The 56,983-nt window shown below is 69.7% G+C and carries 49 protein-coding genes (1 of these 49 cut by a window edge); 25 read left to right on the forward strand and 24 right to left on the reverse strand.

The window, feature by feature from the left end; all coding sequences use genetic code 11:
• A partial coding sequence (locus A3CQ_RS55675; protein WP_040433904.1) for a hypothetical protein occupies positions 1 to 265 on the forward strand: 265 nt, incomplete at its 5' end.
• Between the two features lie 454 nt (positions 266 to 719).
• On the opposite strand, the gene A3CQ_RS0139375 is transcribed toward A3CQ_RS55675, so the two are convergent.
• Both A3CQ_RS0139375 and A3CQ_RS0139380 read right to left on the reverse strand, forming a co-directional pair.
• Complete coding sequence (locus A3CQ_RS0139375) at positions 720 to 4,082, reverse strand: CARDB domain-containing protein (RefSeq protein WP_026206710.1); 3,363 nt, start codon at positions 4,080 to 4,082, stop codon at positions 720 to 722.
• 208 nt (positions 4,083 to 4,290) lie between these two features.
• Positions 4,291 to 5,157 carry a helix-turn-helix domain-containing protein gene (locus tag A3CQ_RS0139380; protein ID WP_020516472.1) on the reverse strand — a complete coding sequence of 289 codons (867 nt, stop codon included), beginning with the start codon at positions 5,155 to 5,157 and terminating at the stop codon, positions 4,291 to 4,293.
• Between the two features lie 138 nt (positions 5,158 to 5,295).
• On the opposite strand from A3CQ_RS0139380, the gene A3CQ_RS0139385 reads away from it, so the two are divergent.
• Positions 5,296 to 6,276, forward strand: a complete 981-nt coding sequence (locus tag A3CQ_RS0139385; RefSeq protein WP_020516473.1) for an aldo/keto reductase — start codon at positions 5,296 to 5,298, stop codon at positions 6,274 to 6,276.
• A 6-nt stretch (positions 6,277 to 6,282) separates the two neighbouring features.
• On the opposite strand, the gene A3CQ_RS0139390 is transcribed toward A3CQ_RS0139385, so the two are convergent.
• Complete coding sequence (locus tag A3CQ_RS0139390; protein WP_020516474.1) at positions 6,283 to 6,741, reverse strand: hypothetical protein; 459 nt, start codon at positions 6,739 to 6,741, stop codon at positions 6,283 to 6,285.
• A gap of 281 nt (positions 6,742 to 7,022) precedes the next feature.
• Between A3CQ_RS0139390 and A3CQ_RS0139395 the strand changes: the two genes are divergently transcribed.
• Positions 7,023 to 9,146, forward strand: a complete 2,124-nt coding sequence (locus A3CQ_RS0139395; protein ID WP_020516475.1) for a hypothetical protein — start codon at positions 7,023 to 7,025, stop codon at positions 9,144 to 9,146.
• Positions 9,143 to 9,718, forward strand: coding sequence for a hypothetical protein (locus A3CQ_RS0139400; protein ID WP_020516476.1), 576 nt, complete (start codon positions 9,143 to 9,145; stop codon positions 9,716 to 9,718). Before A3CQ_RS0139395 ends, A3CQ_RS0139400 begins: the two co-directional genes overlap by 4 nt.
• Positions 9,719 to 9,733: 15 nt before the next feature.
• Here the strand turns inward: A3CQ_RS0139400 and A3CQ_RS0139405 are convergent, their stop codons facing one another.
• The 6 genes from A3CQ_RS0139405 to A3CQ_RS0139430 form a co-directional block, all read right to left on the reverse strand.
• Entirely contained in the window at positions 9,734 to 10,429 is a 696-nt protein-coding gene (locus A3CQ_RS0139405; RefSeq protein WP_020516477.1) for an ABC transporter ATP-binding protein, read from the reverse strand.
• Positions 10,426 to 11,184, reverse strand: a complete 759-nt coding sequence (locus A3CQ_RS0139410; RefSeq protein ID WP_020516478.1) for an ABC transporter ATP-binding protein — start codon at positions 11,182 to 11,184, stop codon at positions 10,426 to 10,428. The genes A3CQ_RS0139405 and A3CQ_RS0139410 overlap by 4 nt, the downstream gene beginning before the upstream one ends.
• Positions 11,181 to 12,128 carry a branched-chain amino acid ABC transporter permease gene (locus A3CQ_RS0139415; RefSeq protein WP_020516479.1) on the reverse strand — a complete coding sequence of 316 codons (948 nt, stop codon included), beginning with the start codon at positions 12,126 to 12,128 and terminating at the stop codon, positions 11,181 to 11,183. Before A3CQ_RS0139415 ends, A3CQ_RS0139410 begins: the two co-directional genes overlap by 4 nt.
• Positions 12,129 to 12,175: 47 nt before the next feature.
• The gene (locus A3CQ_RS0139420) at positions 12,176 to 13,060 is read right to left on the reverse strand and encodes a branched-chain amino acid ABC transporter permease (protein WP_020516480.1); all 885 of its coding nucleotides are present in this window, start codon (positions 13,058 to 13,060) and stop codon (positions 12,176 to 12,178) included.
• Positions 13,057 to 14,289: an amino acid ABC transporter substrate-binding protein gene (locus A3CQ_RS55680; RefSeq protein ID WP_157296887.1), complete on the reverse strand. Its 1,233-nt coding sequence runs from the start codon at positions 14,287 to 14,289 to the stop codon at positions 13,057 to 13,059. Before A3CQ_RS55680 ends, A3CQ_RS0139420 begins: the two co-directional genes overlap by 4 nt.
• Before the next feature lie 112 nt (positions 14,290 to 14,401).
• The gene (locus A3CQ_RS0139430) at positions 14,402 to 15,040 is read right to left on the reverse strand and encodes a GntR family transcriptional regulator (protein WP_020516482.1); all 639 of its coding nucleotides are present in this window, start codon (positions 15,038 to 15,040) and stop codon (positions 14,402 to 14,404) included.
• A 50-nt stretch (positions 15,041 to 15,090) separates the two neighbouring features.
• On the opposite strand from A3CQ_RS0139430, the gene A3CQ_RS0139435 reads away from it, so the two are divergent.
• The 4 genes from A3CQ_RS0139435 to A3CQ_RS61370 all read left to right on the forward strand — a co-directional run bounded on the left by A3CQ_RS0139435 (position 15,091) and on the right by A3CQ_RS61370 (position 19,769).
• Positions 15,091 to 15,789, forward strand: a complete 699-nt coding sequence (locus tag A3CQ_RS0139435; RefSeq protein ID WP_020516483.1) for a GntR family transcriptional regulator — start codon at positions 15,091 to 15,093, stop codon at positions 15,787 to 15,789.
• 65 nt (positions 15,790 to 15,854) lie between these two features.
• On the forward strand, positions 15,855 to 18,161 hold the full coding sequence (locus A3CQ_RS0139440; RefSeq protein WP_245577552.1) for a hypothetical protein: 2,307 nt from the start codon (positions 15,855 to 15,857) through the stop codon (positions 18,159 to 18,161).
• Complete coding sequence (locus A3CQ_RS0139445) at positions 18,158 to 18,727, forward strand: hypothetical protein (protein WP_020516485.1); 570 nt, start codon at positions 18,158 to 18,160, stop codon at positions 18,725 to 18,727. The genes A3CQ_RS0139440 and A3CQ_RS0139445 overlap by 4 nt, the downstream gene beginning before the upstream one ends.
• A 271-nt stretch (positions 18,728 to 18,998) precedes the next feature.
• Positions 18,999 to 19,769 (forward strand): hypothetical protein, encoded by a 771-nt coding sequence (locus A3CQ_RS61370; protein WP_157296889.1) that lies wholly within the window; start codon positions 18,999 to 19,001, stop codon positions 19,767 to 19,769.
• On the opposite strand, the gene A3CQ_RS61375 is transcribed toward A3CQ_RS61370, so the two are convergent.
• Complete coding sequence (locus A3CQ_RS61375) at positions 19,666 to 20,766, reverse strand: hypothetical protein (protein ID WP_157296891.1); 1,101 nt, start codon at positions 20,764 to 20,766, stop codon at positions 19,666 to 19,668. The two genes, A3CQ_RS61370 and A3CQ_RS61375, sit on opposite strands and share 104 nt — an antisense overlap.
• Positions 20,767 to 21,342: 576 nt before the next feature.
• Complete coding sequence (locus A3CQ_RS55690) at positions 21,343 to 23,967, reverse strand: TIM barrel protein (RefSeq protein ID WP_020516487.1); 2,625 nt, start codon at positions 23,965 to 23,967, stop codon at positions 21,343 to 21,345.
• A 124-nt stretch (positions 23,968 to 24,091) separates the two neighbouring features.
• On the opposite strand from A3CQ_RS55690, the gene A3CQ_RS0139460 reads away from it, so the two are divergent.
• On the forward strand, positions 24,092 to 24,952 hold the full coding sequence (locus A3CQ_RS0139460) for a shikimate dehydrogenase (RefSeq protein WP_026206712.1): 861 nt from the start codon (positions 24,092 to 24,094) through the stop codon (positions 24,950 to 24,952).
• On the opposite strand, the gene A3CQ_RS55695 is transcribed toward A3CQ_RS0139460, so the two are convergent.
• Both A3CQ_RS55695 and A3CQ_RS0139470 read right to left on the reverse strand, forming a co-directional pair.
• Positions 24,940 to 25,728 (reverse strand): citryl-CoA lyase, encoded by a 789-nt coding sequence (locus tag A3CQ_RS55695; protein ID WP_020516489.1) that lies wholly within the window; start codon positions 25,726 to 25,728, stop codon positions 24,940 to 24,942. The two genes, A3CQ_RS0139460 and A3CQ_RS55695, sit on opposite strands and share 13 nt — an antisense overlap.
• 77 nt (positions 25,729 to 25,805) lie before the next feature.
• Positions 25,806 to 27,029 (reverse strand): CaiB/BaiF CoA transferase family protein, encoded by a 1,224-nt coding sequence (locus tag A3CQ_RS0139470; protein WP_020516490.1) that lies wholly within the window; start codon positions 27,027 to 27,029, stop codon positions 25,806 to 25,808.
• A 163-nt stretch (positions 27,030 to 27,192) separates the two neighbouring features.
• Between A3CQ_RS0139470 and A3CQ_RS0139475 the strand changes: the two genes are divergently transcribed.
• The 6 genes from A3CQ_RS0139475 to A3CQ_RS0139500 all read left to right on the forward strand — a co-directional run bounded on the left by A3CQ_RS0139475 (position 27,193) and on the right by A3CQ_RS0139500 (position 34,993).
• On the forward strand, positions 27,193 to 28,668 hold the full coding sequence (locus A3CQ_RS0139475; protein ID WP_051115490.1) for an aldehyde dehydrogenase family protein: 1,476 nt from the start codon (positions 27,193 to 27,195) through the stop codon (positions 28,666 to 28,668).
• Entirely contained in the window at positions 28,665 to 30,383 is a 1,719-nt protein-coding gene (locus A3CQ_RS0139480; RefSeq protein WP_020516492.1) for a thiamine pyrophosphate-binding protein, read from the forward strand. Before A3CQ_RS0139475 ends, A3CQ_RS0139480 begins: the two co-directional genes overlap by 4 nt.
• 25 nt (positions 30,384 to 30,408) lie before the next feature.
• Positions 30,409 to 31,551, forward strand: coding sequence for an ABC transporter substrate-binding protein (locus A3CQ_RS0139485; protein ID WP_026206714.1), 1,143 nt, complete (start codon positions 30,409 to 30,411; stop codon positions 31,549 to 31,551).
• 63 nt (positions 31,552 to 31,614) lie between these two features.
• The gene (locus A3CQ_RS0139490; RefSeq protein ID WP_020516494.1) at positions 31,615 to 32,484 is read left to right on the forward strand and encodes a branched-chain amino acid ABC transporter permease; all 870 of its coding nucleotides are present in this window, start codon (positions 31,615 to 31,617) and stop codon (positions 32,482 to 32,484) included.
• Positions 32,481 to 34,286: a branched-chain amino acid ABC transporter ATP-binding protein/permease gene (locus A3CQ_RS0139495; RefSeq protein ID WP_020516495.1), complete on the forward strand. Its 1,806-nt coding sequence runs from the start codon at positions 32,481 to 32,483 to the stop codon at positions 34,284 to 34,286. Before A3CQ_RS0139490 ends, A3CQ_RS0139495 begins: the two co-directional genes overlap by 4 nt.
• A complete protein-coding gene (locus A3CQ_RS0139500; protein WP_020516496.1) occupies positions 34,283 to 34,993 on the forward strand; it encodes an ABC transporter ATP-binding protein in 711 nt (236 codons plus the stop codon). The genes A3CQ_RS0139495 and A3CQ_RS0139500 overlap by 4 nt, the downstream gene beginning before the upstream one ends.
• Here the strand turns inward: A3CQ_RS0139500 and A3CQ_RS0139505 are convergent, their stop codons facing one another.
• Entirely contained in the window at positions 34,994 to 36,811 is a 1,818-nt protein-coding gene (locus A3CQ_RS0139505; RefSeq protein WP_020516497.1) for a sugar phosphate isomerase/epimerase and 4-hydroxyphenylpyruvate domain-containing protein, read from the reverse strand. It lies immediately after the preceding gene.
• Positions 36,812 to 36,952: 141 nt separating this feature from the next.
• Here A3CQ_RS0139505 and A3CQ_RS0139510 point away from each other — a divergent pair, with 141 nt between their 5' ends.
• The 3 genes from A3CQ_RS0139510 to A3CQ_RS0139520 all read left to right on the forward strand — a co-directional run bounded on the left by A3CQ_RS0139510 (position 36,953) and on the right by A3CQ_RS0139520 (position 40,726).
• Positions 36,953 to 39,358 (forward strand): transglycosylase domain-containing protein, encoded by a 2,406-nt coding sequence (locus tag A3CQ_RS0139510; protein WP_040433911.1) that lies wholly within the window; start codon positions 36,953 to 36,955, stop codon positions 39,356 to 39,358.
• Positions 39,359 to 39,471: 113 nt separating this feature from the next.
• Positions 39,472 to 40,263, forward strand: coding sequence for a Bax inhibitor-1/YccA family protein (locus A3CQ_RS0139515; RefSeq protein ID WP_020516499.1), 792 nt, complete (start codon positions 39,472 to 39,474; stop codon positions 40,261 to 40,263).
• 175 nt (positions 40,264 to 40,438) lie between these two features.
• A complete protein-coding gene (locus tag A3CQ_RS0139520) occupies positions 40,439 to 40,726 on the forward strand; it encodes a hypothetical protein (RefSeq protein ID WP_020516500.1) in 288 nt (95 codons plus the stop codon).
• Positions 40,727 to 40,784: 58 nt separating this feature from the next.
• On the opposite strand, the gene A3CQ_RS0139525 is transcribed toward A3CQ_RS0139520, so the two are convergent.
• From A3CQ_RS0139525 to A3CQ_RS0139535, 3 genes are all read right to left on the reverse strand, one after another.
• Positions 40,785 to 42,029: an acetyl-CoA C-acetyltransferase gene (locus A3CQ_RS0139525; protein WP_020516501.1), complete on the reverse strand. Its 1,245-nt coding sequence runs from the start codon at positions 42,027 to 42,029 to the stop codon at positions 40,785 to 40,787.
• 72 nt (positions 42,030 to 42,101) lie between these two features.
• Positions 42,102 to 42,890: an SGNH/GDSL hydrolase family protein gene (locus A3CQ_RS0139530; protein ID WP_020516502.1), complete on the reverse strand. Its 789-nt coding sequence runs from the start codon at positions 42,888 to 42,890 to the stop codon at positions 42,102 to 42,104.
• A gap of 20 nt (positions 42,891 to 42,910) precedes the next feature.
• A complete protein-coding gene (locus A3CQ_RS0139535; protein ID WP_020516503.1) occupies positions 42,911 to 43,996 on the reverse strand; it encodes an SGNH/GDSL hydrolase family protein in 1,086 nt (361 codons plus the stop codon).
• A gap of 104 nt (positions 43,997 to 44,100) precedes the next feature.
• Here A3CQ_RS0139535 and A3CQ_RS0139540 point away from each other — a divergent pair, with 104 nt between their 5' ends.
• Positions 44,101 to 44,445 (forward strand): YkvA family protein, encoded by a 345-nt coding sequence (locus tag A3CQ_RS0139540; RefSeq protein WP_026206716.1) that lies wholly within the window; start codon positions 44,101 to 44,103, stop codon positions 44,443 to 44,445.
• A 3-nt stretch (positions 44,446 to 44,448) separates the two neighbouring features.
• Positions 44,449 to 45,810 (forward strand): cystathionine beta-synthase, encoded by a 1,362-nt coding sequence (locus tag A3CQ_RS0139545; protein WP_020516505.1) that lies wholly within the window; start codon positions 44,449 to 44,451, stop codon positions 45,808 to 45,810.
• A 201-nt stretch (positions 45,811 to 46,011) separates the two neighbouring features.
• On the opposite strand, the gene A3CQ_RS0139550 is transcribed toward A3CQ_RS0139545, so the two are convergent.
• Positions 46,012 to 46,956 (reverse strand): S1C family serine protease, encoded by a 945-nt coding sequence (locus A3CQ_RS0139550; RefSeq protein ID WP_020516506.1) that lies wholly within the window; start codon positions 46,954 to 46,956, stop codon positions 46,012 to 46,014.
• 176 nt (positions 46,957 to 47,132) lie between these two features.
• On the opposite strand from A3CQ_RS0139550, the gene A3CQ_RS0139555 reads away from it, so the two are divergent.
• Both A3CQ_RS0139555 and A3CQ_RS55700 read left to right on the forward strand, forming a co-directional pair.
• Complete coding sequence (locus A3CQ_RS0139555) at positions 47,133 to 47,447, forward strand: hypothetical protein (protein ID WP_020516507.1); 315 nt, start codon at positions 47,133 to 47,135, stop codon at positions 47,445 to 47,447.
• A 319-nt stretch (positions 47,448 to 47,766) separates the two neighbouring features.
• Positions 47,767 to 49,926 carry an ATP-binding protein gene (locus A3CQ_RS55700; RefSeq protein WP_020516508.1) on the forward strand — a complete coding sequence of 720 codons (2,160 nt, stop codon included), beginning with the start codon at positions 47,767 to 47,769 and terminating at the stop codon, positions 49,924 to 49,926.
• A 130-nt stretch (positions 49,927 to 50,056) separates the two neighbouring features.
• Here the strand turns inward: A3CQ_RS55700 and A3CQ_RS0139565 are convergent, their stop codons facing one another.
• Together A3CQ_RS0139565 and A3CQ_RS0139570 are read right to left on the reverse strand one after the other, a co-directional pair.
• Complete coding sequence (locus A3CQ_RS0139565; protein ID WP_020516509.1) at positions 50,057 to 50,521, reverse strand: GNAT family N-acetyltransferase; 465 nt, start codon at positions 50,519 to 50,521, stop codon at positions 50,057 to 50,059.
• 105 nt (positions 50,522 to 50,626) lie between these two features.
• Positions 50,627 to 51,196, reverse strand: a complete 570-nt coding sequence (locus A3CQ_RS0139570; RefSeq protein WP_020516510.1) for a dihydrofolate reductase family protein — start codon at positions 51,194 to 51,196, stop codon at positions 50,627 to 50,629.
• A 105-nt stretch (positions 51,197 to 51,301) separates the two neighbouring features.
• Here A3CQ_RS0139570 and A3CQ_RS0139575 point away from each other — a divergent pair, with 105 nt between their 5' ends.
• Both A3CQ_RS0139575 and A3CQ_RS0139580 read left to right on the forward strand, forming a co-directional pair.
• A complete protein-coding gene (locus tag A3CQ_RS0139575; RefSeq protein WP_020516511.1) occupies positions 51,302 to 52,264 on the forward strand; it encodes a sigma-70 family RNA polymerase sigma factor in 963 nt (320 codons plus the stop codon).
• Positions 52,265 to 52,294: 30 nt separating this feature from the next.
• Entirely contained in the window at positions 52,295 to 52,804 is a 510-nt protein-coding gene (locus A3CQ_RS0139580; protein ID WP_020516512.1) for a pyridoxamine 5'-phosphate oxidase family protein, read from the forward strand.
• Here the strand turns inward: A3CQ_RS0139580 and A3CQ_RS0139585 are convergent.
• The 3 genes from A3CQ_RS0139585 to A3CQ_RS0139595 form a co-directional block, all read right to left on the reverse strand.
• The gene (locus A3CQ_RS0139585) at positions 52,785 to 53,693 is read right to left on the reverse strand and encodes a ribonuclease Z (RefSeq protein WP_040433906.1); all 909 of its coding nucleotides are present in this window, start codon (positions 53,691 to 53,693) and stop codon (positions 52,785 to 52,787) included. The two genes, A3CQ_RS0139580 and A3CQ_RS0139585, sit on opposite strands and share 20 nt — an antisense overlap.
• A 286-nt stretch (positions 53,694 to 53,979) precedes the next feature.
• Positions 53,980 to 54,930, reverse strand: coding sequence for a polyphosphate kinase 2 (gene ppk2, locus A3CQ_RS0139590; RefSeq protein WP_020516514.1), 951 nt, complete (start codon positions 54,928 to 54,930; stop codon positions 53,980 to 53,982).
• A 30-nt stretch (positions 54,931 to 54,960) separates the two neighbouring features.
• A complete protein-coding gene (locus A3CQ_RS0139595) occupies positions 54,961 to 56,406 on the reverse strand; it encodes a CYTH and CHAD domain-containing protein (protein WP_020516515.1) in 1,446 nt (481 codons plus the stop codon).
• A 120-nt stretch (positions 56,407 to 56,526) separates the two neighbouring features.
• On the opposite strand from A3CQ_RS0139595, the gene A3CQ_RS61850 reads away from it, so the two are divergent.
• On the forward strand, positions 56,527 to 56,691 hold the full coding sequence (locus tag A3CQ_RS61850; protein ID WP_020516516.1) for a hypothetical protein: 165 nt from the start codon (positions 56,527 to 56,529) through the stop codon (positions 56,689 to 56,691).
• Positions 56,692 to 56,694: 3 nt separating this feature from the next.
• Here the strand turns inward: A3CQ_RS61850 and A3CQ_RS0139605 are convergent, their stop codons facing one another.
• Positions 56,695 to 56,983, reverse strand: partial view of a hypothetical protein gene (locus tag A3CQ_RS0139605; protein ID WP_020516517.1) — the 3' portion only. Its footprint extends 32 nt past the window's final position; only the last 289 of its 321 coding nucleotides appear in the window; the start codon falls outside the window, past its right edge; the stop codon is at positions 56,695 to 56,697.

Here is a 56,983-nt window from a genome sequence, read left to right on the forward strand (position 1 = left end):
CAATCACACCGCCAGCCACGACGTGAACCACAACGCCAATCACGACACCATCAACAGCAACAGTCACGACACCAATCACACCGCCAGCCACGACGCCACTTACAACGCCAACCACGACACGACTTTCAGCACCAGTCACGACAAGAGCTACAACGTCAACTACAACACGACCTACAACACGACGGTCGACAGGGGAATCCACGTCCTCCCCAACCTCCCGCTCAACAACCTGCCCATCCTCGGCCCATTCCTGACTGCACCGTGAAGCGGTAGCCCTTACCTGGCGTCGGCCTGAGCGCCGGTCGGCGTAAATCTGATGGCGAATCAGCATTCCGGGCTTCGTGCGCTGAGAAATAACGCGCAGGCGTCGCCGGGAGGCGCGACGCGGGCGCGAACGGTGTGGCAAATCGCCGAGGGCCGTCTGAATACGGATGTCGCCGGGCTGACTTGGTGCCGCGCCCAACGGCGGATCCGCGGCTGGCCCGCTACAGCGCCGAGGCGCGGCCGGGCTGCAGGACCGAGGCGCCGGCCGCGGCGATGGACGAGGTGTGCGATGACCGAACCCGCCGCCACCGGTGGTCTCGTCGATCCCGAGACCGCCCTGCAACGCCAGGTCGAGACGCTCGGGCGGCGAGACGGTACACGTCCGCAGCGACGACCCGGCCTGACCTGTGCCGATGCCCCCGGCCGGTGGCCGGGGGCATCGTGGTGTCCGATGGTCAGCCGCCGGTCACGACGAACTGGGAACCGGGCTGGACGACGATGTTGCCGTCGGCCGAATTGGTGATCGTGACGTTGGTCAGGTTCGCGTTGCCCCGGGCTCCGCTCATCGCGAGAATGCCGGCGCCGTTGTTGGACTTGTCGATCCGCACGTTGGTGATGGCGACGTTCGGCATGTTGCCGCCGCCCGTCTTGAACTGGATTCCGTCGTACGTGGAATCGATGATCTCGGTGTCCCGGATGGTGACGCCGGTGATGTCCCGGGACGAGGGGAACAGGGTGATCGCGCCGAACTCCTGAGCCTCGCCCCAGAACACCCCGCCCGACCGGTACACGCCGTTGTTGGCGATCAGCGTGGTCCCGCCGAACGGAAGCGGGTCGTGGTCGGTCGCCAGCATGATGCCGGGGTAGTTCATGGTGTCGGAGACGAGGTTGTTCTCGACGGAGTTGTTCGAGCCGCCGTAGATGGCGATGCCGTTGGCCCGCCACGGCAGCTGGACCGTGTTGTTGACGAAGTGGTCGTTCACGGTCACGTCGGCCGAGGCGTCCTTCACCCGCGGGTTCGCCCACACGGCCAGCGAGTCGTCGCCGGTCGTCCGGAACGAGGAGTTGAAGACCCGCGAGTTGCGCGTGCCGTTGGTGAAGTTGATTCCATCGGCGTACGTGTCGCGGATGCGCATCCCGGAGAAGTCCAGGCCGTCACCGGGGTTCCAGTACGCCGGCGTGTCCGAGTAGTCGCGGCCGACCCAGGCGCCGACGTTGACGTGCTCGATCCACACGTTACTGATCTTGGTGTTCTTGCCGAGCCGGCCGTTGATGCCGTGGCCGCGGTTGGCCCGGTTGGTGGTCATGCCGAAGATCGCCAGGTCGGAGATCTGGGTGTTGTCGTCGATGTCGAAGCCGACGTTGCCCTCGTGCGGATGGTTGATGTTGCCGACCACGTTCTGCGGCTCGGTGTTCGTGTAGAGCACGGTGTGCCACATGCCGGCGCCGCGGATCACGGCGTTCCGGATGCCCTTCTGGTTGTACTGGCCGCGGGTCGGGTCGGGCGAGAGGATCTTCTGCTCCTGCCGCCACTGGCCGGCCGGGATCCAGACGCAGCTGATCACGCCGTTCTCGTCGTCGGTCACGGCACGCTGGATGGCGGCCGAGTCGTCGATGTCGTCGTTCGGCACCGCGCCATAGGTCGTGATCGAGGTGCAGCCCGCCGGCTGGCTCAGCGCCGGGGCCACCTGCTCCAGGTCGATGAAGTCGATGTAGTAGAAGGACGCCGAGTCGGTGGCGTCCCGCTGCAGCTTGAAGCGGGTGCCGACCGGGTAGGACTGGGTCAGCAGCGCGTGCGACTCGTCGAACAGCCGCCGGGCGTCGCCGGACGGGGTGTTGGACAGGCTCTCGGTGTCGTCGGTGGTGCCGTACAGCCAGCTGTTGCGGGACGAGAGCGTCAGCTTCTGCACGAACTGGTCGTTCACGTACAGGCTGATCGTGGCGTTCTGGCCGCCGCCGCTCGGCGCGTCCGGGATGGAGTTGCGGACCACGATGGAGTTGGACGGCACGGTCGAGGTGAACTCGACGAACTGACCGGTGCCGGTGAGGCGTACCGACTTGCGGCCGGACGACTCGGTGCCGAAGTTGGTGTGCCCGAACGTGCGCTTCGCGTCCGCCTCGACCAGGGTGCCCTGGTAGCGGGCGTCTTCGGCCTCGTACGTCGTGTACGGCAGGGCGGCACCCCTACCAACCACGATCGATGCCGTACGCGAGTTGTTGTTCTCGTTGGTCTCCGCCACCACGTTCGTCGCGTCGGCCGTGGCCACAATGGTCGCCCCGCCGCTGGTCGCCGTCCAGGTCCCGAGGCTCACGTTGACCGTGGAGCCGGCGGCCACCGCGGCGGTGTTCGCGTTCAGCGTCGTGCCGTTCACCACCACCCGGGTGGTCGTGGCCGCCGCCGTGGTCGTGCCCCGGTTGTTGACCGCCACGGTGAAGCTGACCGAGGCGCCGGCCGCCGGGCTCGCCGGGTTCGAGGTCACGCTGAGCACCTGCAGGTCCGGGCCCGGCGCCTGTGCCACCACCAGCGGGGACGACGCGGCCAGGGTGTTGTTGTCGTTGTTCTGCTCGGCGACCGTGTTGGCCGGGTCGACGACCGCGGACAGCGGGTAGCTGCCCTGCGCGAGCCGGCCCAGGTTCACCGCGACCGTGGTGGAGGCACCGGCCGCGAGCGCAGCGACCTGACCGCTTCCACCAACGGCGCCACCCACGCGTACGTCCAGGGATGTCGCTGCGGACGCGGCGGTACCCGCGTTACGCACCGTGGCCGACGCCGTGATCGCGCTGGTCTCGTCGGGTGTCGAGGGTGACCAGGTCAGCGCGGTGACCACCAGATCGGGATTGGGCGCCCACGTGCCGATCACCTGGATCTCGGCGACCTGCCCGCCGGGCGCGCCGGTGTTGCTGAAGAACTGCAGCTGCAGGTCGGCGACCCGGCCGGTGACCGGGATCGTGACCGTGTTCTGGTTGGTCGAGGGGTTGAAGGCATAGTCGGCGCGCGCCTTCAGCGAGGTGAACGCCGGTGCGGTCTGCGCCTTGCCGAGAACCTCGACGTTCTGGGTACGGGCGCCCCAGACCGGGTCGGGGTTGAGCTTCAGCACGACACCCGTGACGTTCGCGTCGGCGCCCAGCTTGGTGGTGAGCGTGGCGGGGAAGCCGTTGGACTCCCAGTAGGTGCCGGCGTTGTTGTCGTTGGCGTTGGGAGCGGTGAAGGAGAAGACCGAGGACGAGGCCTCCATCGCCTTGCCGGCCGCCAGGTTGGTGCCCGTCGGCGGGTCGGGATCCGGATCAGGATCCTGCCCGGCCACACCGTAGATCTCGAGCTCGGACAACTGCCCGGCCGGCCAGCCGGTGTTCGAGGTGATCGTGACCCGGACGTACCGGATGGTGGCGGCGGTGAAGTCGATGGTGACGGCGTTGCCGCTCGCCGGGTCGAACAGGCGGCTCGCCGAGGCGGACAGCGTGCTCCAGGTCGAGCCGTTCGTGCTGCCCTGGAGGGTCAGCGTCTGGGTGCGGGCACCCCAGGCGGTGGACGGCGGCAGCTTCAGCTTGGCCTGGTCGACGGCGGTCGCGCTGCCCAGGTCGACCTGGACCCACTGCGGGAAGGCGCCGTTCGGGCTTTCCCAGTACGAGTTGGCGTTGCCGTCGGTCACATTGGACGCGGCGTACGGGCCGTTGGCGCCCGAGGCCGTGGCCGCCTTGCCCACGGCCAGGTTCGGGCCGCCGGCGGCGTGCGCGGTTCCGGGGGAGAGCGCGGCGGCGACCAGGACGGTGGCCACGACCGTGCTGAGCAATCTTCGGGGGAGCGGTCGATCTCTCATGAAGCCCTCTGTTCTGCGCGCCTGGCAGCCACGGTCGGGGTCCACGGCAGCCAGCGGGGGATGGGGACGCCTGCCACGAAGTTTCGGCGAGACCAAGACAAATTTCTGCGTTCTGCCGAGTTTTTGCGTAGACAGGCATCTAAGATTTCAGATGTATCAACGCGAGTCAACGGGCGCAGTCCCCCACCCGGTCTTTCCGAGCGCCGTCTTATCGCCGGCGCGGCGTCGTGTGAGTGACGGCCCAGCTGGCGAGAAGCTTGAGGGCGTCGTCGTCGGGCGAGCCGGCCTCGGCGCTGAAGGCGATCATGGCGAGGCCCGGGTCGGCGGGTAGTTCCAGGACGTCGTAGGACAGGTGCAGGTCACCGACCACCGGGTGGTGGATGTGCTTGAGTCCGATCCGGTGCAGGCGTACGTCGTGAGCTGCCCAACGGCCGCGGAAGTCCTCGCTGCGCGTGCACAACTCCCCGACCAGGTCGATCAATGCCTTGTCGTGGGGGTCGCGGCCGGCCTCGGTACGCAGCATGGCGACGCTGTCGTCGGCGGCGCGCTCCCAGTCGAGCCAGAAGTCGCGGGCGCGGGGATCGAGGAAGTTGAACCGGGCGTGGTTGACCGGTCGGGCCGGATCGGCGAACTCGGGCGCGAACAACGCCTCCGCGAGCGGGTTCGCCGCGACGACGTCGAGTCGGGCATTGTTGACCATGGCCGGCACGCCGATCATCCCGTCGAGAATGCGCGCCACGCTGGGCCGTACCTGCTGGGCGGCCGGCTTGCGGCGGCGGGTGCGGGAGGCCGGGCCGGCGGCGCGGGCGAGGTCGGTCAGGTGGGCTCGCTCGGCCTCGTCCAGCTGTAGTGCTCGGGCGAGGGCGTCGAGGACGCTGTCGGAGACGCCGGCGAGGTTGCCGCGCTCGAGTTGGGCGTAGTACTCGACGCTGACGCCGGCCAGGTCGGCGACCTCGCTGCGGCGCAACCCCGGTACCCGCCGGTTGTGGCTGTAGCTGTGCAGGCCCGCCTGCTCGGGGGTGATCTTGGCGCGGCGGGAGCTGAGGAACGCCTTGACCTCGTCTCGGTTGTCCACCCGTCCAGGCTAGGCGCGACGCCGAGGACGAAGGGTGGGCTGCCAGTACACCGTCCAGCAGCAACTTCCCCGCGCTCCCGGCAGCCGGTTCTCTGGTGGTGCCGCCGCCGGCGGCCTGACCATCCAAGGAGTCATGGCATGAGGAACGCACACCTCGGCGGCCTGACCGTCTCCCGTATCGGCCTCGGCGCGATGACCATGGCCGGCGTCTACACGAGCGAGGGCGGCCTCGACAACGCCGAATCCATCCGCGCCATCCACCGCGCTCTCGATCTCGGAGTGACCCACATCGACACCGCGGAGATCTACGGCCCGTACCTCAGCGAGGAGATCGTCGGCGAGGCGATCAAGGGCCGCCGTGACCAGGTGAAGATCGCGACGAAGTTCGGACTGGTCTCTCATGCCGGAGGCGGCCCTGGCGTGACCGACAGCAGCGCGGCCAACGTGAAGGCCGCCGTCGAGGGGTCGCTCCAGCGTCTCGGCACCGATCACATCGATCTCTACTACCAGCACCGAGTCGACCGGAACACCCCGATCGAGGAGACCGCGGGCGCGGTCGCCGACCTCATCGCGCAGGGAAAGGTGCTGCACTTCGGTCTGTCCGAGGCGTCGCCGGAGACCATTCGCCGCGCCCACGCGGTGCAGCCGGTCTCGGCCCTGCAGACGGAGTACTCGCTCTGGACCCGCGACGTGGAGGCGGAGGTCCTGCCGCTGCTGCGCGAACTCGGCATCGGCTTCGTGCCGTACTCGCCGCTCGGTCATGGTCTGCTGACGGGGCAGATCCGCACCGTCGACGACTTCGCCGACGACGATTGGCGCAAGACCAACCCGCGCTTCACCGGCGAGAACTTCCAGCGGAATCTCGCCATCGTCGACGAGGTGACGGCCATCGGCGCCGAGATCGGTGCCACTCCCGCGCAGACCGCCCTCGCCTGGATCCTGACCCGCGGCGACGACATCGCGCCCATCCCCGGCACCCGCCGTGTCGCGCGGGTCGAGGAGAACACCGCGGCGGACGCCGTCGAGCTCACGGCCGCGCAACTCGCCCGCCTCGACGCGCTGCGGCCGGCGGCCGGAGCCCGTCACGACGACGCCAACATGGCCTCGATCGACCGATGAGCAGGTTCACGCCGTCCCGGTGTCGCTGTCGCGGGCCTCGATGGCGTGGACGGTCGCCTCGAACCGCTTCTCCAGGACGCGTTTGCCGCCCGTTCCGAGCAGGGCAGCGAGCGCCCGGCCCTTCAGATTCTTGCCCTCACGCACAATCACCACGTCCACGTCCGTACGCCCGTCGCCGCGTTCCTTGAAGGTGTAGGTGTGGCCGGAGTTGCCTCCCCACACGTTGGAGTCGGTGGTCGTCATGACGACGCGGTTCGGGTCGGACCAGTCGTAGTGCAGTCGTTCCCAGACGCCCCCGGAACCCTCCGTGACGTCGGCCGTGCTGGGGCTCTCGTCGTGCACCTTGAGGTAGCCGTCGTCGGTGTTGCCCCAGATCTTCGAGCGGCCGGGTCCAAAGTCGGTGAGCGCCGCGACGAACTGCTGCGGCGTCGCGGTCGTTGTCTCGGTGAAGTGGATCGTGGTCATGCCTGCTCCTTGGTGGTGGTGCCCGGTATCGCCACAACAGAATGACCTTCGCCAGCCCGAGCTCGCGCCCGTAGGAATCACGGGCCGTGTCCATGACATGACTGACCGCGGGGAGATATGCGGGGAACGTGGAGGTGTGAAGTGCTTCGTCGCACGCTGGTTCGCCGGCGTTGTGATCGTTCTGCTCGCCTCGACGCCGGCCGTGGCCCCCGCCGCGGGTTCGCTGCGGGAAAATTACTTCTCTGCTCTCGCCAGTCCCACCCAAGGCCATGCCCGGCCGTATGGTCCGAGTTGATCTGCAGACGAAGGACAAATACAAATTCCCGCTGGGCGGATGCCGGGTCTGGTTCGTTCTCGAGGCCGCCGTTCCGTGCCCGGCCGACGGAGACTCGCAGCGCTCGGTCGAGATCGAGGTGCCGGACTCGCCCGAATTGGAGCTCCACTGGGAGGCGCAGGAGCCCGGCGTCAATCAGGTAGCGAATTCGGCCCCCTATACGGAGAGCGGCATCGTGGATTTCACGATCCTGCAGGTCGACGTATCGGTCAAACCGAACGTGGCGGTGCCAGGAAAGCCGCTCAACGTCATATTCTCCGCAGTGACCGAGGGCCTGCGGATAACCAAATGCGGCGTCGCCTTCGCCGGGGTCGACGGCCGGTGCGACGAGATTCCGGCCCGCCAGAAGGTCATCGAGATCGTCATCCCCGACAGCGTCCCGCCGGGCGGCCAAGACGTCCTGAAATGGAGTCTCACCTACCTCTACGCCAGAGCGAAGCCATCACGGGACGATGTGGGCACCGGCACGACCAAGGTCGGAATCGCGCTGCTGCCACCGAAATTCGACGTGTCGCCCTCGACCGCGCAGCCCGGCCTGCCGCTCGTCGTCACCTTCCGTAGCAACACCACCGGCGTCACCATCGACGATTGCGGCATCACCTACCAGGCCCAAGCGGGGTGCAGCCCGGCGCGCACCGCGGTGGTCATGATCCCGCCGGACACCCCGGTGGGCAGCAGGCTCCGGATCCCGTGGTTCCTCCACTACAAGAGCGCCCGCCCCGGCGAGAAGCCCGACGCGGTCCAAGACGTGCTCAGTGTTCCGGTGGTCGCGGAGCGGGTGCGTTTCACCGTGACCGCCCAGCCCGGCAGCGGGCGTCCCGGCGACGAGATCACGCTGACGATCGAGCCGACGGTCAAGGGAGTCAGCATCGTCGACTGCCTGGTGTTCTTCCCGAGCGCCGACGGGGGAACGTGCCAGGCCACCGACGAACGGTGGTTCGCCCGGACCTGGGTGCCCGCGGGAACCGCGCCCGGCGCCACTCTGCTGCACTGGGGCGTGGGCTCGGTGGACGCCGCCGGTGCACCCCTCGCCGACCACGGTGACCTTCCCTTCGATGTCTTGCCACCGAAGGGAAAGACCACCCCGACGCCATCTCGGTCCCGGACACGTCTCACGCTGCCCCCGGTCGAGTCGACGACGCCACGGACCACGACGACAACAACCACAACCACCACTACCAATCAAGAACCACATCCCGAGTACGTGGCCCGCACTGAGCCCGAGGCCGCCAAGCCCGGGAAATCCGTGCGTGTCACCGTCTCCGCGCTCACCCCGGCGACGGCGATCACCGGCTGCCGCGCCACGTTCGGTGGCGAGCGGATCGTGCCGTGCGCCGGGTCGGGCGGGCTCTGGATCGCGACCCTCACGGTTCCTCGCGACGCCGAGCCGGGCGACCTGCCGCTGCTCTGGGATGTCACGTCACCGGCCGGGCCCGGCAACGGCACCATCGCCTATCGGGTGCTCGGCAACAGCGCGCCGAGCCCGCAGTTCGGGGTGGAGGTCGATCCGGCCTCGGTGCCGCCCGGCGGGCACATCAAGGTCACCCATCGGTCGTACGACAACGGGCCGCCGATCACCGGCTGCAACGCGGGCATCGCACCGGGCGGCGTGCTGGCCGCCTGCGCCGCGACCGCCCGGGGCTGGGTCGCCGACGTGGTCGTACCGAAGGACGCGCCACCCGGCACCGCGACGCTGCTCTGGCAGGTGGCCTACAACGCCGGCGCGGCGACCGCCGACGGCCGGACCAATGTGGGCGTGCTGGCCCAGACCGAAGACCATCAGCCCTGGTGGAAGAAGGTACTGGGCGTCATCTTGAAATCCGGGGCGGTCGCGCTGCTCGGGGTGGCTCTGTTCGGCGGCCGCACCCTGCTACGCCGGCTCCGCGGCCGGCTGCAACGCACCAAAACCGAGGACGCCGAGCTGCCGGAACTCGTCGACGTGGTGGCCGTGCGCCCGGCCGGCCCGCTGTCGGTGATGTTCGACGAGCCGGACGCGCCCCCGCGCCGGCTGATCCGGCTGACCGTGCGGCGGCCGCCGCCGGGCATCCACATCGGTGAGGAGCCGCCATGACCGAGACCGCCGCACCGCCGGTTCGAGCGCTGTTCTTCGACAGCCCCGCCGACGCCGTCGCCGCGCTGACCCAGGCCGTACGCTCCGGCGAGGCCGCCGGCGAGATCCGCGGCGGCCTGGGCCGGATGCCCGCGGCCGGCAAGAACGCCGTGCTGGCCGAGGTCGGCAAGGTCGCCGACGGCATCCTGGACATGAACGTGATCGACATCTTCGAGCAGAGCTGGAACCGCGTCACTGCCTTGCAGGACGCGGCCGAGACCAGCCTGTCGAACCCCGGCGGCGCGGAACTGGTGGAGATGGCGACCCACACCGCGTCCTTCGACTATCGGCCGAGCGTGGAGGTGCACCTTTCCGACCTCCCGGTCGCCACGGTCGGCCTGCGGGCACTTCTCGAGTTCACCGTACGGGGGCTGATCGGCATCGTGGTCGACGGCGCACTCGTCGGGGTCCGGGCGGGGACCTGGGAGTACGAGGGCACGCTGACCCTGGCCGACCAGCAGGTCGCCAAGCGCCGGGGCGAGATCGAGATAGCCGCCGAGATCCGCTTCCACCCGCCGATCCCGCTGCTGTGAAACGGCCGACGGCCACTACGCGATACCCAGGTAGCTCTCCTGAATCCGCTTGTCGGCAAGCAGCACGCCGGCCTTGCCGCTGAGGGTGACCTGGCCCGTCTCGAGCACGTAGGCGCGCTCCGCGACCGACAGCGCCGCGTCCACATCCTGTTCCACGAGCAGAACCGAGGTGCCGGCCGCGGCGATGTCGGGCAATCGGGCGAGGATCTCGTCCACGATGAGCGGAGCGAGCCCGAGCGACAACTCGTCGATCATCATGAGTTCCGGCTGGCTCATCAACCCGCGAGCGATGGCGCACATCTGCTGCTCACCGCCGGAGAGGCTGCCGGCCACCTGCTCGAGCCGCGGTTCGAGCGGCGGGAACAACTCGATCACCCGGTCCAGGTCGGTGTTCTTCGTCCGCCAGCCGCCGAGCAGGAGGTTGGCGCGTACGGTCAGGCCCGCGAACAGCCGGCGGCCCTCCGGCACATGGGCGATGCCCAGGTCGACGATCTGCTCGATCGACCGGTCGCCCAGTGACCGGCCGCGGAACTCCGCCGTTCCGCCACGCATCCGGATCACGCCGGACAGCGTCCGCAGCAGGGTGGTCTTGCCGGCGCCGTTCGGGCCGACGAGCGCCACGATCTCGCGTTCGCCCACCGACAGGTCGATGTCCCACAGCACCTGCACCCGGCCGTAGCCGGCGCTCAGCTTCCGTACCTCGAGCATCATGAGCCGCCCGTCCGCCGCTGGGCGTACCGGTGGCCGAGGTACGCCTCCACCACCTGAGGATCGGACAGCACGTCCCGGGGCCGGCCCTCGGTCAGCACCTTGCCGTGGTGCAGGACCACGACCCGGTCGCTGACGGCCAGGATCGCTCGCATGACGTGCTCCACGACGACGATCGTGATGCCTCGGGTCTTCAGCGTGCGGATGAGCTCCAGACTCGACTCGATCTCCCGGTGCCGCAGCCCGGCCATCACCTCGTCGAGCAGCAGAAGTCGTGGCCGCAGGGCCAGCGCCTTGGCGAACTCGAGCCGGCGTGCGTCGGCGACCGAGAGCTCGCCCGGAGCGCGTTCGGCCAGGTCGGCCAGGTTCGTCTCCTCGAGCACCCGGGTGGCCTGCTCGCGAGCGTGCGACATGCGGCGTACGCCGTGTGGGCCGTACAGGATCCCGATCGCGACGTTCTCCCGCACCGTCATGCCGCGGAACGGTTTGACGATCTGGAACGTCCGGGCCACCCCGGCGTGGGTGATGACCCAGGGCCGAGCGCCGGTGAGGTCTCTTCCGTCGATCAACACCCGGCCGGAGCTCGGCTTGAGGTGGCCGGTGACCAGGTTGATGAGCGTGCTCTTGCCGGCGCCGTTGGGGCCGATGACGCCGACCGTCTCGCCCTCGGGGATGCTGAGCGAGACATCGGAGACGGCGTTCAGGCCGCCGAATCGCCGGCTGAGGTGTTCGGTCCGCAGCACCGGCGTCGCGGTCACAAGCGGTACCTCCGTACGTTGGCGAGCAGCGAGTACTCCCCGGTGCGCCGGGCGTCGCGCAGGTAGTTGACCGCGCCCTGGGGAAGCAGGACCACCGCGACGATGATGATCGCGCCCAGCAGGAAGATGTGGTAGCTCGTGTAGTTCTGGCGCAGGTACTCCGACAGGAACTGCAGGATCACGGCGCCGACGAGCGGACCGAGCACAGTGCCGCTGCCGCCGATGACCACCATCACCACCATGAGCACGGTGATGTCGACGTCGAACAGCCGCTCCGGAAAGATCGTCACCTGCTGGAACGCGTACGTCGCCCCGACCAGGCCGGTGATGAGGCCGGACAGGGCGAACGTCAGGACCTTGATGCGGGTGGTGTTGACACCCATCGCGGCGGCCGCCTGCTCGTCCTGGTGGATCGCCCGCAGGGCATACCCGGCCCGGCTGCCCGCGACCAGCCCGCTGACCAGCACAGCCAGCGCGGCAAGCGCCAGGAAGAGCAGATAGAAACCATCATTGCCGAGGTACGCCGTGGTCGCCTGATCGCCGACGGTGGGCAGCGTGATGCCGGCGCCGCCGCCGGTCAGCCCGGGCAGGTTGGTGACCACCTCCCGGATGCCCTCGGCCACGCCGAGGGTGGCGATCGCGAAGTAATGGCCCCTCAGGCGCAGCAGCGGCATGCCGATCAGCGCGCCGAACAGCGCGGCGACAACCCCGCCGAGCACCAGACAGGTCCAGAAGCTGAGGTGCCAGTGGGTCATCGCGACCGCGGTGAAGTAACCGCCGATGCCGAAGAACACCACCTGGCCGAACGAGGCGTATCCGGCGTACCCGCCGAGCAGGTTCCACGCCTGGGCGAGCGCGACGAACATGAAGATGGCGGTGACCGTGCGTTCCTGGCCGGAGTACAGCTGGGACTGCAGGCCGAGCGCGGCCAGGAGCAACAGCACTCCCGACACCCAGGGCACCAGAGGCTTCCACCTCGCGGCGGCCGCCATCACACCTCCAGCCGGGCCGCGTAGTAGGCCCGTCCGACCAGGCCGGACGGCCGGACGATCAGCACGACGACCAGGACCAGGAAGGCCAGTGCGTTGATCCAGGTGCCGGGGAGATACTGCCCGGCCCACGCCTCGACCAGCCCGATCACCAGGCCCCCGATCAACGCACCGTACATATTGCCCAGACCGCCCAGAACCGCGATGACGAACGAAAGCAGGGTGTACCCGCTTGCCGCCGCGGGATTGAAGGTCCCGACTGTGCCGATCATGGTGCCGGCCATCCCGGCGAGACCCGCCGCGATCCCGAACGTCAGCGCGTACACGTGCCGCGCCCGGATGCCCATCAGCCGGGCCGCGGCGCGGTCCATGCCGGTGGCCATGATGGACAGACCGGTACGCGTGCGATTGACGAGCGCCACCAGGGCGAGCGTCACCACGACCGACACGCCGAAGGCCAGCAACCGGCCCAGCGGAACCCGGATGCCCCCGAGGTGCAGGCTGTCGCCCGCGTACGAGGTCGGGATGCTGCGGTAGTCGGCGGAGAACGCGATGTTCATCGCCTGCACGATCATCAGGTCGAGCCCGAAGGTCAGCAGCAGCGTGATGAACACCGGCCCGTTGACGACCAGGTTGATCAGCCATCGCTGGAGTGCGTAGCCGAGCCCGAAGAGCACCGCCGCGGCCACGAACATCCCGAGGAAGGGGTCCAGGCCGATCCAGTCGTTGACCTGCCATCCCACGTACGCGCCCAGAACCACGAACGCTCCGTGTGCCAGGTTGACGATGTTCATCACGCCCCAGACCAGGGAGAAGCCGACCGCGATCAGCCCGAGCAGGCCACCCTGGAGCAACCCGTACAGGGTCGCCTGCAGGAAGGACGTCATGAAGCGGTGCCGGGCCAGATGAACGAGGCCTCGGCGGCGTCCTTGGGCCACACGGTCACGGCCTTGCCCTTCTGGATCTGGATGACGGACATCGGCTTGTAGACGTTCTGCCCGGTCGGGTCGAACTTGATCTTGCCGAAGAAGGACGCGGTGTCCAGCGCCGCGAGCGCGTCGCGCACCTTGTCGGGGCTGGTGGACCCGGCGGACTCGGCGGCCAGCGTGAGAGCCAGGCACGCGGCGCTGGCCTCGGCGTCGTGGTACTCGGCGTCGTGGCCGAACTTGGCCCTGATGTCGGAGGTGTACTGCTGGGCGTTGCCGAAGTATTTGTCCTCGCCCTTGGTGGACGGGGTCCATTGGCTGGAGCCGAGCACGTTCTCGGCCTGGGCGCCGAGGGTCTTGGCGAAGTCGGGGGTGGGCGGCGCGACCGTCTCGCCGAAGCCGCCGGCCGGCACGACCCCGAGCTCCTTGGCCTGCTTGACGATCGCGATGCCCTCGACCAGGTGCACCGAGCCGATGATCACGTCGGGCCGCTGGCCCTTGACCTTGATCAGGGAGGAGCTGACGTCGGACGTCCCGCTCTTGAAGTACTGCGGGCTCATGACCGTGAAGCCCTGCTCCTGCGCCGTCTTCATGCCGCCCTCGGTGACGGTTTTGGAGAACCCGTCGTCGGCGGAGAGGAAGACGACCGACTTCGGTTTCGGCTGGGCGAGCTCGGCGATCGACTTGACGATGGACGAGGCGTACTCGGTGGCCGGTGAGAGCACTGCGAAGGTGCGCTTGTACCCCTTGCTGAAGATCTTGTTGTCGGCGCCGGCGGAGTCGACCATGACCTGCCCGTTGCGCTCGATCACCGCTGCCTGCGCCTCCGTGTTGGCCGAGCCGTACGAGGCGAGGATGAGCTTGACACCCTTGTCGTTGAACTGGTCGACGAGCTGGGCGGCAGTGTCCGGTTTGGAGGTGTCGTCCTGGTACTCGATGGCAAGCTTGAGCTTCTTGCCGCCGACCGGGACGCCGCCCTGCGCGTTCACCTTGTCCTGGCAGAGCTGGTAGCCCTCCTGGGTCAGCTTGCCCTCCCGGGCGAGCGCGCCGGTCAGCGACAGCGACGCACCGATGGCCAGGGTGTCGCCGGTGCCCGAGCCGCCGGACGGCGCCTCGCCCTTGGACCCGCACGCCGCGAGGGCGAGCGAGCATGCCACCGCCGATGCAAGAACAGCAGACTTCGACCTCACGGCAGAACCCCTTTCCGGCATTGGATTCGGGTTCATGCATATATACAGCCGTCAGTACGGAGAGGGCAACGCTTTTGGATATTGGATCCGATCACGGTTCGGGCTACCGAGATCAATTGATGGATATCTCTGCCATGGCCTGCGCGAGCTCGGTGCGAGCGGCCCGGATGCTCCGATCGATGAGCTCCTCGACCCGTTCCGCCTCGTGGTCGCGGACGGCCTGCAGCATGTCGACGCGCTCCTGCTGCATGCGAGGCCGGGACCCGAGCACGTGCGCGTGCACCCGTGCGTACGGCTCGACGAGGTTGAGCACCTGGGTGACCAGCCGTACGGCGTGCCGCTGCCCGGACAGCTCGTACAGCCGGCGGTGGAATCGGTAGTTGAGGGTGGACCACTCCTCCGACTGCGCCGCCGTGAGTGCCCGCATCCCCTCCACCAGCCGGGCCAGGTCGTCGACGTCGCGCTGCCCCAGGCGCTCGACGATGCCGGGCGCCAGTGGCGGCTCCAGCTGCAGCCGCAGGCCGTACAGCTCCTCGACCTCGTCCACATTGAGCTCGGTGACCACCGCGCCCAGGCCCGGCCGCATGATGATCAGGCCTTCGCCGACCAGGGTGCGCAGGGCCTCGCGCAGCGGGATCCGGCTCACGCCGAAGCGCCGGGCCAGCTCGTCCTGGTTCAGGGCCTGGCCGGGCGGGATGAGGCGCTCGCGGAAGGCCTGCCGCAGCGCGGTGGCGATCTCGTCAGGACGCATCGATCGTCTCCATCGGTGTATACAGCGTATACGCCCGATACCGTGTCCGCGTGAGTCAGACCTTCCGGAAGCCGCCCACCGCGCAGGAGGCGGTGCTCGCCGAGCTGCGCCGGTTGATCGTCACCGGGCAGCTGCGGCCGGGTGAACAGATCGTCCAGGACGCGCTGGCCGCCGAGCTCGGGGTGAGCCGGGTTCCGCTGCGCGAGGCCTTGAAGATCCTCGAGGGCGAGGGCCAGGTCAGGTACGTCGCCCACCGCGGCTACTTCGTCACGCAGCTGTCGCTGCCGGATCTGCTCGAGGTCTACCGCATCCGGGAGATCCTCGAGGCCGAGGCGGTCCGCGTCGGGCTTCCGCAGATGACCACCGAGGACGTGGACCGGCTGGCGGAGGCCGAGCGTGAGGTCCAGGCGGCCGCCGAGGCCGCCGACGTGGCCGGGATGACGCAGGCGAACCGGCGGTTCCACTTCGCCCTCATCGAAGCGTGCGGGCTGCCCCGGCTGGTCCGGATCCTCGGCCTGCTGTGGGACGCCACCGAGGTCTACCGCTCGGTCTACTTCACCGAGCCCGGCAACCGCGAGCGGGTCGACGCCGAACATCACGAACTGGTGGCCGCGGTCAAGGCAGGCGACATCGAGCGAGCGGTGGACGTGCTCGACGAGCACCGCCGGCACGCCGTCACGGCCCTCCGGCTGATGCTCGAGGCGGTCGCGCCCGCGGGCACCCTGCCGGACAACCACGAGCTCGATTAGGCGCTGTACGGATTGTGTCCATGACATGACTGACTGGCGCCAGAAACCGGTCAAGTCTGACAAACGTGAAGCCACGATGGTTGGCCCGCATTGTCATCGTTCTGCTGGCCTTCGCGCCGGCCCTGAGCCCCGCCGCCGCGTCGCTGCGGGCGCCGTACACCGCTGTCGCCACGCCCGCCCAGGCTCTGCCCGGCCGCGAGATTCAGGTCGATTTCACCGACCTGAAAACGGATGACAAGCACCCCTTGTCGGAATGCCGCGTCTGGTTCGGGGAGGCGGATCAGGACGGCGGCCCCGTTGATCCCAAGGCCGCCGAACCGTGTCCCAGGACTGGCGCCTCGCCGTACTCAGTCAAGATCAAGGTGCCGGACTCACCGGGAACGAAGCTCCACTGGCAGGCATGGCCGTCGACCATCGGCCTGCGGGCGGCCTTGGACCCGTTCCTGGAGAGCGGCCTGGTGGACTTCACGATCCTGCAGGTCGACGTGTCGGTGAAACCGAGGGTCGCGGTGCCGGGAAAGCCGCTCGAGGTCGTCTTCTCCGCCCTGACCGCGGGCCTGTGGATCAGCAGGTGCCACGTCCGCTTCGCCGAGGTCGACGGCGATTGCGACGACGTTCCGGCCGGTAAGAAGTCCGTCGAGATCACCGTCCCGGAGAACGTGCCGCAAGGCGGGCGAGAGCTGCTGGAATGGGATTTGACCTACCTCTTCGCCGGAACGAGTCCGTCGCCGGACGACGTGGGCTCCGGCAAGACCGGGGTCGCGATCGGGCTCCTGCCACCGAAGTTCGACGTGTCACCCTCGACCGCGCAGCCCGGCCTGCCGCTCGTGGTCACTTTCCGCGCCGACACCACCGGCGTCACCATCCACGACTGCGGAATTACCTTCCAGGTCGATGTGGGGTGCAGCGCGGCGAACACCGCGGTGGTCATGATCCCGCCGGACACGCCGGTGGGCAGCCGGCTCCGGATCCCGTGGCTCCTGCATTACGAGAGCAAACGCCGTGGTGAGACGGTCGAACCCGTCGGCGATGTGCTGGTCGTGCCGGTGGTCGCCGAGCGGGTGCGCTACACCGTGACCGCCCAGCCCGGCCGCGGGCGCCCCGGCGACGAGATCACCCTGACGATCGAGCCGGCGGTCATGGGCATCACCGTCCGCGACTGCCTCGTGTTCTTCCCGAACGACGACGGGGGAACCTGCCAGTCCACCGACGAGCGCTCGTTCGCCCGCACCAAGGTGCCCCAGAAAACCCCGCCCGGGGCCACGTTGCTGCACTGGGGCGTGGATGGGGTGGACGCGGCCGGCGCACCCTTCCCCGGCAACGGTGACCTTCCCTTCGAGGTCCTGCCGCCGAAGGCGAAGACCAGCGCCCCGCCGAAGATCGACAAGACCGACAACACTGATAAATCCGGCAAGACGCGCCAGTCCACGTTACCGCCGGTCAAGCAGCCTGCCGGAACCACGACGACGACCGCCCAAGGACCACCTCCCGCCTTCATCGCGCGCACCGAGCCGGAATCCGCCAAGCCTGGAAAGTCCGTACACGTCACGGTCTCCGCCCTCACGCCGGCAACGGCGATCACCGGCTGCCGGGCCGCGTTCGGCGGCGCGCGGATCGTGCAGTGCGCCGGCTCCGGTGGAATGTGGACCGCCACCCTCACCGTTCCCCGCGACGCCGATCCGGGCGACCTTCCGCTGCTCTGGGACGTCACCTCGGCGACCGGGCCCGGCAACGGCACCATCGCCTACCGGGTGCTGGGCAACACCCCACCGGCCGCACAGTTCGGGGTGGAGGTCGCACCGGCCTCGGTGCCGCCCGGCGGGCACGTCAAGGTCACCCCTCGGTCGTACTACAACGGGCCCGCGATCACCGGCTGCGACGCGGGAATCACCCCGGGCGGCGTGCTGGCCGTCTGTACCCGGTCCGGCCAGGGTTGGATCGCCGACGTGGTCATGCCCAAGGAGGCGCCGCCCGGCATCGCGACCCTGGTCTGGCAGGTGAGCTACGGCCGCTCCGGAAGCACGGCGACCGCCGACGGCCGGACCAACGTGGGCGTGCCGGTCGCCGAGACGGAGGATCAGCGGCCCTGGTGGAAGAAGGTCGTGGGCGTCATCTGGCGCACCGGTGCGGTCGCCCTCCTCGGCGTGGCGCTGTTCATCGGCCAGTCCTTGGTTCGCCGGTTCCGCGGCCGGCCGAAGCACACCAAGACCGAGGAAGCCGACCTGCCGGACGGCGTAGCCGTGGTGCCCGTTCTGCCGCCCGGTCCGCTGTCGGTGGCAGTCGATCGGCCGGAAGCCGCCCCGCGCCGATCGATCCGGTTGATCGTGCGCCGCCCGCCGCCGGGCATCCACATCCGGGAGGAGCCACCATGACCGAGACCCCGCCCGTCCGGGCGCTGTTCTTCGACGAACCCGCCGAGGCCGTCGACGCCTTGACCCGGGCCGTGCGCGATGGTGCGGCCGCCGACGAGATCCGCGGCGGTCTGGTTCGGATGCCCGCGGCCGGCAAGAACGCCGTGCTCGCCGAGGTCGGCCGGGTCGCCGACGGCATCCTGGACATGAACGTCTTCGACATCTTCGAGCAGAGCTGGACCCGCTTCACCGCCCTGCGGGACGCGGCCGTCATGAGCCTGGCCAACCCGGGCGGCGAGGAACTGGCCGAGATGGCGACCCACACCGCGTCCTTCGACTACCGGCCCAGCGTGGAGGTGCAACTGGCGGACCTGCCGGTCGCCTCGGTCGGCCTTCGCGCAAAGCTCGATTTCACCGTACGGGGGTTGATCGGCGTAGTGGTCGACGGCCATCTGGTGGCCGTCCGGGCCGGCACCTGGGAGTTCGAGGGCACCCTGCTCCTGGCTGGCCAGAAGGTCGCGCAGCGCCAGGGCAAGGTCGAGATAGGTTCCGAGATCCGCTTCCGCCGGCCCATCCCGCTGCTGTGAGCCCCCTATGCGAGCTCGCGTGGTTGACCGTCACCCGCCTCCCCGGCGGCAGCGCAGGCAACTCGACAAGTGACCGCCACCCGCGGCGAGGTGCTGCTATCCGGGTTAGTGCCGCCCGCACACGCGGCCACGAACACCCCCGCGACAGGGCGATCGGCAGCCCACTGTCACTGCGCCGTTCGGCAGCCGACTACCTTTCGGCGTGGTGCGTCGCGTCTGATTCGCGATCGTGGTATCGACCGTTGTGCTTCGGGGCAGGTGCCGCGTCCTCATGGGACTGCTTGCGACGATCGTCGCTTCAACGTGGATAGCTGGCGGTGTTGATGCGTTGGCGCGCATAGGCGTGGCGTTGGTAACGGCATTGCCGTGGGTCGCCGCCGTAGCCGGAATCGGCCTGCTGCTCCGCTCGTCCATCCCGTCCGGGCTCCGGGCCGGACCGTTGGTGCTGTTGATCGGCGGCATCGTCGTCATCGCGCTAGATTCGGGCTTGCTGAGGGCTTCGTGGTTCCAGGGCGTCATCCCGCCACTTGTCCTGGTGGGAGGAGCGTTGCTGGTGATGCGCCCTGACGATCAGAGGTCAACCGAATACGAGGTCGTTCGAACACTGCGGTCAATCATGTGGCCGGTGTCGTGGCAAACGAAGGATGTTGCGCCGGCCAAGCTCGTGTTGCTCAGTGTCCTCGGTGAAATAAAGGTGGACCTTGGTGCTGCGCGCTTTCCGCAGGGCGAGGACGACCTGAATGTCGACGTGACTCTCCTCGGCGGGCGGATTGAGATCGTCGTCCCACATGGTTGGCATGTGCAAGCCGGTCGCGTCGAGCTCAGCAGGCGCGTCACGTTTCTAGGAGCCGTGAGCGACGCGCGCCCGCCGGATGCGGACGAGTCAGCCGAGCGCAGAATTGTGCTCAACGTCCAAGGATGGGGCGGAGTCCTCACCGTCAATCAGCTGCCTGCTCCTTCGCGGGAGGGGAGGACGCGCCGTCGGACGAAGTCGGCGGCTCCGGATTCTTCTCGGGATGGACGTAGGAATAGTCAGACATGATGTCACGCGCCAACTGATCACCATAGGAAAAGAAGTTAGATAGATCGACGTTGAAATCCCACTCCTCATCGACCGTGGTCGGCAGTCGGTAATGCAGTTTCGCTAACATGTCGAATCGATACAGGTCGACCGCGGTTGCGAGGAGTCGGCCGTGCCCTTGCGCAGTTCGTAGGGTTCCCGAGTATGCAAAGATGGCCAGGACGATCGCTATCAGCGGGGCGACGGCCCACAGGTCTGCACGGGCTAGTAACGGCAGGGAGGCCAGCGCGGCAAGTGAACTGGCTGTGCTTACGGCCGCGCCAGCCTCGATGAGGTCGAGGCTGCGCACGATTTCCTTGCTGATTTTCTCGGGGAGAACGGCGTACAGGCGTGGGGCAATGTCCGGCAGGCTGAGGCCGTAGCGATAGCCCGAATCATCTTCGGCCTTTCGGAGAATGTTACCCAAGCCGGTGGGCATGATACGTACCTCGACCGTCTGGAGTAGGTCATCCTCGTCGAGGACAGGCCGGTCAGCCGGATACCGTTTCAGGATCCGGGCAGCACGTTCCGTCACGACGGCTTCCCGCCGGACTCGGATTCGTTCGGCGACGACTTCAGCCAGCGCGATGCTAGAAGACGGCTCCGGTATGTGGCGTGACTCTGTGACGTCAGATGTGTGTCGCCTACGCACATGTCGCTCGACAGCCCACGGGGCGACCGAACGAAGGAGGGGTGTGGATTGCCAGTAGCCTTCCAGGATCCAGACCAGAGCCATCTGGAATGGTCGAAGAAGAAAAGACGTCACGAATATCACGACCACGGCAAGGATTGCCCATCCGGGATTCCTTCCCGCTACCTTGGGAATGTCATTTATGGAAACGTTGCGCCCGGCATACACCCCTGAGATCGCGAGAAAGGAAACATAGCCGACGAGGAGTGTGGCCGGCAGGACGTTGACCAGGCTGAACCGCTCACCACCCAGAGCCTTCGTGCCTGCTTGTGCCAGGCTCCCGAGCATGCGCTAGTCCCTTCTTCGCCTAGGTGTGTAAACCATTCGAGTGTCATCGTAACGACATTTTGGCTCTCTAAGGCGCTTCCTTGGGAATGTGCGGTAGCTCCCGCATTCGGGGCAAACGTATTTGAAACGCCGGCCGCTGCTGCTCGGCTGATAGGGTGACATATTCCAGGGATCGGGTGCCTCGGCTAATAGGCAGGCGATCATTATGACGGCCCATGCGCTAAGCCGACCGGGACCGCGGAGAAAAACCATGACTGCCCCCAAGTCAAGTATTGACCCCCAGTATCCGGGACGGACGAGATCAAATACAGGCCTCAGCGACCGCCTATGCCTGCACCGCATTCGTCGATCCAAATGGGTGGACCGACCGCTGTGATCTTGAGGAGGCATCGGATGCGCGTACATGTTGGGATGAGGCGTGCACCCCAGGTCGGCTTGATTGCGGAGGACGCACGGCGCAGTCAGGGCGTACGTGTGCCGCTAGAACACGGCTGGGTTCGGGGAAGACAAGCCAACCGTGAACGTGCTGGCACTAGGCGAGATGCCTTGCGTGGCGAAATTCTCGGGCTGCCGTCTTCAGCGGGTCGACAGAGCCGCGTTCTCCAGACAGTCGCGGGCTGCGGTGATGGCCAGGCGGGCGTGTTCCTTGCCGCCGACCTGGGCGACCAGCGTGGCCCGGGGGATCTCCAGGGCGTACGGCAGACCCGGGGGAAGTGCACCCAGGATGCCGTGGATGTCGATGCCGCCCTCGCCCGGGAAGAGGCGCTCGAACCGGGCGGTGTGGATCAGGCCCTCGTTGGTGGCGGGGACCGCGGGCGGAGCGTCGCAGACGTGGACGAAGTGGAACCATTCGGCCGGCAGCTGACGCAGGTCGGCGATGCTCGACCCGGAGCGGGCGAAGTGCAGCAGGTCGATGAGCATGCCGGCGTTGGGCTGGTCGGCGCCGCGCAGGACGCGGGTTGCCGTGTTCAGGTCGGGGGTCTCGGTCCAGGACGGAAACTCCAGGTCGACGGTCAGGCCGAGCGGCCGGGCCATCTCGCAGAGCAGGGCGAAGCGGTCGATCTTGCGGGCGCGGTCGGGGTCGGGGAGTTGGGCGATGACGTGGCGGGCGCCCAGCTCGGCGCCGGCCTCCAGGAAGCGTTCGAAGTCGCGCGGGTCGTCGTCGGGGCTGATCCGGGCGAGCTCGATGTCGAGCACCTCGATGCCGGTCGCGGCCAGGCGCACCTTGGTCGTACGCATCAGGGCCGGGTCGGTGGCCAGCGGGTAGTGCGGTTCCTGCGGCGTGACCCGGGTGAGCCGCATCCCCACGTACCGGTAGCCGGCCTCGGCCGCGGCGTCGACGAGCTCGGGCGGGGAGAGGCTCAACGCCGTGAGATGGGCCAGCGAGTAGTCGTGCCGCTCGTCGCCGCGGGTGTCGCGCAGGGAGAGCAGACGGCGCTCGCGATGGGCCGCCATCCGGACCGGGGCACTGGCCACCGAACCGTAGTCGGCAACGTCGGCGAGGCGCTGCACGACCGAGAAGAAGACCCGGGCGCCCAGCATCTCCGTACAGAAATGAAGGTAGGCCCCGTCCTCGTCGCGGTCGTACATGATCGAGTGCTCACGTATTGCGGCCAGCAGCGGCGGCGGTACGTCGAGAGCCTCGTAGTAGTTGTCCGGGATCCGCAGGACGGGCGCGCCGAGCGCCCGCATCGCCCGGGCGCTCGCGATCACGTCCTCGGTAAGAAACGCCACGTGCTGCGGGTTGGGGATGGCCGGCGCCCAGTCGCCGCGACGCAGCGGCGCCGTGTTCAGCGTGATCCGGACCCGGCGGCTCGCGTCGGTGGCGGCCCGGCTGCGGATCGGCCCGAACGGCGCGGCGATCTCGGTGGTCGCGCCGGCGTGCAGGCCCAGCACCGCCCGGTAGAACAGCGTGCTCTCGTCGAAGTCGTCCACCGCGTCGGTCAGCGAGACGTGATCCGTGGCGGTGATGCCGGTGCCGGAGTCTTCGAAGGAGATGGGCAGAAAGTCATCCAGCCAGCTCTCACTACGGACCAGGAAGACCGCCGTCCCATCGGGCGCCGCGATCGACGACAGCTCGGCCTCCTCCGGCCGGCGCAACCGGGGCAGCACCGGCGCGAGCAACCGCTCGGCCCGCCGGGTCGAGGCCTCCGGGTCGGCGGTCTCCACGGCGAAGGCGCAGATCGACGCCGTGCCCGGGGTGACCGTGCGCTGCGCGGCGAAGTTCAGCAGGATCCGGGCCGAGGCCTGCGCCCACAGCTGTACGGGCTTGGAGCGGTGCTGCCCGGCATGGGCGAAACCGAGCGCGGTCAGCGCCCGCGCCACGGCCGGTCCGGAGATGTCGTCGACCGCGAGCTCGGTGAAGACGTGCCCGCCCAGCGCGGGGGCCGGCGGCAGCCCACTCAGCTGAAGGCGCTCCCGCACCGGCGCGGGCGCCACCGCCCCGGCCGACTCCTGCAGGGCGATCAGCGCCCGCATGCCGTCGATCGCCGCCTGTCGCGGGTCCGCCTGGCGGTACACGTCGTTGAGCGCCTCGAGCGAGAGCGGCCCGTCGTACCCGGTGCTCAGCGCATGCGCGAGGAAGCCCGGCAGAGCGGGCGAGGGGAAGAGGGGTGCCAGCTGCACGTGGAACACCTTCTCGCCCGGGATGACCCGGATCCCCGCCGAGTCGGTGCCGGACGACAGCACGTGGAAGCTGTCGAGGCAGAGCCCGAGCGCGGGGTGTCCGGCGCGCCGCACGATCCGCCACGCGTGCGGGTAGTCCCGCACGAACCGGCCCGGCGCCTGCGGTTCGTACGCGATCCGCAAGCCATGGGCAGAGGCCCGGTCGGCCAGCGCGTGCAGCTGCTCGGCCGCCAGATCGTCGTCGTCCACCGAGTCGGCCGAGACCGACGAGGCGACCAGCAGAGTCCGGGCGCCGAGCCGTTCGAGCAGGTCGAAGGTGCGCGACGCCCGGCGGAGGGCGGCCGCGAACAGGTCGGGCGGAAGCGCCTCGACGTCGCGGAACGGCTGGTAGACCTCGATCGTCAGCGCGCGGCGGGCGCACTCCTCGCGGACCCGCTCCGGCGACCAGGACGTCGCGACCAGGTCGCTCTCGACCAGCTCGATCCCGTGGAACCGGGCGGCCGCGGCGGCGGCCAGCTTGTCCTCGAGGGTGCCGGAAAGGCACGCGGTGGCGATCGACAGACGATAGTTCGGCACGGTTCCCCCTGCGCTTCGGGAGACAACGAACGTACTAGATAGTTACTTATACGCCGCGGCCCTTGACACCGGTAGCCCCGCCATCGATAACTAACGTACTGGTTCGTACATCAGGAGCGTGGGCATGCCAACTTGCCGGTGTGGATTGATCGGGGCCGGGATCGGCACGTCCTTCTCGCCGCCGCTGCATGAGGCCGAGGGCCGCCACCAGGGCCTGGACCTCTCCTACGTCCTGTTCGATGTGGACGGTCCGGCCCAGCTCACCCGGGCGGTCGACGAGGCCGAGCGGGCCGGCTTCGCCGGGCTCAACATCACCCACCCGTTCAAGCGGGAGGTGATCGAGCTGCTCGACGATCTCTCGCCACAGGCGAGAGACATCGGCGCGGTCAACACCATCACCTTCCGCGACGGCCGCCGGCAGGGCTTCAACACCGATGCGTATGGCTTCACCGCGTCGTTCCGGGCGAGCCTGCCCGATGTGTCCACCGGCCGCGTCGTGCAACTCGGCGCGGGCGGCGCCGGGGCGGCCTGCGCGTATGCCCAGCTGGGGACGGGGGTTGGCCACCTGACGGTGGTCGATCCCGATCCCGGGCAGCGCACCGGTCTCGCCGCCGCGCTCGCCACGCAGTTCGCCGGCGATCGCTTCAGGGTCGTCCCGCCGGAGGAGCTGAAGGCGGCGATCGCGGACGCCGACGGCCTGGTCAACGCCAGCCCGATCGGCATGCACACCCACCCCGGCCTCCCGCTTCCGGCCGAACTGCTCCACGGTGGACTGTGGGTGGCCGACATCGTCTACATGCCGCCGGACACGGCTCTGCTGCGCGCGGCCCGCGCGGCCGGCCTGCGCACGGTCGGCGGCGCGGGGATGTGCACGTTCCAGGCCGCGGCCGCGTTCGAGCTGTTCACCGGCCGCGCCCCCGACACCGCCCGGATGCTGCGCCACCTCGACGTGTTGCTGGCGGAGACCGCGGATCAGCCGAGGTAGGTGGGACGTACAGCCGGCGGGATCGGCCCCTTGTTGCGGCGTCCCTGGCCGGTCTCCTCCCAGGCGTGGGCCAGGATCCCGACGCTGCGACTGAGCACGAACAACCCCCTGGCCAGCGGCGCCGGAAACCCCAGCTCCGCGTAGATGACCGCGGTGGCGCCGTCGATGTTCATCGGCACCGGCCGGCTCCGCCCGCGGTTGAGCGCCTCCTCGACGGCGAGCGCCGCGCGCAGGTGGTCGCCCGGGACGACCCCGTCCGCGACCGCCCGCGAAACCAGGCCGAGCAGCGGATCCCGGCGCGGGTCGCGGGTGTGGAACCGGTGGCCGAAACCCGGCAGGTAGCGGATCCCGCGAGCCCGCCAGGCGGCGATGACCTCGTCCGCGGCATCCGGCAGAGCCTGGCCCGCAGAAAAGCGGGCATGGACCTCGTCGAGCAGCAGTACGCACTCCTGGCCCGCGCCGCCGTGCGAGTCGCCGAGCGTGTTGATCGCGCTGGCCATCGCGTTGTTGAGGCCGACGCCGCAGGTCGCGGCCATCCGCGCGACCGCGATCGACGGCGCGTGCGGGCCGTGGTCGACGCCGGCGACCAGTGCCGCCTCGAGCAGGGCCGCCTGTTCGTCGGAGGGCCGCTCACCGCGCACCATCAGCCAGATCATCGCGCCGAACCCGATCGTGCCGATCAGCTCCTGCACGGGGATGCCGCGCAGTTCCACGCGGTTGGGCTCGATGCGGGACACCGCGGTGCCCCACCAGTCGGCGACCTCGGTCTCCGTCATGTCTTGACATCCCATGTTTCGACGCTGATAACTAACGTACCGGTTCGTACAAAGGAGCTGACATGGACTCTGACCGGTCAGCGAACGATCTCGGACTGCCGCCCGGATCGCCAGCGCCGCAGCAGGTCGGGCAGCTCCGCGTTGTGCTCGCCGAGCACCGGCGGCGGCGTGCGCGGGGAAAGCTGCTCGCCGTCGACCAGCACCCCGTTGCCGCTCACCCGCAGCCGTCCCTCGGGCGACCGCTCGACGACGTCGCGCGGCGTGCCCGGCGGGAACGGCAGGTCGCTGAGGAACCCGCGGGCCGCCACCTGATCGGTCGCGACCGCCTGGGCCACGGTGAGGATGCGTGCGGCCGGCACTCCCGCCGCCGAGAGCATCCGCTCCCACTCCTGGGCCGGGCGTCGCCGCAGCGCTTCGTTCAGCAGCCGGTTGAGCTCGACCCGGTGCTGCTTGCGCGCCTCCCGGTCGGCGAAGCGGGGATCGGTGATCAGCTCGGGCCGCTCGACCAGCCGGCACAGGCTCTCGTACTGCTCCTGGCGGTTGGCCGCGATGTTCAGCGGGCCGTCGGCGGCGTCGAAGGTGCCCGAGGGCGCGGCGGTGACGTTCTGGTCGCCCATCGGCTGCGGCTCGATGCCGCTCACCAGATAGTTGGAGACGGCCCACCCCATCGCCGAGAGCGACGCCTCCAGCATCGACACGTCGAGGAAGCGGCCCTCGCCGTCGCGTCCCCGCCCGGCCAGCGCGGCCGTGATGGCGAGCGCCGCGGTGAGCCCGCCGACCGTGTCGGCCACCGGGAAGCCGACCCGCAGCGGCGCGGTCTCCGTCGTACCGGTAATGCTCATCATCCCCGACAAACCCTGAATGACCTGGTCGTACGCCGGAGCCTGGCTCATCGGCCCGGTCTGGCCGAAGCCGCTGATGGCGCAGTAGATCAGCCCCGGGTTGAGCTCGCGCAGCCGCTCCCACGGGAACCCGATGCGCGCGAGGACGCCGGCCCGGTAGTTCTCCACCAGCACGTCGGCGTTGCTCGCGAGCTCCTCGAGCGAGGCCCGGTCGCGGTCGTCCTTCAGGTCCAGCTCCACCGACTTCTTGCCGGCGTTCTGGGCCAGGAAGGAGGCGCCCAGGCCGGCCCGGTTGAGGTCGACATCCGGGCCGAGCCGCCGGGCCAGGTCGCCCCGCCCGGGCATCTCGATCTTGATGACCTCGGCGCCGAGGAGCATCAGCTGGTAGGTGCAGTACGGCCCGGCGAGGACGTTGGTGAGGTCCAGGACGCGGACCCCGTCGAGCGGCCGGTGATGCATACGCGTCTCTCCTTCCGATGCCCTCGGCCGGACGTCATCGGCCCGTAACTTTTCGGTCCCGAGCTATTGCCATCGGCTGGCGGGCAACCGTACGTTACACCGGAACCGTACAGCGGTCCACATGACCGGATGTGGTCCATCTAGTGGACCACGGGAGGTGCAGATGCTCGACACCATCCTCACGACGCCACCCGGCTCGGTGATCCCGGCGCCCGCGCTCCTGGGCGGGAAGTGGATCGCCGACGGGCCGTCGAGCGACCGCATCGGTCCGTTCGCCCGCGCCGTGGTCAGCCGGGCGCGGGTGGCGGAACCGGATGACGCCCGGACCGCGGCCGAGCACGCGAGGGCCTTCGCCCGCACGATCGCGCGGCTCGCGCCGGCCACCCGCGCCGCGGTCCTCGACCGGGCGGCCGGGCTGGCCGTCGAGCACCGCGACGCCATTGCCCGGCTGATCGCCCTCGAGCTCGGCAAGCCGGTCAAGGACGGCCGCGGCGAGATGGACCGGGTCGCCGACACGTTCGCGGTGTGCGCGGCCGAGGCCCGCCAGATCGGCGGTGAGCTGCTGCCGGTCGCCGGCTGGCCGCGCGGCGTCGGCAACACCGCACTGACCTACCGCGCTCCGGCCGGGGTCGCGCTCGCGATCACCCCGTTCAACGCTCCGGCCAACCTGCTCGCGCACAAGCTGGGCGCCTCGTTCGCGGCCGGCAACAGCACGATCGTGAAGGCGCCGCCGCAGGCGCCCGCGGTCTCGGCCGCGATCGTCGCCCTGCTCCTCGAGGCGGGCGCGCCGGTCGAGGCGGTGCAGCTCCTGCACGGCGGGGGAGAGGTCGGCGCCGCCCTGTGCGCGGCGCCCGAGGTGGCCGTCATCAGCTTCACCGGCAGCGCCGAGACGGGCGAGGCGGTGGCCCGGGCGGCCGGCGCGAAACGGCTGGTCCTCGAGCTCGGCGGCAACGCGGCGACGATCGTCTGCGACGACGCGGATCTCGCGGCCGCCGCCAAGGTATGCGCCCGCACCGGATACACCAACTCCGGGCAGAGCTGCATCTCGGTCCAGCGGGTCTACGTGCACCGCTCCGGCTACGACGAGTTCGTCCGGCTCCTCACCGACGAGGTCGCCGCGCTGACCGTCGGCGATCCGCTCGACCCGGCGACCGACGTCGGGTCGATGGTCGACGAGCAGGCCGCGGCGCGGGTGCTGCGCTGGGCGACCGAGGCGGCCGGCGGCGGGGCGCGCATCACGGTCGGCGGCTCGCGCGACGGCGCCACGCTCAGCCCGACCGTCGTCGCCGGCCCATCGCCCGACGCCGCCGTGGTGACCCGGGAGGTCTTCGGGGCGCTGGTGTCCGTGCTGCCGTTCGACGACTTCGACGCGGTGCTCGAGACCTGCAACGCGAGCCGGTTCGGCCTGCAGGCGGGCCTGTTCACCCGGGACCTGAGCCGCATCGTCACCGCCTGGCGCGAGCTGGAGGTCGGCGGCCTGGTCGTGAACGGCTCGTCGAACTTCCGCCTCGACCACGTCCCGTTCGGCGGAGTGAAGGACTCCGGCTTCGGGCGCGAGTCGCCGCGCTTCATGGTCGACGACTACACGGTGGTCAAGACGTTGATCCTGCGAGGAATGTCCATCTGGGGGGAACAGTGACCGTCGCCGACAACCTGGTGGCCCAGCTCGAGGCGTACGGCGTCGAATATGTCTTCGGCACCTGCGGGCACACCAACATCGCCCTGCTCGACGCGCTCGGCCGCAGCCCGATCGAGTTCGTGATCGGCCGGCACGAGCAGACCGCCGCGCACGCCGCCGACGGATACGCCCGGGCCACCGGGAAGCCGGGCGTCCTGCTCATGCACGTCGGGCCCGGGATGATGAACGCGGTCACCGGCGTCGCCACCGCGGCCCTCGACTCGGTTCCACTGGTCGCCATCTCCGGCGACATTCCCTCCTACATGTACGGCCGGCATCCGCACCAGGAAGTGAACCTGCACAACGACGCCGACCAGACCGCGATCTACCGGCCGTTCGTGAAGCGCGCCTGGCACGCGCACCGGCCCGAGGACGTCACCCGGTTCACCGAGCGCGCGTTCTGGACCGCCACCTCCGGCCGGCCGGGCGCGGTCCTGCTCAACGTGCCGATGGACCTGTTCTCCCGGGAGCTGCCCGACCCGGCGATCTACGAGCTCCCGGCGTACACGTCAAAAGCAAGCTTGCCCACGACGGACGCCGAGCGAATCGCGCGGCTGCTCGCCGCGGCCGAAAGGCCGCTCATCTACATCGGTGGCGGCCTGGGGATCGAGGGTCGCCAGGCGCTGCGGGAACTGGCCGAGCACCTCGACATCCCGGTGGCGCACTCGCTGATGGCCAAGGGCGCGCTGCCGGACGATCACCCGCTGGTCCTGGGCATGACCGGGTTCTGGGGGCTCGAGATCACCAACGAGTACGCCCGGAACGCCGACCTCGTCCTGGCCATCGCGACCCGGTTCGCGGAGACCGACGCCAGCTCGTGGAATCCGGCCTACACCTGGAGTTTCCCGCCGTCGCGGCTGATCCAGATCGACATCGACCCGGCGGAGATCGGCCGGAACTACCCGGTGGAGATGGGGGTCGTTGCCGACGCGAGCCTGGCGGTCACCGCAATCCGCGACGCCGCGGTGCGCGAGCCCGCCGGGAAGAGGCCGGACTTGCGGCGGCAAATCGGACAGGCGCGGCAAACGCTCTTCGCCGACAGCGCCGAGCGGGGCCGAAGCGACAATTTCCCGCTCCGGCCGGAGCGCATTCTCGCCGACCTGCGCGCGGCCATCCCCGACGACGCCGTGCTGGTCACCGACGTCGGCTGGAACAAGAACGGGGTCGCGCAGTGCTACCCGCTGCCGGCCGCCGGCCGATTCATCACCCCGGGCGGCGCGTCCACGATGGGCTTCGGCCCGGCCGCCGCGCTCGGGGTGCAGCTGGCCCAGCCCGATCGGGTCGTGGTCGCGCTGATCGGCGACGGCGGGATGAGCGCCCAGCTGCCGGCCCTGCCGATGGCGGTCGAGCGCGGCCTGCCGGTGATCTTCCTGGTGATGAACAACCGCGCCCACGGAACGATCTCCGACCTGCAGTCGACGTTCTTCGGCCGCAGCTACGGCTGCGACTTCACCGACCCCGACGGTCAGCCCTACAGCCCCGACTTCGCGGCCCTCGGCCGTGCCTGCGGCGCCGACGGCTACCTGGTCGGCGAGCCGGGCGAGCTGTCCGTCGCCCTCAAGACGGCGGTCGAGCGGCGACGCCCGGCGGTCATCGACGTACCGATGGTCAACGAACCGGTGCCGACGCCCGGGCACTGGAACATCAAGGACATCTACCAGGGCGTTTTCCAATAAATCGATAGATTGAGGTGAGACGCACGTGGCGCGATCCCGTCCCCTATACGCCCTCGCCGTCCTGGCTCTCGTGCTGGCCGGCTGCAGCGCCCCCGGCTCCGATAAAAAGGACTCCGCGAGCGACACCGGTCCAATCAAGATTGCCCTGGTCGACGCGCAGAGCGGGCAGCTGAGCTCGCTGGGCGCGTGGGAGCTCAAGGGCGCGAAGCTGGCCGTCACCGAGTGGAACGCCCAGGGCGGCATCAACGGCCGGCAGATCCAGCTGGACGTCTTCGACGACCAGGGCGACCCGACGACCGGCACCAACCTGGCCCGCAAGATCCAGAGCGAGGGCTACCTCGCGATGATCGGCACGGCCGAGAGCGCGGTGACCATCGCGATGGCGCCGACGCTGAAGACCGCGGAGATCCCCAACATCACGTCCGGGCAGTCGCCGGGCCTGGTCGCGGTCGGCAGCGAGTTCCTGTTCCTCAACGGGCCGACCTCGACGACGTACGACGAGACCCTGGCGAAGTACATCGTGGACCAGCAGGGGATCAAGAGCATCGCCATGATCACCAACAACGGGTCGTACGGGAAGGGCGAGCACGACGCGTTCACCAAGGCGCTCGCGAAGCGCAGCGTCACGCCCGTCGCCGACCAGGTGGTCACCACCGACCAGAAGGACTTCAGCGCCGCACTCACCTCGATCCGGCAGAAGAACCCGAAGCTCATCTTCCTGGGCGCCGAGGAGGTCGAGTCCGGCCTGATCGTCAAGCAGGCCCGTGACCTCGGCATCACCGCGCCGTTCGCGGGTGGCGCGCCGCAGGGCACCCCGGTCTTCCTGAACACGGCCGGCGCCAAGAACGTCGAGGGCACGATCGTCAGCTCGCCGTACCTGAGCAATGACATCAGTCCGGCGTCGAAGAAGTTCGCCGACGCGTACAAGGCGGCCTACAACGAGGACGCCGAGCTGCACGGGGCCAAGGCGTACGACGGGACGCAGATCATGCTGACCGCGCTGAAGACCAGCAACGTGGCCACCGGCAAGGCGCTCGCCGACGCGATCCGGGCGACCAAGTACCAGGGCCTGCTCGGCGGCTTCGCGTACGACAACACGGGGGTCGGGATCTTCGCCACCTCGATCGGCAAGATCGAGAACGGCAAGCTCGTCGCCGCCACCGGCTGACATCCCTTTCGTCAAAGGATCCCGGCGCCGTCTCCCGGCGCCGGGATCGCCCGTAGGAGTGCCATGCAGGTCTTCTTTCAGACGATCATCGGCGGGGTCAGCCTCGGCGCCATCTACGCCCTGGTGGCGCTCGGCTTCTCGCTCGTCTACCGCACGATGGGGCTGGTCAACTTCGCGCACGGCAACGTGGTCACCGTCGGCGCGTACCTCGCCTCCACCTTCTACCTGACCGCGAAGCTGCCGTTCGCGGTGGCCATGGTGGTCGCCATCGTCGTGACCGCCGCGATCGGCCTGGTCATCGAGCGGGTGCTGCGCCCGCTGGAGAACCGGGACTTCGACCTCATGCTGATCGGCACGATCGGCTTCGGCATCGTCCTGGACGCGCTGGTCATCATGATCTGGGGCGCCACCGGGCGGGCCGTCCCGTCGCCCGTGCAGACCGCGCCTCTTTCGCTTTTCGGCCTGCGGATCCGGACGTACGACCTCGTGGTCTTGGCTATCGCCGCGGTCGCCACCGTGCTGCTCGTGCTGTTCCTGTCGCGCACGAAGCGCGGGGCGGCGATGCAGGCGGTCGCCATGGACCACGAGGCGGCCACCGCGGTCGGCATCCACGTCGGACGGTCGAACGCGATCGCCTTCATGATCGGGGCCGGGCTGGCGGCGCTGGCCGGGGGACTGGTCGGGCCGCTGCTCTACGTGAACCCGGCGCTCGGCGGCACGCTCGGCATCAAGGGCTTCGCGGCGGCCATCCTCGGCGGATTCGGCAGCATTCCCGGCGCGATCGTCGGTGGCCTGGCCATCGGCATCCTCGACTCGTTCACGGCCGGGCACTTCCAGGGCTACTCGGAACTGGTCACGTTCCTGGTCTTCACGGTCATCATCATGATCCGGCCGACCGGGGTCTTCGGCGAGCGGACGGTGAATCGGGCATGAGATATCGCATCGCCGCGCTCGCGGTCATCGCGGTGGCGGCTTGGCTGCTTCCCTACGGGCTCGACTCGTACGCGATCCACGTCGTCAACATCATCCTGATCTTCTCGATCCTCGCCGTCGGGCTCGGCCTGTGCATGGGCATCGGCGGGCAGGTCAACCTCGCCCAGGTCGCCTTCTTCGGCGTCGGGGCGTACGCGACGGCGATTCTCACCACCAAGGCCGGCTGGGGATTCTGGGTGTCGGCGGTGCTCGCCGTCGCCGCCACCGTCGTGATGGGACTGCTGGTCGGCACCCCGGCGCTCCGCGTCCAGTCGCACTACCTGGGCATCGTCACGCTCGGCCTCGCGCTCGCCTTCACCAACTGGGTCACCAACGCCCAGATCGCCGGCGGCGCCGAGGGCATCTCCGCGATCCCGGTCCCGACGATCCCCGGCGTCGATCTCTCCAGCGAGTACCTCTACTACTACCTGGAACTGATCATCTTCGCCGTCACGCTCGCGTTCGGCCTGTTCATCGTCCGTACGGCGCTGGGACGCCGGATGCGGGCGATGCGTGACGACGCCCTGGCCGCCGGTTCGCTCGGCGCCGAGGTGCCGGTGCTGCGGATGACCGCGTTCCTGCTGGCCAGCATCTACGGCGGCATCGCCGGCGTGCTCTACGCGGGCCTGATCCGCTACGTGGCGCCGGAGTCCTTCTCGATCGCCAACATGTTCCTGCTGCTCGCCATGGTGATCATCGGCGGCCGGCAGAGCCTGGTCGGTTGTGTCGCCGGTGCGGTCGTCCTTTATCTCGTACGGGAGCTGCTCGTCGACTACCCGACGGCCGCGCAGATCGGATACGGCTCGGTGGTCGTCCTGGTCGTGGTCTTCGCCCCGACCGGACTGGCTGGACTCCCGCCCCGGATCCGGCAGGCGCTCCGCCGACGCCGCGGTGGGGCGGGCGAGGCGGCCCGGCTCGGCGAGTTCCGTCCGTACGAGGCGGTCGAGGCCGCGGCCGGCGACGAGCCGATCCTGGTCGCCGACGCGATCAGCATGCATTTTCGCGGTCTCAAGGCCCTCGACGACGTCTCGCTCTCGGTCGACCCCGGCGAGATCCGCGGCATCGTCGGGCCGAACGGCTCCGGCAAGACCACGCTGTTCAACGTGATCAGCGGGCTGTACCGGCCGACCCGCGGACGCGTCCGGTTCCGCGGCCGGGACGCCACCGGCCTCGCGCCGTACCGGCTGGCCCGGGCCGGCATGAGCCGCACCTTCCAGAACCTGCGGCTCTTCGGCGACCTCACCGTCGAGGAGAACGTGCTGGTCGCGCTCGATCGCCACGCCACCTGGCAGAGCTGGCGGTACGTCGGGCGGCCGATCAGCGTCCTGCGCCGCGACCGCGACCTGCACCGGCGCGCGGGGGAGGTGCTCGACCGGTACGGGCTGCGCGAGTTCGCGGCCCTCCCGCCGAAGTCGCTGCCGTACGGCATCCAACGGCGGGTCGAGATCGCCCGGGCGATGGCCGCCGCACCCGCCCTGCTGCTGCTCGACGAGCCGGCCGCCGGCCTCAACGGGGAGGAGGTGCGCCAGCTGAGCGAGATCGTCCGGTCGATCCGGGACAGCGGCGTCACGGTGATCGTCATCGAGCACAACATGGGCCTCGTGATGTCGCTGTGCGAGCGGATCACGGTGCTGGCCAGTGGCAAGGTGATCGCGGAGGGTCTGCCGGCCGAGGTCGCGCAGAACCCGGCGGTCATCGAGGCCTACCTCGGTGACTCGATGAGCTCCGACGACCTGCCGACCCTCCCGGAGGTGGCCCGATGACCGCTCTTTCCGTCGAAGGCCTGACTGTCCACTATGGCGGCGTCTGCGCGGTGCGGGACCTCAGCTTCGAGGTCCCGGCCGGGGAGGCGATCGGGGTCATCGGCGCAAACGGCGCGGGCAAGACGTCCACGCTCAAGGCCGTGATGGGCCTGATCCCCCGCAAGGTCGGCAAGCTTCGCCTAGGTGACCTGGACCTGTCGCGGACCTCGTCCCGGGACATGGTCCGGCACGGCATCGGGTACGTCCCCGAGGGGCGGCACGTGTTCGCCGGGCTCCCGGTCGAGAAAAACTTGCTGCTCGGGGCGTACGCCCGAAAATGGAACGCGGAGACGAGGGCGACGCTCGCCGAGGTCTACGAGCTGTTCCCGGTCCTCGGCGAGATGCGGCACCGGCTGGCCGGCGCCCTCTCCGGCGGCCAGCAGCAGATGCTCGCGATCGGCCGCGCGCTGATGTCCCGCCCCCGCCTCCTGCTGCTCGACGAGCCGTCGATGGGCCTGTCGCCAAAGCTGGTCGAGGACATCCTCGCGGTGCTGCTCCGGCTGCGCGGCGAGGGCCTGAGCCTGCTGCTGGTCGAGCAGAACGCCAAGTTGACCTTCGAAGCAACCAGCAGCTGCCTAGTCGTCGAGAACGGCGAGGTAGCCATGCGCGACACGTCCGAAAAACTGCGCCACGACCCCCGAGTCCGGCAGATCTACCTCGGCCTCTGATCAGCGTGCGGGGGCGGCGCCCGCGAGCCTCTGGGCCCGGTGCGCCGCCATCCGCACCGGGTCGTTCGCGAAGCCGTAGCCGCGGTACCCGCCGACCCGCTGCGCGACCTCGACGAACACCCGCGAGCCCAGGACCGGCGTGAACAGCTGCAAGTACTGGCCGTGGGCATCCTCGTCGTACATCACCCCGGTAGCCCGGACGAACGCCCGCAGCTGAGGGACGAGGGTCGTGCGGGCGTCGAGGTCGTCGTAGTAGTTCTCCGGGATGCGCAGCACCGGGACGCCGGCCGCCGCGAGGGCCGCCGCCGTCCGGGCGAGATCGTCGGTGGCCAGCGTCAGGTGCTGCGGATGCGGCACGGCCGGCGCCCAGTCCCCGCGGCGCAGCACCGGCACGCTCAGCGCGATGCGCACCCGACGGTCCGCGTTGCGGATGGCCAGCGTCCGGATCAGCCCGAACGGCGCCGCGAACTCCCCGGCCTCGTCGTCGGCCATCCCGAGCACGGTGCGGTAGAACAGCGCCGCCTCGTCGTAACGATCGAACGGCTGCGCGAGCGACAGATGGTCGATCCCGGTGATGCCCGTCGACGGCGTGGGCGGCTCACCCGTCGGCAGGAAATCCTCGCGCCAGACCGGCGCCCTGCGGCAGAAGAACACCTCGGTCCCGTCCGGCGCCGCCACCGCCGTCAGGTGGGCCTCGCTCCGCCGGCGGCGCCGGGGCAGCGGCCGGGCCAGTAGTTCGCCGGCGCGCCGCGCGGACCGTTCCGGGTCGGCGCTCTCCAGCGCGAAGGCCCGGATCGCCGCCGACCCCTCGGCGAGCGGCTCGCCCGAGTTCAACAGGATGCGGGCGTCACCCTGCTCCCACAGCTGCACCGGCTTGGACCGGTGCTGGCCGACGTGGGTGAAGCCGAGCGCCCCGAGCAGCGTCTCGAGCCGCGGCCCGGACTCGGGGTCCACGCCCAGCTCGGCGAAGGCGACGCCGGTCAGCTCGGCGGCCGGGGTCAGTGTGTGCCCGATCGCGTCCTCCAGCGCGATCAGCGACCGCCGCGCATCGACGGCCGTGCGGTGCGGGTCGGCCTGCCGGAAGACGTCGTTGAACACTTCCAGCGAAAGCGGCCCGGTGTATCCGGTGGCGAGTACGGCCGCCGTGAAGCCGACCAGGTCGAGGCCGCCCTGCAGGGGGAAGAGCCGGTGGTGCCGGCTCCACTGCAGCACGTCCATCCCGAGCCGGGGCGCGTCGGCGAGCTGGAGAAAGAAGATCCGGTCACCCGGCAGCCGGGCGATCCCTTCAAGAGCCGCGGAACGGGACAGCACGTGGAAGCTGTCCAGGCACAGCCCCAGCGCCGGGTGATCGGCCCGGCGCACGATCTCCCACGAATGCTCCCAGGTGGACACGTGCCGGCCCCACGCCAGCGCCTCGTAGGCGATCCGCTTGCCGTGCTCGGCGGCCATCTGGGCGAGCTGCCGCAGCTGGCCGGCCGCGAGATCGTCGTCGTCGACCGTGTCGGGCGCGACCGACGAGCAGACCAGGATCGTGTCGGCGCCGAGCCGCTCCATCAGCTCCAGCTTGGCCCGCATGCGGCGCCGCACGGACGCGAACCGCGCGGCCGGCGCGCCCTCGGCGTCCCGGAACGGCTGGTAGAGATCGATGGTCAGACCCAGGCCGGCGGCGCGCTCCCGGATCCGTTCGGGCGGCAGGGCCGACGCGAGCAGGTCGTTCTCGAAGATCTCGACCGCGTCGAAACCGGCCGCCCCGGCGGCGTCCAGGCGGTCCTCCAACGTCCCGGAGAGACAGACGGTGGCGATGCTCGTCCGCGGCATGGCATGATCCTTCAAACTAACGAACTAACCGGTACGTACATCCTAGCGATGTGATCAAGGCTTGACAGGCATGGTTTTCATTGACTCGAATCTCTTGAGAATGAGCGTCGAGTCGCGGATGGTGATGCGGTGACGTCCTGGATGCGCCGACACGATCACAATATTTTTCTCAACGCGACGAATCTGCTGATCTGCGGAGCGCTCGCGGGAGTGGTCGTGGCGGCCGGGGTCTTCCCGGCCGCTGCCATGTCCGGGCTGGCGGCGAAGGCCGGCGGCGAGACGTTCGCGAGCCTGCCCGGCGAGCTCAAGGCGTTCAGCTCGCCGCAGATCACCCGCATCTACGCCTCCGACAACAAGACGCAGATCTCGCAGTTCTACGACGAGTTCCGCAGCGACGTCCCGCTCAAGGACATCTCGAAGTTCATGCAGAACGCCATTGTCGCCGCCGAGGACCGCGAGTTTTACCACCACCGGGGCGTCGACCTCAAGGGCGTCGCGCGCGCCCTGGTCAACAACAACAAGGGCAAATCCAAGCAGGGCGCCTCGACGATCACCATGCAGTGGGTGCGCATGTCGCTGGCCTACTCGGCGACCAACCCGCAGGAGGTGGTCGACGCGACGACGGACACGCCGAAGCGCAAGGTCACCGAGATGAAGTACGCGCTGCAGGTGGAGAAGGAGCTCTCCAAGGACCAGATCCTCGAGCGCTACCTGAACATCGCACCCTTCGGCAACCAGGCGTACGGGATCTTCGCCGCCAGTCAGGTCTACTTCAACAAGCGGCCGAAGGACCTCACGATCGGCCAGGCGGCCATGCTCGCCGGCATCGTGAAGGCGCCGACCAGCTACAACCCGGCCAGCGCCGAGGGCTACAAGGAGATCCTCGAGCGGCGCAACAACTACGTGATCCCGGGCATGGTCGAGCTCGGCATGATCACGCAGGCGCAGGCCGACAAGGCGATCAAGGAGCCGATCCCGAAGCAGGTCAAGCCGGTCGGCAACGGCTGCGTCTCGGTCGCGAAGAACATCTGGGGCTTCTTCTGCGACTACTTCTACCGCTGGTGGATGAGCCGCGAGGAGTTCGGCGCGACCGCGTACGACCGCGAGCGTCGCCTCAAGAGTGGCGGTTACCGCATCACGACCACGCTCAACGTCAAGGCGCAGGCACAGGCCCGCAAGCGGATCTCCGACGAGATCTCCGACAAGAACAAGAACGCGCTGCTGCTGGCCGCGGTCGAGCCCGGCGACGGCAAGGTGCGGGTGCTCGCGGCCAACCGCCGGTACAAGCTCGACAACCGGGCCCACCCGCAGAACTACATCTCCTCGGACCCGAAGAAGGCGAAGAGGGGCATCCGCGGCAGTTACCCGAACACGACGAACCCGCTGCTGACCGGCGGTGGCGACATCACCGGGTACCAGGCCGGCTCGGTCATGAAGATGTTCACCATGGTGGCCGCGCTGGAAAAGGGCTATCCCCTCGCGTACACCATCAAAGCCGAAAAACAGTATAAATCCGGCTATATTATTGACAGTGGGAATGATTCCGCCTGTCCGGGCACGCACTTCTGGTGCCCGCAGAACTCCGGTGGCGGCGGCGAAGGCGTCTACAACATGTGGACCGGCTTCGGTAAGTCGATCAACACGTTCTTCGTCCCGCTCGAGGAGCGCGTCGGCGCGGAGAACGTCGTGTCCGTCGCCAAGCGCTTCGGCATCCAGTTCCGGGCCGGGAGCGACGCCGTGCTCGCCCAGCCCGGCAACTCGCACCAGTGGGGCGCGTTCACCCTCGGCGTCTCGGCCACCACCCCGCTCGACATGGCCAACGCCTACGCGACGCTGGCCGCCGACGGCATGTACTGCGAGCCGACCCCGATCGAGCTGATCACCACGAAGGCCGGCGAGAAACTGGACGTCGGCAAGTCCCACTGCACGCGCGCCACCAGCAAGGACGTCGCCCGGGCGGCGCTCGACGCGACCCGATGCCCGGTGGGCGACTCGGCGCAGATGGGCCAGTGCAGCGGCGCCACGGCCCGGGCCACCCGCGGCATCGTGGCGCACCCGGTCTTCGGCAAGACCGGCACCACCGACCACGACAAGACGGCCGCCCTGATCGCCGGCACGACGTCGCTGGTGGTGGCCGGTTACATGGTCAACCCCGACTACCAGAACCACCCGGACCGTATGTCGCATCAGATCGTGAACCCCGCCGTGTGGAACACGCTCGCCGACTACATGAAGGGCAAACCCAAGATCCAATTCAAGAAGCCCGAAAACAGCAAGATTGCGTACGGCGACCAGCGGCGCATTCCGAACGTGGAGTGCGAGTCGATCGAGGCCGCCCGGAGCGAGCTGGAGAACGCCGGCTTCGATCCCTCGGTGGGTCGCGACGTCGACTCGAAGTGCCCGGCGGGCACCGCGGCCGGCACCAACCCGCCCGGCCGTACGATCAAGGGTGGCGTGGTCGAGATCGAGGTCAGCAACGGCAAGGGCGCCACGCCGCCGACCATCCCGGGTATTCCGACCCCGCCGATCCGCCCGCCGCGTAGGTAGATGATTTTCTTCTCAGGCTGCTCACAGCTACTGCCGAAGCCATCAGGTGGTGCCCTCCCGTACTCTTGGAGGGCAGCACGTGACGTGCTCAACCTCAAGGGAGGCTGGACACAGTGAAATCTTCGAACCCGGTTCTGTCGCGGCTCGGCCAGGCTGCCGAGCAGCAGCGGACCGCCGGGCAGGGATACGCCGAGCCCTACCCGACCACCCCGGGGCTAGCGGCCCCGCCGGTCGCGCGGGCGATGACGATCGACGACGTGGTCGTCAAGACCGTGATCCTGCTCGGTATCACCGCCATCTCCGCCATCGCCGCGTGGAACATCATCCCCGACGCCTATCTGGGCGCCGCGTGGATCGGCGCCGCGATCGTCGGCCTGGTCCTGGGTCTCGTCATCTCGTTCTCGCGGATGGCCAACCCGACCCTGGTCGTGGTCTACGCGGTCGTCGAGGGCGTCTTCGTCGGCATGGTCAGCAAGACCTTCGAGTCGTTCTACAACGGCATCGTCCTCCAGGCCGTGGTCGCCACCTTCGGCGTGTTCGCCCTGATGGCCGTGCTCTACACGTCTCGGGTGATCAGGTCCTCGCCGCGCTTCCGCAAGATCATGATCGGCGCGATCGGCGGCCTCTTCATGGTCATGCTGATCAACCTGGTGCTCTCGCTCTTCGGCGTGCACACCGGTCTCCGGGGCGGCGGCGCGCTCAGCATCGGCTTCAGCCTGGTCTGCATCGTGGTCGCGGCGCTCAGCTTCGTCCTCGACTTCGACCAGATCGAGCAGGGCGTCCGCATGGGCCTGCCGCAGCGTTACTCGTGGACGTGCGCGTTCGGCATCCTCGTCGGCCTCATCTGGCTGTACCTGGAGATTCTCCAGCTGCTGAGCTACCTCCAGGGCGGCAGTCGAAACTGATCGGACACACACCCCGGCGCCCGGATCGTCCTCCCACGGTCCGGGCGCCGCTGTGTTTCCTGCCCGCTGTGTTTCCTGCCCGCTGTGTTTCCTGCCCGCTGTGTTTCCTGCCCGCTGTGTTTCCCGGCCCGCTGTGTTTCCCGGCCCGGTCGCGTTCCCGGCTACGCTCGCCCGCATGACCGACTTCGCCGCCGCGATCGACCGCCTGCTCAACCAGGTGCGCCACTGGGAGCAGCCGCGTTGGCGCGGTAAGGCCGATCAGACGTACGCGTTGGTCCAGCGCCTGGCCGATCTCGTCGCCGACGTGGAGTCCCGTCCGCACCGGCCGGTGCCGCGCGAGCACGACATGATCCTCCCCGACCAGCTCCGGGTGATGGCCGACGACCTGCTCGCCGCGAGTGCCCCCGAGCCGGTCCTGGCCGAGGCCGCGTCGGCCGTGGAAATCCTGCGCAAGAACCTCTGAAATGAACACCGCCGAGCCCGGCCGCTCAAGGCAGGCCGGACCCGGCGGAAACTTTTCCTCAGCTCAGGCGCTCGAGGACCATGGCCATGCCCTGACCGCCGCCGACGCACATCGTCTCGAGCCCGATGCTCTTGTCGTGCCAGTCGAGCGAGTTCAGCAGCGTGCCGGTGATGCGGGCGCCGGTCATGCCGAACGGGTGGCCCACGGCGATCGCGCCGCCGTTGACGTTGAGCTTGTCGATCGGGATGCCCAGGTCCTGGTACGACGGGATCACCTGGGCCGCGAACGCCTCGTTGATCTCGACGAGGTCGACGTCGTCGATGGTCATGCCGGCCCGCTTGAGCGCCTGCTTCGACGCCTCGACCGGGCCGAGGCCCATGATCTCGGGGGAGAGCGCGGTGACGCCGGTCGCGACGATCCGGGCCAGCGGGGTGAGGCCGAGCTCGCGAGCCTTGGTGTCGCTCATGATGACCACGGCCGCGGCGCCGTCGTTGAGCGGGCAGCAGTTACCGGCGGTGACCCGGCCGTCGGGGCGGAACACCGGCTTCAGCCCGATGACGCCCTCCATGGTCACGCCCGGCCGGGGGCCGTCGTCCGCCGACACGACCGTGCCGTCCGGCAGCGTCACCGGGGTGATCTCGCGCTGCCAGAAGCCGTCGGCGATCGCCTTCTCGGCGAGGTTCTGGCTGCGTACGCCGAACTCGTCCATCTCCTGGCGGGACACGCCCTTGAGCTGGGCGAGGTTTTCCGCCGTCTGTCCCATCGCGATGTAGATGTCGGGAACCTTGCCGTCCTCGCGCGGGTCGTGCCACACGTGGCCGCCCGCGGCGGACTCGACCGTGCGGGCCTGCGCCTCGGCGAAGTACGGGTTCTGCCAGCCGCCGCCGACCAGGGCCTGCGCCTCGGACGGGAGCCCGTCGGAGCTGCCCCGGGCGAAGCGGGAGACGGTCTCGACGCCGGCCGAGACGAAGATGTCGCCCTCGCCCGCTTTGATCGCGTGGAAGGCCATCCGGGTGGTCTGCAGCGAGGACGAGCAGTAACGCGTCACGGTCGCGCCGGGCAGGCCGTCCAGGCCGAGCTTGGTGGCGACCACGCGGGCCATGTTGAAGCCCTGCTCGCCGCCGGGCAGGCCGCAGCCGAGGTAGAGGTCTTCGATCAGGGCGCGGTCGAGCTGAGGCACCTTGTTCAGCGCGGCGTCGACGATCGTGGCGGTGAGGTCGTCGGGGCGCAGATCCTTGAGCGATCCCTTGACGGCACGGCCGATCGGGGAGCGCGCGGTGGCAACGATGACAGCTTCCGGCATGAGCACCACGTTAACTGGTGAGTAACAACCTCTGCGAGTGCAAGTTTGTCACAGGTCGCTGTAAGCGCGCTGTCACACGCCGGACATGGCGGCCTTTGCCACAGCCGGGTAGAGCGCGTGCGCCCACACCCGATAACCATCGGCCGACGGATGGAACCCGTCGTAGCAGAACGTGCCCGCGTCGGCCCGGAAGACCGCGCCGGTCTCCTCGGCCAGGTCGACCACCGCGCCGCCGGCCGCCTGCACCGCCCGGGTCTGTGCCCGCGCCATCCGGCGGCCCAGCATGCCGGCCACCTGACGCAGCGGCGGCGCGATCGCCCGCAGCGCACCCAGGTCGGGGCAGGTGCCCACGACCACGCGCACCCCGGCGTCGCGGAGCCGCCGCACGGCCTGGCCGAGCAGCTCGGCCGCTTCCTCGGGGCTGCGCAGGCTGGTCGCGTCGTGCGCGCCGATCAGCACCACGGCCACGTCCGGCCGGTCGCCGAGCAGCGCCCGTGCCACCTGGGTGGCCAGGTCGGCCGCCCGCGAGCCGGCCACGCCCACGCTGGAAAGCAGCACGTGCCGCTCGCCGGTCTCGGCCGTGCCCTCGGCCAGCAGGCGGGCCAACTGGCCGCCGACCGTCTCGGAGAGCCACTCCACGCCGACCCCGATCGCGGCCGAGTCGCCGAGCAGCACCAGGCGCAGCGTCGGGGACGAGAGCTTGCCCATCGACGTGCGCAGAGCCAGGCCCATGGTCGGTTTCGCGTAGCGCCGGGCCTTCGCGGCGAGCACCTCGCCGGCGAGCAGCGCGAGACCGCCCACCGCCCCGGCGAGCAGACCGGTGGCCGCCGCCCTGCCGATCCGCGCGTTCAGCCCCGCCATCTCTCGCCTCCCTGCGTCCGTCAGCTACCCGCGGCCTGATGATCCGCTGGGGTCCACCCTACGGCCCCGTCCCCGGACGAGCCCAGATTCCCCGCGTCGCCCGCGGTGGCTCCGTCGGCCGTCAGCGCCGCCTTGTGTCCGAACCAGGCGCGCGGCTCGCCGAACCACGGGTGCCGGCGCAGCAGCACCCGGCGCCCGCCGGTCTTGCCCGGGCTCACCTCGGTGCCGGCCGAGCGCACCGCCTCCTGGGCGGCCTCCTCGAGGTTGCTCATACCGACCGCGGCGGCCGGGCGGTCGTCCTCGCCGAGCGCGGCCAGCAGGGTCGGCAGCACCACGGACGCGGCCCGGGCGTAGCCCTCGGCGGACGGGTGGAAGTGGTCGGAGGAGAACATGCGCACCGGGTCGGCCTCGAAGATCGGGCCCAGCAGGTTGACCAGCGACACCGTACGGCCGCCGGCCGCGACCACCGCGACGGTCTGCGCGGCGGCCAGGTCGCGGCTCCACTTGCGGGCGAGCCAGCGCAGCGGCGGCTTGATCGGCTGGATCGCGCCGATGTCGGGGCAGGTGCCGACGACGACCTTGCAGCCGGTCTCGCGCAGCCGGCGCACCGCGTCGCCCAGATAGTGCACGGCCTGGTCGCGGGCCGAGACGTGGGTGACGTCGTTGCCACCGATCAAGATCACCGCGACGTCGGGCTCGTACTCGAGGGCGGCGTCCACCTGGTATGGCAGTCCGGCCGACATCGCGCCGACCACGGCCACGCGGTAGAGGCGGACCGGGCGGCTCAGGCGGCGGGAGACTCCGGTGGCCAGCAGCGCGCCCGGTGTCTCGCGGGGACGGTGCACGCCGTACCCGGCGGCCGAGGAGTCGCCGAGGATGACCATGGTGATCGGCTTGCCGCCGAACTTCGCGCCGTACAGGCCGTCGCCGCGCGGCGGGGGCGCCTCGGCCAGCGGGATGATCCGGCGCGCGTCGGCCGCCTGGCGCAGCAGCAGCCCGGCCGAGCCGGCGGCCACCACGGCGAGAGTGCCGGTGATGCCACCGACGACCTGGCCGGCGACCTTGAACCGGCGCCAATCCTCCGCGCTGAATTCGATGCCGCTCACGGGTCCCCCTCCCAATCCGGCTTGGATTCGAGGCTAACTCGTTCCCGCGAGAGGCAATCATGGCGCGCTCAAGTCATGCTGGAGTGGCAGAGAGAGGGGAAATGATGGCGAAAAAGCTGAGAAGGGCGGCGGCGTTCACCGCGCTGGCCAGGGCACTTACGTCGGGTGCCCGGGGCGGCCCGTCGGTGAGCAAGCGCCTGGCGGCCCTGCCCCGCATGCTGAAAGCGACCGCAAAAGGACAGTACGACGGGGGCATGCGGGTGGCGCTGATGGCCGGCGCCGCGGCGTACATCGTCTCGCCGATCGACCTCATCCCGGAGGCGTTCCTGTTCGTCGTCGGCCTGGCCGACGACGCCGTGATGATCACGTGGCTGGCCGGCGCCGTGCTCGCCGAGACCGAGCGCTTCCTGGAGTGGGAGAAGCAACGGGACCAGGCCGTCGTAATCTAAAGCGTGCGTTACTACGACAGCGTCGTCGAGATCATCGGTGACACACCACTGGTCAAACTCAACCACGTCACCGAGGGCATCGCCGCCACCGTGCTGGCCAAGGTCGAGTACTTCAATCCCGGCGGTTCGGTGAAGGACCGGATCGCCATGCGGATGGTGCTCGACGCCGAGAAGGCCGGCCTGCTCTGGCCGGGTGGCACCATTGTCGAGCCGACCAGCGGAAACACCGGTGTCGGCCTGGCCCTCGTCGCGCAGCAGCGCGGCTACAAGTGCATCTTCGTCTGCCCCGACAAGGTCAGCGAGGACAAGCAGAACGTCCTCCGGGCGTACGGCGCCGAGGTCGTCGTATGTCCGACAGCGGTCGCCCCCGAGGACCCGCGTTCCTACTACAACGTCTCCGACCGGCTGGCCCGCGAGGTGCCCGGCGCGTGGAAGCCCGATCAGTACAGCAACCCGGCCAACCCGCGCTCACACTACGAGGAGACGGGCCCCGAGCTGTGGAAACAGACCGGCGGCAAGATCACTCACTTCGTCGCGGGCGTCGGCACCGGCGGCACGATCACCGGCGTCGGGCGGTTCCTCAAGGAGCAGGGCCCGGTCCGGGTGATCGGCGCCGACCCGGAGGGCTCCGTCTACAGCGGCGGCACCGGTAGGCCATACCTGGTGGAGGGTGTCGGCGAGGACTTCTGGCCGGCCAACTACGACCCGGACATCTGCGACCAGGTCATCGAGGTCTCCGACTCCGACTCGTTCGAGATGACCCGGCGGCTGGCCCGCGAGGAGGGCCTGCTGGTCGGCGGCTCGTGCGGGATGGCCGTGGTGGCCGCGCTCGAGGTGGCCCGTGCGGCCGGTCCCGAGGACGTGATCGTGGTGCTGCTGCCCGACGGCGGCCGCGGGTACCTGTCCAAGATCTTCAACGACGACTGGATGGCCCGGTACGGCTTCCTGCGCACCAGCTCGGAGGACGCGCCGACCGTGGCCGACGCGCTGGCGGGCAAGGACGGCCGGACCCCGCCGCTGATCCATGTGCACCCGACCGAGACGGTGCGCGACGCGATCGATTACATGCGGGAGTACGGCGTGAGCCAGCTCCCGGTGCTCAAGGCCGAGCCGCCCGTGGTGACCGGCGAGGTGGCCGGCTCGATAGCGGAAAAGGCCCTGCTCGACGCGCTCTTCACCGGCCAGGCCCACCTGCACGACACCATAGAGCGCCACATGGGCGACTCCCTGCCGATGATCGGCGGCGGCCAGCCGGTCGGCGAGGCGGTGGCCCTGCTGGAAAAGGCCGACGCCGCCCTGGTCCTGATCGACGGCAAGCCCGCCGGCGTCCTCACCAGGCAGGACCTCCTAGCCCACCTAGCCTGAGCCGCCTTTGCTCTGCGCACCTATACGCCCTGCTCTGCGCACCTATACGCCCTGCTCTGCGCACCATACGCCCTGCTCTGCGCACCTATACGCCCTGCTCTGCGCACCTATACGCCCTGCTCTGCGCACCTATGCGCCCTGCTCTGCGCACCTATACGCACGGCGCGTATAGGTGCGCAGAGCAAAGGGCCGCGGTGGGGGTCAGCTCAACTCGGCGGGGATGGTTACGACGTCGACCAGGGCGTTCTTGCGGAGCAGCGTGATCGGGAGGTTGTTGCCGATCGCGGAGCTGAGCATCAGCCGCTGCAGGGCCTGCACGGTCTGCAGCGGCTGACCGCCGGCCGAGATCAGGATGTCGCCCAGGTAGATCCCGGCGTTTCCGGCCGGGCTGCCCGGGACGACCTCGACGACCCGCAGCCCCACCTTTTGGCCCAGGCGGGCGGCCAGCTGCGGCGGGAGCGGAGCGGGGAGACCGGCCACGCCCAGCCAGGCCCGGCGGACCCGGCCCGAGGCGACCAGCTCGCCGATGATCGTGCGGGTGGTGCTGTTGATCGGGACGGCCAGGCCGAGGCCGTAGCCGGCGACCGCCGTGTTGATGCCGACCACTGTGCCGGTGGAGTCGGCCAGCGCGCCGCCCGAGTTGCCCGGGTTCAGCGCCGCGTCGGTCTGGATGACACTGTCGATGATGCGGACCCGCCGGCCGTCCCGGGCCGGGAGCGACCGGCCCAGGCCGGAGACCACTCCGGCGGTGACCGAGCCGGCCAGGCCCATCGGGTTGCCGACGGCCACGACCAGCTGGCCGATCTTGAGTCGGTCGGCGTCGCCGAGCGGCGCCGCCGGTGCGCCCGGGTTCTGCACACGGACCACGGCGAGGTCGGAGAGGGGGTCTGCCCCGACCACGTCGAACTTTGACTCGCTGCCGTCGGCGAACGCGGCCGTACCGCTGGTGGCGCCGGCGACGACATGGGCGTTGGTGAGAAGGAAGCCGTCGTCGGTGAAGGTGACCGCCGAACCGGCGCCCGCCCCGCGGCTGGTGCGCACCGAGAGCGCGGCGACCGAGGGGAGCAGGCTGGAGGCGACACCGGTCACGATGCGGCTGTAGGCGTCGAGCGCCTCAGGTTCGACACTCGTGTGTTCGGTATCCATGACCGCCTCAACAACGCTCCGACGCCGGTCTATGCCGCCGCGCCGTCCGCCCACGGCGAACAGGAGCGGTGACGGTCCGCAATGGCAATCGCACAGAAAGTCCGACCGGCCGGTGGGCGGGTGCGGTTGTATGAGTCGTACCGGAGGTTGCAGCACGTCCCGACGGAGAGTGACGGATGGTCATCGCCGACCAAGCGCCGGCCGACATCGTGGACCGCATGCTCTGGCGCGACGCCCAGCAGATGCTCGGGCGGCACGCCGAGGCGGGCCTCGACGGCAACTGTGTCTGGTGTGGATGGCGATGGCCGTGCGCCCCGCGCCGCCTGGCCGAGCGGGCCGACGCCGCGTCCCGCCGGCCGTGGCGTGAGGCCTGGACCGTCCGGCACGACCTGAACAGCATCCGGGCCATGCCCGGCCTGCGCGCCGGAGTGGAGGACAACGCCGACCGGCACGGCTACCCGGGGGCCCGCAACCGCGGTTACTTCGACTGACAACTCCATCAGGCTCCGACGTCGCCGACAGCTTGACCTCCCCCGGCAGGCCACGGCTCACGAGCCCGGCCGACGTCTCCCAGCGGTGAAGCCGCAGCGCCCCGCCAGCGCCGTGGCATCCCGCAACAGGACCCGCCCTTGAACTGGTACAGGACCGGCACGCCTCCGCTGGTCCAGCGCCTCCGGCCAGGCGCGACCCCCGGTTCGGGCGGGGCGGTTGGCGGGAGCGCGTGACCACAGGTTCCCCCGCAATATCTCGGTCGCGCGCTCCCGCCCACCTATAGTTGGGGCGGATCCACAGTGGAGGTGCTGCGACCGCATGTCCGTCCCACCCCCGATCGCAGGCTTCATCGGCCGTTCGGCCGAGCTGGCCGTCCTCGACTCACCGTCGCCGGCCGTCACCGTCATCTCCGGGCCGCCGGGAGTAGGCAAGAGCTCGCTGGCCGTCCACTGGGCCCGCCGGACGACGCAGGTGTTCCCGGACGGCCGTCACCACATCGACCTGCGCGGCTTCGCCGAGGCCGACCCGCGCGACCCCGCCGACGCACTGCGGCTGCTGCTCGAGTCGCTCGGCGTCGGTCCCGACCGGATGCCCGCCGACCGGGACGGCCGGCAGGCGCTCTACCGCGACCTCACCGAGTCGCTGCGGCTGCTCGTGATCCTCGACAACGTCCGGGACGACGAGCAGGTGCTGCCGCTGGTGCCTGCCGGCGAGCACACCCGCGCGGTGGTCACCAGCCGGCGCCGGCTCACCGGCCTGATCGCCGCCGTCGGCGCCCGCCCGATCGACCTCGACGTTCTCGGCGAGGACGAGGCGATCGAGCTCTTCCACGAGCGGGTGGGCACCACCGAGCCGGGTGCGGCCGAGATCGTCCGGGCGTGCGGCCGGCTCCCTCTCGCCGTGACGCTGGCCGCGGCCCGGGTGCGCACGGCCGGCCACCCGCTGGCCGCCCTCGCCGCACTCACCGCCGAACTGCGCCGCCCGGCCGGCCGGCTCGAGGCCCTCGACGACCTGCGGGCCGTGTTCTCCTGGTCGTACCACGGGCTCGTGCCCGCGGCGGCCCGCTTGTTCCGGCTGCTCGGCCTGGCCGCCGGCCCCGACATCGCGCTCACCGCCGCCTCCGCGCTCGCCGGAAGCCCGCCGGTCGCGTGCCGCCGCCTGCTGCGCGAGCTCACCGACTCGGCCCTGGTCACCGAGCCCACTCCCGGCCGGTACGCGATGACCGACCTGATCCGCGCCTACGCCGCCGAGCTGGCCCGCGCCACCGACCCGGCCGCCGAGCGGCGTGCGGCCCTGACCCGGCTGATGGACCACTACACGCACACGGCGTACCAGGCCGACCTGGTGCTCAACCCGACCCGGGCGCCGATCCCGATGACGCTGAACGCACCGGCCGACGACTCCCGGCCCAGCCCGCTGGTCGACATGAAGGCCGCGATCGCCTGGCTCACCGGCGAGCGGGAGACGCTGCTCGCCGCCGTCCGGCAGGCCCGCGACGAGGGCCTGGACACGCAGGCGTGGCAGCTGAGCTGGGCGCTCGACTCGTTCCTGCACGAGGAGCGCCGCTGGGACGACGAAGGCGCGGCCTGGGCGGTCGCCCTCGATGCGGCCGCCACGCTCAGCGACGGGCCCGCCCTGGCGTACGCGTATTCGTTCCTGGCGGTCGCCGACGCCCGCCGGCAGCGGTTCGACGAGGCCCAGGACAACCTGGCCCGGGCCCTGACCCTGGCCGTGGACGACACCGGACGTGCCGAGTGCCGTTTCATCCTGTCCTACCTGTGGTGGCTGCAGGGCGACCAGGAACGGGCGCTCAGCGAGGCGGGCGCGGCGCTCGACCTCTTCCGCACCCTCGACGACCCGGTCTGGGAGGGCAAGGCGGCGCTCGCGGTCGGCTGGTATCACGCCCAGCGCGGCGAGGCGCAGACCGCGCTGCCGTACTTCACCGAGGCGCTCGCGCTGCAGCAGCGGGCCGGCGACTGGGAGAACGAGTCGATCACCCGGGACAGCCTGGGCCTGCTGCACCACCACACCGCCGAGCACGACCGCGCGGCCCGGCATTTCGAGGAGGGCCTGCGGCTGTCCCGGCGCACCGGCAACCCCGCGGTCGAGGCGCAGATCCTCGCCCACCTCGGCGACCTGTACGAGACACTCGGCGACCCCGACACTGCGGTTGAGCGCTGGCGCGAGGCGTACGAAATCCTCTCGGACCTGGGTCACCCGCAAGCCGCCGCCCTCCGCGGAAAGCTTGCCCCCGGTGGCACTTCCGTTGCCGCGCCCGGAATCCGCGGCCACCGACTGCGTCGCGGCATGTCCCAGGAGGACCTCGCGGAACGCACCGGCCTGAGCGTGCGCACCATCCGGTACCTGGAGTCCGGCCGCGCCGGGCGACCGCGTCCCGAGACCGCCCGGCTGCTGGCCGACGCCTTCGGCCTGGAGGGGGAGGAGCGCGAGCGTTTCCACCTCGCGCTGTCCCGATGATCTCGCGTTGATCTATTGCCGGTCGGTTGCCGGTTGCTTTCCTGTGCGGTGGCGTCGCCCGGCCTGACGATGGAGTCCTGGGGGGTGACCGGGCGGCCGAACTGGGCCGGTCGTCCGGTTCCTCTCTCCGTCAGCCTTTCAGCGGCCGGCCGTACCGCAGCTGCCGCACAGGCTCCCCGCTGATCGGCTCCACCCGCGTCTCGCCGTCGGCTGTCCAGCCACCGCGCTCGTAGAACCGGCGGGCCCGCTCGTTGTCCTCCAGCACCCAGAGCACCGCCCGCTCGCCGCCGATCTCCTCGAGCTGGAGCAGCGCGTTCTCCATGAGCAGGAGCCCCACCCCGCTGCCGACCAGCACCGGGTCGACGTGGATCGCGTAGAGCTCGGCCGCGCCCTCGGTCTCACTGGGCCCCACATAGCTGAACCCGACCACCCGCTCGAACTCCTCGGCCACGCTCAGCCGATGCGTCTCGTTTTCCCACTTCCACCGCTCAACCCACCAAGCGGCCAGCGCCGCCGCCGACGGCGAAGCCAACGTCTCGGCCGGCAGGATGTGCGCATAGGCGGCCGCCCGCGACCGAAAATGCAAGGCCCCCACCGGCAAAAGATCAACGTCATTCCCCGTACGCACCATCGCCGTCACCGCCCGACCGTACCGCCCGGCCGAGTGGTGGGCCGCGCCCGTGGGCGCGGCCCGTGATGGCTAGGCCGGGCGGTAGGTGACGTGGGTGAGGTTGGTGCCGATCGGGTGGGATTCGATCAGGCGTAGCGGGCGGATGCTGCCGCTGTCGGCGAGCATGGCTCGGCCGGCGCCGGCCAGGACCGGGAAGACGATCAGGCGTAGCTCGTCGACCAGGTCGTGTTTGATCAGGGTGGGGATGAGGCTGCCGCTGGCGTAGACGACGATGTCGCCGTCGACCTCCTGCTTCAGCTTCGCGGCCACCTCGGTCAGGTCGCCGCTGACCGCGGTCGAGTTGCGCCAGGCCAGCGGGTCGGGGGACGACGTCAGCACGTACTTCGGCAGGCTGTTGAACCTCTCGGCCCAGGAGCCGGGCCGGTCCGCCCAGCGCGGGGCGAAGTAGTCGTAGCTGCGCCGGCCCATCAGCACCGCGTCGACGTGCATCGCCTCGTCCTCCTCGGCCGCGGCCCAGGCCGCGCGGTCCGCGTCGTCGATGCGGGTGAACCAGCCGCCGTGCGTCGTGCCCTCCTCCCCGGTCGGGTCGGTGCTGACGCCGTCGAGGGTGATGTTTTCGCTGACGATGATCCTTGCCATGGTGGGTCTCCTTTCGATGTGCTGATGGAGACACCGCGATCTTCCGAAAGGGGTCGCGACCCGTTTGCCGCACGGCCGGTGTCGGTACGGGGGAGGAGGTGGGACGTGGCGGTCGATGTGATCACCAGGGCCCGGGCCGGCGACGAAGACGCGTTCCGGGAGCTGACCGAGCCGCACCGCGGGGAGCTGCGCGTGCACTGCTACCGGATGCTCGGCTCGCTGCAGGACGCCGAGGACGCCCTGCAGGACACGATGCTCGCGGCCTGGCAGGGGCTCGCGGAGTTCGAGGGCCGGGCCTCGATGCGCACGTGGCTGTACCGGATCGCCACCAACCGGTGCCTGAACGCCCGCCGGTCGGCCGCCCGCCGCCGGGCGAAGGAGTGGGACGTGCCGGGGGTCGAACCGCCCGAGCCGACCCGGCTGGGCGAGGTCGTCTGGCTGGAGCCGATCCCGGACGCGCTGCTGGGGCCCGAGGATCTCTACGAGCGGAGCGAGACGATCTCGCTGGCCTTCGTCACCGCCCTGCAGACCCTGCCGCCCCGGCAGGTCGCCGTGCTGATCCTGCGTGACGTGCTGGGCTTCCACGCCGACGAGGTGGCCGCCATGCTCGACACCAGCGTCGACGCGGTCAAGAGCGCCCTCAAGCGAGCGCGGGCCGCGCTACCCCCGCAAAACGCGCAAAAGCCGGCAGACGACACCACGGCCGAGGACGCCATCGTCGAACGATTCGTCCGAGCGTGGGAGGCCGCCGACATCGACGCGCTGGTCGACCTGCTGACCGACGACGTCTTCATGTCGATGCCGCCGATCCCCTTCGAGTACGTGGGGCGCGACCTCGTCGCCCGGTTCAGCGCCGGCATCTTCGCCGCGGGCCGCCGCTTCGACCTGATCCCGGCCCGGGCCAACGGCCAGCCCGCGTTCGGCGCCTACCTGCGCGGCCCGAACGGCGTCGGCCGCCCGGTCGGCCTCTACGTGCTCGGCCTCAGCGGCGACCGGATCAGCGCGCTGACCCGGTTCGAGACGAGCGTGCTGCCCTCTTTCGGTCTCCCCGAGCGAAGCCACCGATGAATCCGGGCCGCGACGGCGGTCTAATCGGGCATGAGCGAACCACGGGAAACCACAAACATCGACCGTTACGGTGACGCCGAGCTGCCGTGGAGCCGGGCCCAGAGCGCGCTCTCCACGCCGGCCTCCCCGGCGATCACGCATTTCCTGGGCACCTGCCGCCCGGACGGGACCCCGCACGCCGCGGGGGTCGGCGCGCAGTGGCTGGACGGCCACCTCTACTTCACCAGCAACCCCACCACTCGCAAGTCCCGCGACCTGGCCGTCAACCCGCGCTGCACCATCTCCGTACGGCTGCCCGGGATCGACCTCGTGCTCGAGGGAACGGCGGCCCGGGCGACCGAGACCGAGACCCTCGAGCGGATCGCCGCCGCCTATCGGGACGGCGGCTGGCCGGCCCAGGTCGAGGGCGACGCGCTGACCGCGCCGTTCAGCGCGCCGAGCGCCGGGCCGCCGCCGTGGCACGTCTACCGGTTCACGTTCGACACCGTGGTGGGAGTCGCGACCGAGGAGCCGTACGGCGCTACCCGCTGGCGTTTCTAGGCGGGAACGGGATGCGCATCAGGTCCTCGGCCAGGATGATCTCGCCGGCGAACTCGGGGCGAGCTTCGTCGAGGTACCGGGACGCGTCCTGATAACGCTGCGAAAAATGCGTCAGGACCAGCTTGCGTACGCCCGACACGCGCGCGACCGACGCTGCCTGCGCCGCCGTCAGGTGCCCGACCATCTCGGCCATCGTCGCGTCCTCGTCGAGGAACGTCGACTCGATCACCAGCACGTCGACGCCCTCGGCCAGGGCGAAGACGTTGTCGCACAGGCCGGTGTCCATGACGAACGCGAAGCTCTGGCCGGGGCGGGCCACGCTGACCTGCTCGAGCGTCACGTCGCCGAGCCGTCCCGCGCGCTGCAGCTCGCTCACGGCCGGCCCGGCGATGCCGTGCGCGGCCAGCAGCTCCGGCACCATGCGGCGGCCGTCCGGTTCGTCGAGGCGGTATCCGTACGTGGGAAGGGAATGCCAGAGTGGCAGCGCCGTGAGTCGCCCCACCGAGGTCTCCGCCGTGAAGCTCGCGCCGCTCACCGGGGCCGCGACGATGTCGGCGTTGTCCCAGTAGCTCGTGGCGTGCCGCAGGCGGTCGTAGAACTCCTGGCCGGCCGCGGGGTAATGGACGGCGACCGGGTGCGGCACCTTGTCCAGCGAGATGCGCTGCAGGGTGCCGGGCAGGCCGAGGCTGTGGTCGCCGTGGAAGTGCGTGACGCAGATGCGGGTGATCGGGGTGACGGCGAGGCCGGCCAGGAGCATCTGGCGCTGGGTGCCCTCGCCCGGGTCGAAGAGGATCACCTCGTCGTCGAAGCGCAGCAGGTAGCCGTTGTGATTGCGGTGCCGGGTCGGCACCTGGCTCGCGGTGCCGAGCACGGCTAGCTCACGCGTCACGGAACGGGCTCCAGATATGGGTCGACCCCCGGGGTTCTTTCCACGCGTACGTGGTCCGGTCGGACAAGGCCGGATCCCCGGGGGTCGGGTGGCTGCCTGGTATTAGCCTCGACCGCTGCCACACGGTCTCGACGTCTTACTTCCAAACAGAACGAAGCTGTCGAGGACAGCGGCTAGCGGACAGCCACCTCACGAGTCCCGTTGGTATACAACTTCGGACCACCTCCCTTCACGTGTACGGCCACGCTATCGAGACGGCGGTCCGAGCGCCAACGTTTTTAAATCACTACAGGCGAGGGAATACGCGCGGTGACATCTCCATGCCCTCGACGGCGAGCGAGGCGGGGCCGACGATCAGCGGATCGGCGTTGCCGACCACCTCGTCGTCCTTGTTCTCGTAGTCGAAGCGGCTCAGCACGTGGCGCATCGCTTCCAGCCGGGCCCGCTTCTTGTCGTTGCTCTTCACCACCGTCCAGGGCGCGTCCGCGGTGTCGGTGTAGAAGAACATCGCCTCCTTGGCCTCGGTGTACTCGCCCCACTTGTCGAGCGAGGCCAGGTCCATCGGCGAGAGCTTCCATTGGCGTACGGGATCGACCTGGCGGATGGCGAAGCGGGTGCGCTGCTCGCCCTGGGTGACCGAGAACCAGAACTTGATCAGGTGGATACCGGAGCGGACCAGCATGCGCTCGAGCTCGGGGGTCTGCCGCATGAACTCCAGGTACTCGGCGCGGGTGCAGAAGCCCATGACCCGCTCGACGCCGGCCCGGTTGTACCAGGAACGATCGAACAGCACTATCTCGCCGGCGGCCGGCAGGTGATCGATGTAGCGCTGGTAGTACCACTGCGTGCTCTCGCGCTCGCTCGGCTTCTCGAGCGCGACCACGGAGGCGCCGCGCGGGTTCAGATGCTCCATGAAGCGCTTGATCGTGCCACCCTTGCCGGCGGCGTCCCGCCCCTCGAAGAGCACCACCATCCGCTCACCGGTGGTCTTGCAGTGGTTCTGGAACTTCAGCAGCTCGATCTGCAGCAGCCGCTTGTCGTGGTCGTACTGCTGGCGGGACATCCGCTCGTCGTACGGGTAGTCCTCCCGCCACGTGTCGACCGGGCTGCCGTCCGCGTTCAGCAGCACCGGGTCGTCATCGTCGTCGTCGGCGACCCGGTAGCCGCCCAGCGCCGCGATCGGCCCGTGGTACGGCTCGGTGGTCTGCTCGTCCTGGTACTCCGTCTCCGCCTGCATGCCGAGATTCTTACCCCGTACAGATGAACCTCAGCCGATCCAGCGACGAAGCTTCTTCTTTCGCGAGGCTTCCACCACCACGGGCAACTCGGCGTACGTGTCCTTGCCGACCTGTTCCTGGCGGGCCCAGAGCACGCCGAACCAGAAACTGTCGGGCCCGAGCTCGTGCAGCAGCTCGCGGGCGACCACCGAGTCCTGGTGCGCGCCGAGCACGTCCTGCAGGTCGGTCAGGGCGTTGACCAGGGCCTTCCCGTTCTTGCCGGCGGCCGGAGCAAAAACTTCAACGGCATAACGAGCTTTCTTGTACGCCTTGCGCGCGTCATGAAGCTCCGCGTCGACGCCGTCGGCGAACGCGGTGTCGAGCAGGCCGTCGGCCTTGTGCAGGCTCTTGCGGGCCCGGCGCAACTGGTCGGGCTCGCCGTTGCCGGGGAGCGAGGACAGCTGGTCCACCTTGTCGAGCAGGGCCAGGTAGCGCTCGCTCTCCAGGGCCTCGGCCAGCGCGGCCCGGCCCTCGTCGACCTGAGCGTCGAGGTGGTGCCGGATGCGGTCGGCGGCGTCGGCGAAGTCGGGGCCGGCCTGCTCCACCTCGGCGAGCAGCTTGCCCCTCTGCACCTGGCCGTCGCGCACCTGGCCGAGCAGGTCGGCGAGCCACTTCAGCTCGTCGCCGACCTCCTCGAAGCCGGGGAACGAGCGCTTGAACGTCTTCAGGGTGCTGCGCAGCCGACGGGTCGCCACCCGCATCTTGTGCACGGCCTCGGGGGCGCCCTGCCGGACTCCCGGGTCGAACTCGGTGAGGGCCTCGCGCTGCTCACGGGCGTACAGGAAAACGGGGTTCTTGGTCTTTCTGAGGTTTGTCGGCGGTGTCGGCGCCGGCGTCTTCGCGAGGCGGCCGTTGAGGGCGCGGGCGACCTTGGAGGGGCCGGCGGCCGGCCTGGCGCCCGCGCTGAGCAGGCGGCGCTCCACCGCCTCCAGCACGTCGGGGCTGCCCTCGACCAGCTCGACCTCGACCTCCTGCCAGCGCTGGGTCACGCCGCCGGACTCGGCGATCACGCTGTCTTGAGCGACCAGGGCGAGCGTGTGGCCCGCGGCGTCGCGCAGCGGCGTCTCCACCCGGTGCGTGCGCAGGCGGGCGATCGGCTTGAGCTGCTCCCGCCGGATGATCGCCCGGACCTGGCCGCGCAGCTCGGCCGGCACCTTGTTCTTGTCGCCGCCGTTGAGGGGCAGGCGATGCTCGGTGCGGCTGCCGCCGCTGCCCGGGGTCTTGAGATGCCAGCCGGCGTCGCCGCCGCCCGTGCGCCGGCGCAAGGTCCGGCGGTTCCGCATCAAGGTCAGCTCGTCGGTGTCGAAGTACGTGGCGTCCAGGTCATGGGTCTCGGCCTCGGCGACGTCGCATATACCCGCCGTGCCCGCCAGCGCTGGCAGCACGAAGCTCTCCGGGACATCGTATTTACGCTCAGTTTCGCTGGCGATCTCCATCTGTTCATGTTGCCCGACCAGGGCCCCCCAACACAGACCAATCGATTGGCAGGTTGTGCACAGCTTCGTCTCAGCTCGGCCTGGCACCGTGGATATCTCGTCGCGGCAGGGAGGTCGCTCATGGAGAAGCCGGACACTAAGCGGGTGTCGCTGGCCGGGCTTGGCTTGCTCAGTGCGGGAGCGGTGCTCGGCATCGCGCTCGCGACCCCGGCGTCCGCCGCGTCGTCCGACAATCCCCGGCCGCCGAGGCCGCCGGCGTCGCCGATCGTCGAGCAGAAGGAATAGGTCCTACCGAAAGCCGCCGCCGCTGCGTAGATAAAGCGCGCGGGAGTAATTCGCGGTGGCGGCGCCGAAATACATCGTGGCGAGGCCGACGTGGAAGCTGTTGTCGGTCAGCGCGTTCTTCGAGTTCGCCGATTCCGCCCATCGGATCTCCGCGTCCGAGGCGCTGATCCCGCGGCGCTCGCAGCGCAACCGGTTCATCTCCTTGCCGAGCTTCCAGGTCTCGAGCGCGGCCTCCGCCTGCTGCATCATCGTGCGCGCCTGGTCGGACAATGATTCGGCGAGAGCCCAGGCG

Origin of the sequence: Paractinoplanes globisporus DSM 43857 (assembly GCF_000379645.1) — a bacterium.
GTDB classification, from domain to species: Bacteria; Actinomycetota; Actinomycetes; order Mycobacteriales; family Micromonosporaceae; genus Actinoplanes; species Actinoplanes globisporus.

Excerpts from the sequence above, each read along its gene's own strand:
- A3CQ_RS0139375 (WP_026206710.1), bottom strand. The coding sequence starts at position 4,082 with ATGAGAGATCGACCGCTCCCCCGAAGATTGCTCAGCACGGTCGTGGCC.
- A3CQ_RS0139385 (WP_020516473.1), top strand. The coding sequence starts at position 5,296 with ATGAGGAACGCACACCTCGGCGGCCTGACCGTCTCCCGTATCGGCCTC.
- A3CQ_RS0139390 (WP_020516474.1), bottom strand. The coding sequence starts at position 6,741 with ATGACCACGATCCACTTCACCGAGACAACGACCGCGACGCCGCAGCAG.
- A3CQ_RS0139395 (WP_020516475.1), top strand. The coding sequence starts at position 7,023 with ATGGTCCGAGTTGATCTGCAGACGAAGGACAAATACAAATTCCCGCTG.
- A3CQ_RS0139400 (WP_020516476.1), top strand. The coding sequence starts at position 9,143 with ATGACCGAGACCGCCGCACCGCCGGTTCGAGCGCTGTTCTTCGACAGC.
- A3CQ_RS0139405 (WP_020516477.1), bottom strand. The coding sequence starts at position 10,429 with ATGATGCTCGAGGTACGGAAGCTGAGCGCCGGCTACGGCCGGGTGCAG.
- A3CQ_RS0139420 (WP_020516480.1), bottom strand. The coding sequence starts at position 13,060 with ATGACGTCCTTCCTGCAGGCGACCCTGTACGGGTTGCTCCAGGGTGGC.
- A3CQ_RS0139430 (WP_020516482.1), bottom strand. The coding sequence starts at position 15,040 with ATGCGTCCTGACGAGATCGCCACCGCGCTGCGGCAGGCCTTCCGCGAG.
- A3CQ_RS0139445 (WP_020516485.1), top strand. The coding sequence starts at position 18,158 with ATGACCGAGACCCCGCCCGTCCGGGCGCTGTTCTTCGACGAACCCGCC.
- A3CQ_RS61370 (WP_157296889.1), top strand. The coding sequence starts at position 18,999 with ATGGGACTGCTTGCGACGATCGTCGCTTCAACGTGGATAGCTGGCGGT.
- A3CQ_RS61375 (WP_157296891.1), bottom strand. The coding sequence starts at position 20,766 with ATGCTCGGGAGCCTGGCACAAGCAGGCACGAAGGCTCTGGGTGGTGAG.
- A3CQ_RS0139460 (WP_026206712.1), top strand. The coding sequence starts at position 24,092 with ATGCCAACTTGCCGGTGTGGATTGATCGGGGCCGGGATCGGCACGTCC.
- A3CQ_RS55695 (WP_020516489.1), bottom strand. The coding sequence starts at position 25,728 with ATGACGGAGACCGAGGTCGCCGACTGGTGGGGCACCGCGGTGTCCCGC.
- A3CQ_RS0139470 (WP_020516490.1), bottom strand. The coding sequence starts at position 27,029 with ATGCATCACCGGCCGCTCGACGGGGTCCGCGTCCTGGACCTCACCAAC.
- A3CQ_RS0139475 (WP_051115490.1), top strand. The coding sequence starts at position 27,193 with ATGCTCGACACCATCCTCACGACGCCACCCGGCTCGGTGATCCCGGCG.
- A3CQ_RS0139490 (WP_020516494.1), top strand. The coding sequence starts at position 31,615 with ATGCAGGTCTTCTTTCAGACGATCATCGGCGGGGTCAGCCTCGGCGCC.
- A3CQ_RS0139495 (WP_020516495.1), top strand. The coding sequence starts at position 32,481 with ATGAGATATCGCATCGCCGCGCTCGCGGTCATCGCGGTGGCGGCTTGG.
- A3CQ_RS0139500 (WP_020516496.1), top strand. The coding sequence starts at position 34,283 with ATGACCGCTCTTTCCGTCGAAGGCCTGACTGTCCACTATGGCGGCGTC.
- A3CQ_RS0139505 (WP_020516497.1), bottom strand. The coding sequence starts at position 36,811 with ATGCCGCGGACGAGCATCGCCACCGTCTGTCTCTCCGGGACGTTGGAG.
- A3CQ_RS0139510 (WP_040433911.1), top strand. The coding sequence starts at position 36,953 with ATGCGCCGACACGATCACAATATTTTTCTCAACGCGACGAATCTGCTG.
- A3CQ_RS0139520 (WP_020516500.1), top strand. The coding sequence starts at position 40,439 with ATGACCGACTTCGCCGCCGCGATCGACCGCCTGCTCAACCAGGTGCGC.
- A3CQ_RS0139525 (WP_020516501.1), bottom strand. The coding sequence starts at position 42,029 with ATGCCGGAAGCTGTCATCGTTGCCACCGCGCGCTCCCCGATCGGCCGT.
- A3CQ_RS0139530 (WP_020516502.1), bottom strand. The coding sequence starts at position 42,890 with ATGGCGGGGCTGAACGCGCGGATCGGCAGGGCGGCGGCCACCGGTCTG.
- A3CQ_RS0139540 (WP_026206716.1), top strand. The coding sequence starts at position 44,101 with ATGGCGAAAAAGCTGAGAAGGGCGGCGGCGTTCACCGCGCTGGCCAGG.
- A3CQ_RS0139550 (WP_020516506.1), bottom strand. The coding sequence starts at position 46,956 with ATGGATACCGAACACACGAGTGTCGAACCTGAGGCGCTCGACGCCTAC.
- A3CQ_RS0139555 (WP_020516507.1), top strand. The coding sequence starts at position 47,133 with ATGGTCATCGCCGACCAAGCGCCGGCCGACATCGTGGACCGCATGCTC.
- A3CQ_RS55700 (WP_020516508.1), top strand. The coding sequence starts at position 47,767 with ATGTCCGTCCCACCCCCGATCGCAGGCTTCATCGGCCGTTCGGCCGAG.
- A3CQ_RS0139570 (WP_020516510.1), bottom strand. The coding sequence starts at position 51,196 with ATGGCAAGGATCATCGTCAGCGAAAACATCACCCTCGACGGCGTCAGC.
- A3CQ_RS0139580 (WP_020516512.1), top strand. The coding sequence starts at position 52,295 with ATGAGCGAACCACGGGAAACCACAAACATCGACCGTTACGGTGACGCC.
- ppk2 (WP_020516514.1), bottom strand. The coding sequence starts at position 54,930 with ATGCAGGCGGAGACGGAGTACCAGGACGAGCAGACCACCGAGCCGTAC.
- A3CQ_RS0139595 (WP_020516515.1), bottom strand. The coding sequence starts at position 56,406 with ATGGAGATCGCCAGCGAAACTGAGCGTAAATACGATGTCCCGGAGAGC.
- A3CQ_RS61850 (WP_020516516.1), top strand. The coding sequence starts at position 56,527 with ATGGAGAAGCCGGACACTAAGCGGGTGTCGCTGGCCGGGCTTGGCTTG.